This is a genomic window from Klebsiella grimontii (assembly GCF_042137965.1).
GTDB classification, from domain to species: domain Bacteria; phylum Pseudomonadota; class Gammaproteobacteria; order Enterobacterales; family Enterobacteriaceae; genus Klebsiella; species Klebsiella grimontii.
Genome location: NZ_CP169721.1, coordinates 1303357 through 1361027 on the forward strand (window position 1 = coordinate 1303357; position 57671 = coordinate 1361027).

Annotated in this window: 51 protein-coding genes, 1 tRNA gene, 3 rRNA genes and 1 other annotated feature (2 of these 56 only partly in view); of the genes, 37 read left to right on the forward strand and 18 right to left on the reverse strand. The window is 54.3% G+C overall.

Annotated features, from left to right (window positions below; all coding sequences use genetic code 11):
• Positions 1-259: the start of an inner membrane protein YpjD gene (locus tag ACE3MN_RS06340; RefSeq protein WP_004123787.1), read on the reverse strand. 533 nt of this gene lie to the left of the window's left edge; 259 of the gene's 792 nt are visible here — the first part of the coding sequence; its start codon is at positions 257-259; the stop codon falls past the left edge of the window.
• A gap of 164 nt (positions 260-423) precedes the next feature.
• Here ACE3MN_RS06340 and ffh point away from each other — a divergent pair, with 164 nt between their 5' ends.
• From ffh to ACE3MN_RS06375, 7 genes are all read left to right on the forward strand, one after another.
• Positions 424-1791, forward strand: coding sequence for a signal recognition particle protein (gene ffh, locus ACE3MN_RS06345; protein ID WP_004123779.1), 1368 nt, complete (start codon positions 424-426; stop codon positions 1789-1791).
• Between the two features lie 215 nt (positions 1792-2006).
• The gene (gene rpsP, locus ACE3MN_RS06350) at positions 2007-2255 is read left to right on the forward strand and encodes a 30S ribosomal protein S16 (protein ID WP_004123777.1); all 249 of its coding nucleotides are present in this window, start codon (positions 2007-2009) and stop codon (positions 2253-2255) included.
• Positions 2256-2273: 18 nt separating this feature from the next.
• Complete coding sequence (gene rimM, locus ACE3MN_RS06355) at positions 2274-2822, forward strand: ribosome maturation factor RimM (RefSeq protein ID WP_004123774.1); 549 nt, start codon at positions 2274-2276, stop codon at positions 2820-2822.
• A 46-nt stretch (positions 2823-2868) separates the two neighbouring features.
• On the forward strand, positions 2869-3636 hold the full coding sequence (trmD, locus tag ACE3MN_RS06360) for a tRNA (guanosine(37)-N1)-methyltransferase TrmD (RefSeq protein WP_004104636.1): 768 nt from the start codon (positions 2869-2871) through the stop codon (positions 3634-3636).
• 39 nt (positions 3637-3675) lie between these two features.
• Complete coding sequence (gene rplS / locus ACE3MN_RS06365; protein WP_004104634.1) at positions 3676-4023, forward strand: 50S ribosomal protein L19; 348 nt, start codon at positions 3676-3678, stop codon at positions 4021-4023.
• A 120-nt stretch (positions 4024-4143) separates the two neighbouring features.
• Positions 4144-4581: a DUF2946 domain-containing protein gene (locus ACE3MN_RS06370; RefSeq protein ID WP_024358396.1), complete on the forward strand. Its 438-nt coding sequence runs from the start codon at positions 4144-4146 to the stop codon at positions 4579-4581.
• A gap of 54 nt (positions 4582-4635) precedes the next feature.
• Positions 4636-6006 carry a PepSY domain-containing protein gene (locus ACE3MN_RS06375; protein WP_154931034.1) on the forward strand — a complete coding sequence of 457 codons (1371 nt, stop codon included), beginning with the start codon at positions 4636-4638 and terminating at the stop codon, positions 6004-6006.
• 5 nt (positions 6007-6011) lie between these two features.
• Here the strand turns inward: ACE3MN_RS06375 and ACE3MN_RS06380 are convergent, their stop codons facing one another.
• From ACE3MN_RS06380 to ACE3MN_RS06390, 3 genes are read right to left on the reverse strand one after another with little or no spacing between them, the layout of a single operon-like run.
• Positions 6012-6494: an OmpA family protein gene (locus ACE3MN_RS06380; RefSeq protein WP_004136929.1), complete on the reverse strand. Its 483-nt coding sequence runs from the start codon at positions 6492-6494 to the stop codon at positions 6012-6014.
• A gap of 11 nt (positions 6495-6505) precedes the next feature.
• Complete coding sequence (gene dgcN, locus ACE3MN_RS06385; RefSeq protein ID WP_004136930.1) at positions 6506-7729, reverse strand: diguanylate cyclase DgcN; 1224 nt, start codon at positions 7727-7729, stop codon at positions 6506-6508.
• Complete coding sequence (locus ACE3MN_RS06390; RefSeq protein WP_049250678.1) at positions 7722-8231, reverse strand: YfiR family protein; 510 nt, start codon at positions 8229-8231, stop codon at positions 7722-7724. The genes dgcN and ACE3MN_RS06390 overlap by 8 nt, the downstream gene beginning before the upstream one ends.
• A 344-nt stretch (positions 8232-8575) precedes the next feature.
• Here ACE3MN_RS06390 and aroF point away from each other — a divergent pair, with 344 nt between their 5' ends.
• The 3 genes from aroF to ACE3MN_RS06405 all read left to right on the forward strand — a co-directional run bounded on the left by aroF (position 8576) and on the right by ACE3MN_RS06405 (position 11717).
• Positions 8576-9646: a 3-deoxy-7-phosphoheptulonate synthase AroF gene (gene aroF, locus ACE3MN_RS06395; RefSeq protein ID WP_049086780.1), complete on the forward strand. Its 1071-nt coding sequence runs from the start codon at positions 8576-8578 to the stop codon at positions 9644-9646.
• Positions 9647-9655: 9 nt separating this feature from the next.
• Positions 9656-10777, forward strand: a complete 1122-nt coding sequence (gene tyrA / locus ACE3MN_RS06400; RefSeq protein ID WP_004136934.1) for a bifunctional chorismate mutase/prephenate dehydrogenase — start codon at positions 9656-9658, stop codon at positions 10775-10777.
• A 67-nt stretch (positions 10778-10844) separates the two neighbouring features.
• Complete coding sequence (locus ACE3MN_RS06405; RefSeq protein ID WP_375364315.1) at positions 10845-11717, forward strand: SMP-30/gluconolactonase/LRE family protein; 873 nt, start codon at positions 10845-10847, stop codon at positions 11715-11717.
• Here the strand turns inward: ACE3MN_RS06405 and pheA are convergent.
• The 3 genes from pheA to bamD all read right to left on the reverse strand — a co-directional run bounded on the left by pheA (position 11714) and on the right by bamD (position 14480).
• Positions 11714-12874, reverse strand: a complete 1161-nt coding sequence (pheA, locus tag ACE3MN_RS06410; protein WP_064410925.1) for a bifunctional chorismate mutase/prephenate dehydratase — start codon at positions 12872-12874, stop codon at positions 11714-11716. The genes ACE3MN_RS06405 and pheA overlap by 4 nt on opposite strands.
• A 30-nt stretch (positions 12875-12904) precedes the next feature.
• Positions 12905-13029 (reverse strand) — a sequence feature (Phe leader region).
• A gap of 106 nt (positions 13030-13135) precedes the next feature.
• Positions 13136-13471, reverse strand: a complete 336-nt coding sequence (gene raiA, locus ACE3MN_RS06415) for a ribosome-associated translation inhibitor RaiA (RefSeq protein ID WP_004104616.1) — start codon at positions 13469-13471, stop codon at positions 13136-13138.
• A gap of 271 nt (positions 13472-13742) precedes the next feature.
• Positions 13743-14480 (reverse strand): outer membrane protein assembly factor BamD, encoded by a 738-nt coding sequence (gene bamD, locus ACE3MN_RS06420; RefSeq protein WP_004123741.1) that lies wholly within the window; start codon positions 14478-14480, stop codon positions 13743-13745.
• A gap of 132 nt (positions 14481-14612) precedes the next feature.
• Between bamD and rluD the strand changes: the two genes are divergently transcribed.
• The 8 genes from rluD to ACE3MN_RS06460 all read left to right on the forward strand — a co-directional run bounded on the left by rluD (position 14613) and on the right by ACE3MN_RS06460 (position 26074).
• On the forward strand, positions 14613-15593 hold the full coding sequence (gene rluD, locus ACE3MN_RS06425; RefSeq protein ID WP_004123738.1) for a 23S rRNA pseudouridine(1911/1915/1917) synthase RluD: 981 nt from the start codon (positions 14613-14615) through the stop codon (positions 15591-15593).
• Entirely contained in the window at positions 15590-16321 is a 732-nt protein-coding gene (gene yfiH, locus ACE3MN_RS06430) for a purine nucleoside phosphorylase YfiH (protein ID WP_024358390.1), read from the forward strand. The genes rluD and yfiH overlap by 4 nt, the downstream gene beginning before the upstream one ends.
• 127 nt (positions 16322-16448) lie before the next feature.
• Positions 16449-19022, forward strand: a complete 2574-nt coding sequence (gene clpB / locus ACE3MN_RS06435; RefSeq protein ID WP_024358389.1) for an ATP-dependent chaperone ClpB — start codon at positions 16449-16451, stop codon at positions 19020-19022.
• Positions 19023-19475: 453 nt separating this feature from the next.
• Positions 19476-21015: ribosomal RNA gene (locus ACE3MN_RS06440) — 16S ribosomal RNA — on the forward strand.
• Positions 21016-21102: 87 nt separating this feature from the next.
• Positions 21103-21177: transfer RNA gene (locus ACE3MN_RS06445), tRNA-Glu, on the forward strand.
• Between the two features lie 190 nt (positions 21178-21367).
• Positions 21368-24274, forward strand: a 23S ribosomal RNA gene (locus ACE3MN_RS06450).
• Between the two features lie 67 nt (positions 24275-24341).
• Positions 24342-24457, forward strand: a 5S ribosomal RNA gene (gene rrf, locus ACE3MN_RS06455).
• The 16S, 23S and 5S rRNA genes sit together here with 1 tRNA gene alongside, the layout of an rRNA operon.
• Before the next feature lie 318 nt (positions 24458-24775).
• The gene (locus ACE3MN_RS06460; protein WP_004132772.1) at positions 24776-26074 is read left to right on the forward strand and encodes an MFS transporter; all 1299 of its coding nucleotides are present in this window, start codon (positions 24776-24778) and stop codon (positions 26072-26074) included.
• Between the two features lie 2 nt (positions 26075-26076).
• Here the strand turns inward: ACE3MN_RS06460 and ACE3MN_RS06465 are convergent, their stop codons facing one another.
• The 5 genes from ACE3MN_RS06465 to trxC all read right to left on the reverse strand — a co-directional run bounded on the left by ACE3MN_RS06465 (position 26077) and on the right by trxC (position 31799).
• Entirely contained in the window at positions 26077-26403 is a 327-nt protein-coding gene (locus ACE3MN_RS06465) for a YfiM family lipoprotein (RefSeq protein WP_102649923.1), read from the reverse strand.
• A gap of 39 nt (positions 26404-26442) precedes the next feature.
• The gene (gene pssA / locus ACE3MN_RS06470) at positions 26443-27798 is read right to left on the reverse strand and encodes a CDP-diacylglycerol--serine O-phosphatidyltransferase (protein WP_102649922.1); all 1356 of its coding nucleotides are present in this window, start codon (positions 27796-27798) and stop codon (positions 26443-26445) included.
• Between the two features lie 93 nt (positions 27799-27891).
• Positions 27892-30570, reverse strand: a complete 2679-nt coding sequence (locus ACE3MN_RS06475; RefSeq protein WP_004132776.1) for a bifunctional acetate--CoA ligase family protein/GNAT family N-acetyltransferase — start codon at positions 30568-30570, stop codon at positions 27892-27894.
• 35 nt (positions 30571-30605) lie between these two features.
• Entirely contained in the window at positions 30606-31304 is a 699-nt protein-coding gene (locus tag ACE3MN_RS06480) for a tRNA-uridine aminocarboxypropyltransferase (RefSeq protein WP_004132777.1), read from the reverse strand.
• 69 nt (positions 31305-31373) lie between these two features.
• Positions 31374-31799, reverse strand: a complete 426-nt coding sequence (trxC, locus tag ACE3MN_RS06485; RefSeq protein WP_004104599.1) for a thioredoxin TrxC — start codon at positions 31797-31799, stop codon at positions 31374-31376.
• Between the two features lie 203 nt (positions 31800-32002).
• Between trxC and ACE3MN_RS06490 the strand changes: the two genes are divergently transcribed.
• Positions 32003-33076, forward strand: coding sequence for a tRNA/rRNA methyltransferase (locus ACE3MN_RS06490; RefSeq protein ID WP_049085826.1), 1074 nt, complete (start codon positions 32003-32005; stop codon positions 33074-33076).
• 55 nt (positions 33077-33131) lie between these two features.
• Here the strand turns inward: ACE3MN_RS06490 and ung are convergent, their stop codons facing one another.
• Positions 33132-33821 carry a uracil-DNA glycosylase gene (ung, locus tag ACE3MN_RS06495; protein WP_004132784.1) on the reverse strand — a complete coding sequence of 230 codons (690 nt, stop codon included), beginning with the start codon at positions 33819-33821 and terminating at the stop codon, positions 33132-33134.
• 309 nt (positions 33822-34130) lie between these two features.
• Between ung and grcA the strand changes: the two genes are divergently transcribed.
• Entirely contained in the window at positions 34131-34514 is a 384-nt protein-coding gene (gene grcA, locus ACE3MN_RS06500) for an autonomous glycyl radical cofactor GrcA (RefSeq protein WP_004104596.1), read from the forward strand.
• A 44-nt stretch (positions 34515-34558) separates the two neighbouring features.
• Here grcA and srmB read toward each other — a convergent pair whose 3' ends face one another.
• The gene (gene srmB, locus ACE3MN_RS06505) at positions 34559-35890 is read right to left on the reverse strand and encodes an ATP-dependent RNA helicase SrmB (RefSeq protein WP_024359371.1); all 1332 of its coding nucleotides are present in this window, start codon (positions 35888-35890) and stop codon (positions 34559-34561) included.
• A 132-nt stretch (positions 35891-36022) separates the two neighbouring features.
• Here srmB and trmN point away from each other — a divergent pair, with 132 nt between their 5' ends.
• A complete protein-coding gene (gene trmN / locus ACE3MN_RS06510; RefSeq protein ID WP_004132794.1) occupies positions 36023-36763 on the forward strand; it encodes a tRNA(1)(Val) (adenine(37)-N(6))-methyltransferase TrmN in 741 nt (246 codons plus the stop codon).
• On the opposite strand, the gene nadB is transcribed toward trmN, so the two are convergent.
• On the reverse strand, positions 36748-38367 hold the full coding sequence (nadB, locus tag ACE3MN_RS06515; RefSeq protein WP_049085824.1) for an L-aspartate oxidase: 1620 nt from the start codon (positions 38365-38367) through the stop codon (positions 36748-36750). The genes trmN and nadB overlap by 16 nt on opposite strands.
• 285 nt (positions 38368-38652) lie before the next feature.
• Between nadB and rseD the strand changes: the two genes are divergently transcribed.
• The 12 genes from rseD to acpS all read left to right on the forward strand — a co-directional run bounded on the left by rseD (position 38653) and on the right by acpS (position 48133).
• Positions 38653-38751 (forward strand): rpoE leader peptide RseD, encoded by a 99-nt coding sequence (gene rseD, locus ACE3MN_RS06520; protein ID WP_155552530.1) that lies wholly within the window; start codon positions 38653-38655, stop codon positions 38749-38751.
• A 39-nt stretch (positions 38752-38790) separates the two neighbouring features.
• Positions 38791-39366, forward strand: coding sequence for an RNA polymerase sigma factor RpoE (rpoE, locus tag ACE3MN_RS06525; RefSeq protein WP_004104583.1), 576 nt, complete (start codon positions 38791-38793; stop codon positions 39364-39366).
• A gap of 32 nt (positions 39367-39398) precedes the next feature.
• The gene (gene rseA / locus ACE3MN_RS06530; RefSeq protein ID WP_004132795.1) at positions 39399-40049 is read left to right on the forward strand and encodes an anti-sigma-E factor RseA; all 651 of its coding nucleotides are present in this window, start codon (positions 39399-39401) and stop codon (positions 40047-40049) included.
• Positions 40049-41005: a sigma-E factor regulatory protein RseB gene (gene rseB, locus ACE3MN_RS06535; RefSeq protein ID WP_004132796.1), complete on the forward strand. Its 957-nt coding sequence runs from the start codon at positions 40049-40051 to the stop codon at positions 41003-41005. Before rseA ends, rseB begins: the two co-directional genes overlap by 1 nt.
• Positions 41002-41481, forward strand: a complete 480-nt coding sequence (gene rseC, locus ACE3MN_RS06540; protein WP_049085697.1) for a SoxR-reducing system protein RseC — start codon at positions 41002-41004, stop codon at positions 41479-41481. The genes rseB and rseC overlap by 4 nt, the downstream gene beginning before the upstream one ends.
• A 184-nt stretch (positions 41482-41665) precedes the next feature.
• Positions 41666-43465 carry a translation elongation factor 4 gene (lepA, locus tag ACE3MN_RS06545; RefSeq protein WP_004123687.1) on the forward strand — a complete coding sequence of 600 codons (1800 nt, stop codon included), beginning with the start codon at positions 41666-41668 and terminating at the stop codon, positions 43463-43465.
• Between the two features lie 14 nt (positions 43466-43479).
• Positions 43480-44454, forward strand: a complete 975-nt coding sequence (gene lepB / locus ACE3MN_RS06550) for a signal peptidase I (protein WP_004123684.1) — start codon at positions 43480-43482, stop codon at positions 44452-44454.
• Between the two features lie 224 nt (positions 44455-44678).
• Complete coding sequence (rnc, locus tag ACE3MN_RS06555; protein ID WP_004104573.1) at positions 44679-45359, forward strand: ribonuclease III; 681 nt, start codon at positions 44679-44681, stop codon at positions 45357-45359.
• Entirely contained in the window at positions 45356-46261 is a 906-nt protein-coding gene (era, locus tag ACE3MN_RS06560; RefSeq protein ID WP_004134890.1) for a GTPase Era, read from the forward strand. Before rnc ends, era begins: the two co-directional genes overlap by 4 nt.
• 11 nt (positions 46262-46272) lie before the next feature.
• Entirely contained in the window at positions 46273-47010 is a 738-nt protein-coding gene (recO, locus tag ACE3MN_RS06565; protein WP_004134893.1) for a DNA repair protein RecO, read from the forward strand.
• 11 nt (positions 47011-47021) lie between these two features.
• Positions 47022-47753, forward strand: coding sequence for a pyridoxine 5'-phosphate synthase (gene pdxJ / locus ACE3MN_RS06570; RefSeq protein ID WP_004123677.1), 732 nt, complete (start codon positions 47022-47024; stop codon positions 47751-47753).
• The gene (gene acpS / locus ACE3MN_RS06575) at positions 47753-48133 is read left to right on the forward strand and encodes a holo-ACP synthase (protein WP_004123676.1); all 381 of its coding nucleotides are present in this window, start codon (positions 47753-47755) and stop codon (positions 48131-48133) included. Before pdxJ ends, acpS begins: the two co-directional genes overlap by 1 nt.
• Positions 48134-48169: 36 nt before the next feature.
• Here acpS and ACE3MN_RS06580 read toward each other — a convergent pair whose 3' ends face one another.
• Together ACE3MN_RS06580 and ACE3MN_RS06585 are read right to left on the reverse strand one after the other, a co-directional pair.
• On the reverse strand, positions 48170-48430 hold the full coding sequence (locus tag ACE3MN_RS06580; RefSeq protein WP_004114478.1) for a YfhL family 4Fe-4S dicluster ferredoxin: 261 nt from the start codon (positions 48428-48430) through the stop codon (positions 48170-48172).
• 166 nt (positions 48431-48596) lie between these two features.
• Complete coding sequence (locus ACE3MN_RS06585; RefSeq protein WP_004123673.1) at positions 48597-49445, reverse strand: MurR/RpiR family transcriptional regulator; 849 nt, start codon at positions 49443-49445, stop codon at positions 48597-48599.
• Between the two features lie 209 nt (positions 49446-49654).
• Between ACE3MN_RS06585 and yfhb the strand changes: the two genes are divergently transcribed.
• Both yfhb and tadA read left to right on the forward strand, forming a co-directional pair.
• Entirely contained in the window at positions 49655-50290 is a 636-nt protein-coding gene (yfhb, locus tag ACE3MN_RS06590) for a phosphatidylglycerophosphatase C (RefSeq protein ID WP_004134897.1), read from the forward strand.
• Positions 50291-50348: 58 nt separating this feature from the next.
• The gene (gene tadA / locus ACE3MN_RS06595; RefSeq protein ID WP_004134899.1) at positions 50349-50855 is read left to right on the forward strand and encodes a tRNA adenosine(34) deaminase TadA; all 507 of its coding nucleotides are present in this window, start codon (positions 50349-50351) and stop codon (positions 50853-50855) included.
• On the opposite strand, the gene mltF is transcribed toward tadA, so the two are convergent.
• Entirely contained in the window at positions 50852-52468 is a 1617-nt protein-coding gene (mltF, locus tag ACE3MN_RS06600) for a membrane-bound lytic murein transglycosylase MltF (RefSeq protein WP_024359368.1), read from the reverse strand. The genes tadA and mltF overlap by 4 nt on opposite strands.
• Before the next feature lie 174 nt (positions 52469-52642).
• Here mltF and purL point away from each other — a divergent pair, with 174 nt between their 5' ends.
• A complete protein-coding gene (purL, locus tag ACE3MN_RS06605) occupies positions 52643-56530 on the forward strand; it encodes a phosphoribosylformylglycinamidine synthase (RefSeq protein ID WP_375364316.1) in 3888 nt (1295 codons plus the stop codon).
• A 563-nt stretch (positions 56531-57093) separates the two neighbouring features.
• Positions 57094-57671, forward strand: partial view of a sensor histidine kinase gene (locus tag ACE3MN_RS06610; protein WP_375364387.1) — the 5' portion only. Its footprint extends 859 nt past the window's final position; only the first 578 of its 1437 coding nucleotides appear in the window; it begins with the start codon at positions 57094-57096; its stop codon lies beyond the right edge, outside the window.

The following is a 57671-nucleotide window of genomic DNA, read 5'->3' on the forward strand; positions in this document are numbered from 1 at the left end:
TACGCGAAGCGACGATGGTCATCACCGTACAGATCATCAGGCTGACCAGCGATCCCACGTTTAATAGACTGAGGTTCTGCCCGCTTTCGCCGCCGGGAAAAATGCGTGACTCTAGCGCGAAGGCGTGACAAATCAACGCAATAGTTGCGGAAAGAATCGCCATCCGCCGCCAGCTGCTGTTTTTTTGCAGCAGGCCAGGGACGATCAGCGCGAGGCTGATGGAGTAGGCGACAAGAGCGAGTAGAGCAAAAACAGGCATATGAGCGTCGACTGTTGACTAAATAGTAAAGAGAAGCAGTATAGCGTCACGCGACTCTGGCTCCAACCGTTGCAGCACATTCGCGTTTATGTCGTGTTATACTGCGCCCATTCCGTTTTTGTGTCGCTGCGGCGACCGACCGTTTCCACCTCAGGCGAGAGACAATGTTTGATAATTTAACCGATCGTTTGTCGCGTACGCTGCGCAACATTAGCGGCCGCGGACGCCTTACTGAAGACAATATTAAAGATACCCTGCGCGAAGTGCGTATGGCGCTGCTGGAGGCGGACGTTGCTCTGCCTGTGGTACGTGACTTCATCAACCGCGTAAAAGAAAGCGCGGTAGGTCATGAAGTCAACAAAAGCCTGACCCCGGGCCAGGAGTTCGTCAAAATCGTGCGCAACGAACTGGTTGCCGCGATGGGCGAAGAGAACCAGGCGCTGGATTTAGCCGCGCAACCGCCAGCCGTGGTGCTGATGGCCGGTTTGCAGGGGGCGGGTAAAACCACCAGCGTCGCGAAGCTGGGTAAGTTCCTGCGTGAAAAGCACAAGAAGAAAGTGCTGGTGGTTTCCGCTGACGTCTATCGCCCTGCGGCGATCAAGCAGCTGGAAACGCTGGCCGAGCAGGTTAGCGTTGATTTCTTCCCGTCTGACGTAGGTCAGAAGCCGGTTGATATCGTTAATGCCGCGCTGAAGGAAGCGAAGCTCAAATTCTACGACGTGCTGCTGGTGGATACCGCCGGTCGTCTGCACGTTGATGAAGCGATGATGGATGAGATTAAGCAGGTTCATGCGTCTCTCAATCCAGTAGAAACCCTGTTTGTTGTCGATGCGATGACCGGCCAGGATGCGGCGAACACGGCGAAAGCGTTTAATGAGGCTCTGCCGTTGACCGGGGTCGTGCTGACCAAAGTGGACGGCGACGCCCGCGGCGGTGCGGCGCTGTCGATTCGTCATATCACCGGCAAGCCGATTAAATTCCTTGGCGTTGGCGAGAAAACCGAAGCGCTGGAGCCGTTCCATCCGGACCGTATCGCTTCCCGTATTCTCGGCATGGGCGACGTTCTGTCGCTGATCGAAGATATCGAAAGTAAGGTTGACCGTGCGCAGGCTGAAAAGCTGGCTTCCAAACTGAAAAAAGGCGACGGTTTTGATCTCACCGATTTCCTTGAACAGCTGCGGCAGATGAAAAACATGGGCGGTATGGCCAGCCTGATGGGCAAGCTGCCGGGCATGGGACAGATACCGGACAACGTTAAATCGCAGATGGACGATAAGGTGCTGGTGCGTATGGAAGCCATCATCAACTCGATGACGCTGAAAGAGCGCGCGAAACCGGAAATTATTAAAGGTTCGCGCAAGCGCCGCATCGCCGCAGGCTGCGGAATGCAGGTGCAGGATGTGAACCGTCTGCTCAAACAGTTTGACGATATGCAGCGCATGATGAAGAAGATGAAGTCGAAAGGCGGCATGATGAAGATGATGCGCGGAATGAAAGGTATGATGCCGCCTGGGTTCCCCGGGGGGCGATAGTATCGTCGCTATTTTGCTGTCGGGGCGCGCTTCTTTTTTTATCCATTGTTGGCGCGCTCTGGCTCAGTTACCCCATTTAGGGGGCCTTCCACGGCAGAGTTTATAACTGCTGATTGCAATTTCCCCAGAAATCAGTAAAATTTTCGGGCTTTTAATATGACACCGGGCTCCGTTCCTCGATGGGGCCCGGTGTTTTATTCACACAAGAGGATGTTATGGTTACTATTCGTTTAGCACGTCACGGCGCGAAAAAGCGTCCGTTCTACCAGGTTGTTGTTACCGACAGCCGTAATGCACGCAACGGTCGCTTCATTGAGCGCGTTGGTTTCTTCAACCCGATCGCTTCTGCGACCGAAGAAGGAACTCGTCTGGATCTGGATCGTATCGCTCACTGGGTTGGCCTGGGCGCTACTGTTTCCGATCGCGTAGCTGCGCTGATCAAAGCCGCTAACAAAGCAGCTTAATCTGTCACGGTGGTCATGATGAGCAAGCAACACACCGCACAAGCACCTGTTGAACCGATTGTATTAGGCAAGATGGGTTCTTCCTACGGTATCCGTGGTTGGCTCAGAGTGTTTTCCTCCACCGAAGACGCCGAAAGCATTTTTGACTATCAGCCCTGGTTTATCCAGAAGGCGGGTCAGTGGCAGGTTGTTGAGCTGGAAAGCTGGCGCCACCACAATCAGGATATCGTCATTAAGCTGAAAGGCATTGACGATCGCGATGCAGCGAATCTTTTGACTAATTGCGAAATTGTCGTGGATTCATCGCAGCTGCCTGCGCTTGAAGAGGGTGACTATTACTGGAAAGACCTGATGGGCTGCCAGGTAGTGACCACTGAAGGCTATGGTCTCGGTAAAGTCATCGATATGATGGAAACTGGATCTAATGACGTTCTCGTCATCAAGGCAAACCTGAAAGATGCATTTGGTATCAAGGAGCGGCTGGTTCCGTTCCTCGATGGGCAGGTTATCAAGAAAGTCGATCTCGCTACTCGTACTATCGAAGTAGATTGGGATCCTGGTTTTTAAATTCTCCGGATAAACGGTAAAAAAACGGCGCTATGGGGATTGGCTTGTGTTTATAGGTATCGTTAGCCTGTTTCCTGAAATGTTCCGCGCAATTACCGATTACGGGGTAACTGGCCGGGCAGTAAAAAATGGCCTGCTGAGCATCCAGAGCTGGAGTCCTCGTGATTTCGCTCATGACCGGCACCGTACCGTGGACGATCGTCCTTACGGCGGCGGACCGGGGATGTTAATGATGGTGCAACCTTTACGGGATGCCATTCATGCAGCAAAAGCCGCGGCAGGTGAAGGCGCAAAGGTGATTTATCTTTCACCTCAGGGACGCAAGCTTGATCAAGCGGGCGTCAGCGAACTGGCAACCAATCAGAAGCTGATTTTGGTATGCGGTCGCTACGAAGGCGTAGATGAGCGCGTAATTCAGACCGAGATTGATGAAGAATGGTCAATCGGCGATTACGTTCTCAGCGGTGGCGAGCTACCGGCAATGACGCTGATTGACTCCGTTTCCCGGTTTATTCCGGGGGTTCTGGGTCATGAAGCTTCAGCAATCGAGGACTCTTTTGCTGAAGGATTGCTGGATTGCCCGCACTATACGCGGCCTGAAGTGTTAGAAGGTATGGAAGTACCGCCGGTATTGCTGTCGGGAAACCACGCTGAGATACGTCGCTGGCGTCTGAAGCAGTCGCTGGGCCGGACCTGGCTTAGAAGACCTGAACTTTTGGAAAACCTGGCTCTGACTGAAGAGCAAGCAAGGTTGCTGGCGGAGTTCAAAAAGGAACTCGCGCAACAGCAGCATAAACATGATGGGATGGCGTAAGCCCCCAATATCAGTTTACCCAGGATAAGAGATTAAATTATGAGCAACATTATTAAGCAACTTGAACAAGAACAGATGAAGCAGGACGTACCTTCCTTCCGTCCGGGTGATACCGTGGAAGTGAAAGTATGGGTTGTTGAAGGTTCCAAAAAACGTCTGCAGGCATTCGAGGGCGTGGTTATCGCTATTCGTAACCGCGGTCTGCACTCTGCATTCACTGTTCGTAAAATTTCCAACGGCGAAGGCGTTGAGCGTGTCTTCCAGACTCACTCTCCGGTAGTTGACAGCATTTCTGTCAAACGTCGTGGTGCTGTACGTAAAGCTAAACTGTACTACCTGCGTGAGCGTACCGGTAAGTCTGCTCGTATCAAAGAGCGTCTTAACTAAGATTCGCTTTCGCGACATCCTGAATGAGAGGGCTGGCCTGATGGGCTGGCCCTTTTTTTATCTTTATTTTAACCATTTTATTGTGAATCATTTACAATACGGCCCTTATTCGGAGGGGCGGTGGTCAGCGATATTCTTCATCAATCAGCATCTCAACGGCGGGCCGCATGGCTGGCGCTGTTTGCGATCGCGCTGATCGTGGTGGCGCCGTTGATCTCAGTCGCTTTGCAAAAAGATCCGATGAGCGGAATGCACCACGCAATGATGACGATGGCGGAAGATGCGCCATCACATCAGATGGCGATGATGCACGCCGACGCTTCGATGCCGCAACGCTCGCACGGCGTACCGCTCGATCATGCTGAAGCCTGTGGCTACTGCGTGCTGTTAGCTCACGTGCCAGGCCTGATTTTCGCGCTGATGCTGCTGCTTGTCATGGTGCTTCGACGCCAGCGAGTCCCTGTTAGCCGACCAGTACACAAACACTGGCATTACTTTCCCTGGCTTTATCCTCTTACCCGAGCGCCGCCGCGTCCGTCTGCTTTCCCCCTTACATAAAAAATAACCTGCGCACTGCGCAACGTTCTCTTTTGCTTTTAAAAAAGGAAAAGTATGACTACCTGCACCTCGCGCGCGGCATGGCTGAACCTGCTGCGGCGTTTTCATTTCTATATCGGACTGTTTATCGGACCGTTTATTTTTGCGGCGGCTCTGACCGGTACGCTATATGTCGCCACTCCACAGCTGGAAAGCTGGCTCTATCAGAATGCGCTTCGCGGTACGCTCAGTGGAGAAAAACAGCCGCTCAGCGCGCAAATTACCGTAGCAACAGAGGCTATACAGGGAAACCTGCACCTGCATGCGGTACGCCCGGGGATACAGGCTGGCGATACTACCCGAGTGATGTTTATTGACCCGAACCTTGGCGAGTCGGAAACGCGGGCAATTTTTGTCGATCCGGTGACGTTAAACGTGAAAGGAGATCTGCCGGTTTACGGTACCAGCGGTATTTTGCCGCTGCGTCAGTGGATTGATTATGCCCACCGCTCATTGCTCCTGGGGAGCGTTGGCCGCCTGTACAGCGAGCTCGCTGCGTCCTGGATGTGGGTTGCCGCTCTCGGTGGGATCGCGCTGTGGTCGATGACCCGCCCGCGTCGTCGCATTAACAATAAGATGCAGAATAGCCGCCGCCTGCATGTCTCTCTCGGATGGGCATTGCTGGTCGGTATGCTCATATTTTCTGCGACCGGTTTAACCTGGTCACAATGGGCCGGTGGTAACGTCGATAAGATGCGCGCCGCCTTTGGTTGGCTGACGCCACAGGTGAATACGCAGCTTGAAAGCGCCGTTTCGGCAGTTCACGATTCGCATGCGGAACATCATATGGGAAGCAAGATGATGGGCGAGGCGGCATCTCCGCTGCGCGTAGAGGAGTTTGATAAGATTCTGCTGGCCGCACGTGCTGCGGGGTTGGATGCCGGCAAGCTGGAGATTCGACCGCCGTCGGGTCCTGGGCGCGCGTGGACGGTAAATGAAATCGACAGAAGCTGGCCAACCCAGGTTGATGCTGTCGCGATCGAGGGGTCAACGATGCGGATCGTTGACCGTACGCATTTTTCCGACTTTCCGCTCATGGCCAAGCTGACCCGCTGGGGGGTTGATTTCCATATGGGAATTTTGTTCGGCCTTGTTAATCAGCTATTGCTTATCGCGTTCGGAACCGCACTCTGCGTGATGATAGTGGTGGGATACCGCTTGTGGTGGATCCGCCGCCCGGCGCGCGCGGCGGCTAACCCGGCCAATACGTTGATACAGGCGTGGTTTGGATTAGCATGGCCCGCTCGTCTGCTGACTGCCGTTATTGCGGTGTTGTTGGGGGTAGCGCTGCCGCTAATGGGGGGCAGCCTCGCGCTATGTCTCGCCGTTGATTATCTGCGCTGGCGCGCAGCAACGGCGATGTTAGAGGCTAAATCAGTCGAATAGGTTGTTTAAGGCGTGCTGATAACCACCGTGACGCGGCGGTTTTCAGCGCGTCCTTTCGCGGTATCGTTACTGGCTATCGGATACTTTTTCCCGAGTCCGCGAGTGGTCAAATTGGCGCGCGGAATATTCGCCCCTTCGGCCCATGCATCCGCAACGCTGTTGGCGCGCTTAAGCGATAACATTTCGTTGTAGCCATCTTCGCCGTAATTATCAGTATGGCCTTCGAGGCGGCTGTGGGTAATACCGGTGGTGGCCAGGCGTGAAGCCATCGTGCGGATTTGCTGCTTGCTATCGGCACGCAGGTGGTAATCATTTTTATCAAATAAGATGGTATCAGATATTCCTAATGACCAGTCGCCGTTGGTTTCAGTAAAGCCGTATGACTTCATTGCTGCAATTTGTTCTGCAGAGAATTTTCCTTGCGGAGCCTGGCAGCCGCTAAGAAAAATTGCGGCAAGTAAAGCAGGTGCAAAATATTTCCCAATCATGGTGATTCCTTTTATTTTTGCGTTTGCTGCAAGCGCTGGTGTTTCATCCGATACATATTTTGATCGGCAAGCTCTTGCAGATTTTCCGCGGAGGCATGTTCCCAGGTTAAAGCGTATCCAATACTCAGTGACAGACTGGTGGTGTGGCCATTGTGGAGATTAAATGGCTGGATAAACTGTTCGGACAACGCACGGCACAGGGCCTGAACTTCGGTCTCTGAATGCACATCGCGTAGCAGAATGGCAAATTCATCGCCGCCGAGACGCCACGCCTGATGCTGTTTGCCGACAAAGGCCATCAGGCGGCTCGCGACTTCAATTAACACTTTATCGCCAGCTGCGTGGCCCCAGTTATCGTTAATAAGCTTGAAGTTATCGCCATCAAGAAATAACAGCGCGGAACTACTGTGGACGGTTTCGTCTTTCATCAGCTCATTAATGACATTACGGAAAGCCGCTCTGTTAGCCAGACCGGTTAACGGATCGTGCAATGAACTGCGCAGGAGCTGGGCATTTTTAGCCTGAAGCTGCCGCTGCCAGTCCTCCATTTCGCCCAATAGGCTATTAAAGTCCTGGGCAAACAGGTGGAATTCTTCAATGCGCTCTTCGGGGACCCGGCGAGAAAAATGGCGATTTTCGCGAATATCATGCACCACTTCGGTAATGCTCTGTAACGCAGCCACAATGCCGCGGTGCAGCGAGTGGGTCAGGAGCAAGGCGATGCAGGAAGCAAGAAAAATGCTGCCGGTGAGCACAATAATTGAGATGCCAAGAAAATAGCTTATCAGCCGGTCCAGCGCGGTCAGACGGAGTTCACCGATGATTTTCCCCTGGTGCCAGATAGGCTGTACCGTGGGGTCAGGGAATAGCCATTTGCTGATAACGTCGCTGATTTTATCCTGCCTGACCAGCCGCTCGTTATGCCATGAGGCGAAGGGCTTTTGTCGGCCATCGACCAGAATGGCTTTGGAGAATTGCCCCTGTCTTCCCAGCGTGGCCAGCGTATCTTCAGCCGCTGCGCTATCGCCAAAAACGAGCGCGGCTTCCAGGCTGCGGCCCATGGTAGCGGCGGTAAGCTCCAGGTTTTTTTGTGCGTATTGCTTAAGTGTGAATATGGAAGCGGCGCAGAGTAACAGCCAGACCAGTGTCATAGAGATCACCACGCTTATCATGCTGATACGGCGCAGCGCTCTTTTAAATGTGGGGCGCGGGGCCTGAGAAAAATCCTTATTCATGTGATGTTTTCCGGGCAAGCATCAGTACCTCGGGATTAACCCGAACGCCGCTGTGCGTCAGTACATCCAGATTTACGGAAAATCTGACTCTCTCATTGTTTATAAGCAGGCAAAAAGCGCTGCCAATAGAGCAATCGGTGTTTTGTTCCGCAATAAGTAATAGGGGCCGGTTTCCATATTTGGCCGTAAATTCAGACTGTTGGATCGGTGATTCACTGCCAAAATAAAAACCATCGCAGGTCGTCTGTAAGGCTTCTTCTGTATTACGAACAATCACGGGTTTATAAGGCAATATTTCCGGTGCTTCTTCGGCCAGGCTATGGATATAACGTGATGTCGAAAAAATACATAGCCTTGGAGGACCTGATAATTGCGGCCAGCGTGTATAAGTCACGATCCCCGAAACGATCGTCCGAACATTTTCAGACGGTCCGGAGGCAACAGCAGAGATACCCACGAGTGATAGTACTAAAGTCAAAAAGAGACGGTGAAGAACAGTCATTACGGTTCCGTCAGGTTGTCATTGCGTGGGGGATGCAGATTGCTGAAACCCGGGCGAAGAATAGCATTATTGATGAAAAGCGTCATTAGCCAGCCTCGCCGCTTTAAGATAATTCTCACCAGGATTTTTCGTAAAAGAATCGCTTTTAAAAAGGGAGTAACGGGCGTTAAATCGCTATGTGTAAATAATAATGTACAATAAAAAGGAAGTTTTGCGCGATTTAATTTCCATGTGTAAAGTAAGATTTACGGAATATGGATTGAAATCTTTACTTTGTGTGGTATCGTTACGTCATCCTCGCTGAGGCAATAACTATCGCAAACAAGCTATACAGGATCGCAATCATGCAAAAAGACGCGCTGAACAACGTACATATTACCGATGAACAGGTTTTGATCACTCCGGATCAGTTGAAAGCTGAATTCCCTTTGAGTGTTGAGCAGGAAGCGCAGATCGCGCACTCTCGGCAGACCATCTCTGACATCATCGCCGGTCGCGATCCGCGCTTGCTGGTGGTGTGTGGTCCTTGCTCAATTCACGATCCTGAAACCGCCATTGAGTACGCTCGTCGTTTTAAAGCTCTTGCCGCAGAGGTCAGCGATAGCCTCTATCTGGTCATGCGCGTCTATTTTGAAAAACCCCGTACCACCGTTGGCTGGAAAGGGCTGATTAACGATCCGCATATGGATGGTTCTTTTGATGTGGAAGGCGGCCTGAAGATTGCGCGTCGTCTGCTGGTTGAACTGGTCAATATGGGGCTACCGTTGGCGACGGAAGCGTTGGATCCAAATAGTCCTCAGTACCTCGGCGATCTGTTTAGCTGGTCCGCTATCGGCGCGCGTACGACGGAATCCCAGACTCACCGCGAAATGGCTTCAGGCCTGTCGATGCCGGTTGGGTTTAAAAACGGCACCGACGGTAGCCTTGCCACCGCCATTAACGCGATGCGCGCTGCCGCAATGCCGCACCGTTTCGTCGGCATCAACCAGGCTGGACAGGTGTGCCTGCTGCAAACCCAGGGCAACCCGAACGGTCACGTCATTTTGCGCGGTGGGAAAGCGCCAAACTATGGCCCGGAAGACGTCGCGAAGTGCGAAAAAGAGATGACTCAGGCGGGACTGAAGCCTTCCCTGATGGTAGATTGCAGCCATGGGAATTCGAATAAAGACTACCGCCGTCAGCCCGCGGTTGCGGAATCCGTGGTCGCGCAGATCAAAGATGGTAACCGTTCCATTATTGGTCTGATGATTGAGAGCAATATCCACGAAGGTAATCAGTCCTCTGAGCAGCCGCGTTGCGATATGAAATACGGCGTCTCGGTGACCGATGCCTGCATTAGTTGGGAAACCACCGATGCGCTGCTCCGCGAACTTGATAAGGATCTGCGAGGCCATCTGGCGGCTCGTCTGGCGTAAGAGGATTGTATGGTTGCTGAACTGACCGCGTTACGCGATCAAATTGATGAAGTCGATAAAGCGCTGCTGGAGTTGCTGGCGAAGCGCCTGGAGCTGGTAGCGCAAGTCGGAGAGGTTAAAAGCCATTATGGCCTGCCGATTTACGTCCCTGAGCGTGAATCGGCGATGCTGGCCTCCCGCCGTGAGGAGGCTGCTGCGCTTGGGGTTCCGCCGGATCTTATCGAAGATGTCCTGCGTCGCGTCATGCGTGAGTCTTATTCCAGCGAAAACGATAAAGGTTTTAAAACGCTTTATCCGAACCTGCGTCCGGTCGTTATTGTCGGTGGCGGCGGGCAAATGGGGCGTCTGTTTGAGAAAATGCTGACGCTTTCCGGATATCAGGTTCGTATCCTGGAGAAAGACGACTGGTCGCGGGCGGACGAGATTGTCGCCGATGCCGGTATGGTTATCGTCAGCGTGCCGATTCATATCACGGCGGCGACGATTGCTCAGCTGCCTCCGCTGCCGGCGGACTGCATCCTGGTCGATTTGGCTTCGGTGAAAGCGGAACCGCTGCAGGCGATGCTGGCTGCGCATAAAGGTCCGGTATTGGGTCTGCATCCTATGTTTGGTCCTGATAGCGGCAGCCTGGCGAAGCAGGTAGTGGTGTATTGCGATGGCCGCCAGCCTGAGGCCTACCAGTGGTTTCTTGAGCAAATTCAGGTCTGGGGCGCTCGGTTGCATCGTATCAGCGCCGTCGAACACGACCAGAACATGGCCTTTATTCAGGCGTTGCGCCACTTTGCTACCTTCGCTTATGGCCTGCATCTGGCCGAAGAGAACGTGCGTCTTGAGCAACTTTTAGCGCTCTCGTCGCCAATTTATCGTCTGGAGCTGGCGATGGTTGGCCGACTGTTTGCCCAGGATCCGCAGCTCTACGCTGACATTATTATGTCCTCGGAAAATAACCTGGCGCTGATTAAGCGATACTACCAGCGTTTCGGTGAAGCTATCGGCCTGCTGGAGCAGGGGGATAAACAGGCGTTTATCGATAGCTTCCGTAAGGTTGAACACTGGTTCGGGGACTATGCCCAGCGCTTCCAGAGCGAAAGCCGGACGTTGCTGCGCCAGGCGAATGATAATCGGCAGTAAGGCGTAAAACGCGTATACAATAAAGCCAGAGGGGTGACCCGCTGGCTTTTTTATAGGGATGAAAACGATGGCTGAACCACAACCGCTGTTTGATTATACCGGGCATTTACCGGAGTGTCCGACCTGGAGCGAAGCCGAACAGGCCTTGTACTGGGCCGATATTATGGAGTGCGAGATTCATTGTTACGACGTGCGGACGGGTGAACATCAGGTATTACAGTTTCCCGAGGAGCCCGGTTGTTTTGCCCTGCGCGCGAAGGGCGGTTTTATCGTCGCTTTACGTAGCGGTATCTGGCTCACGGATGCGCATGGCCTGCTGCAGCGAAAAGTCTGCGATAACCCCAGCAATCCGCAATTAGCACGCTTTAATGATGGCGGAACCGATCGCGACGGCCGTTTTTATGCCGGAACTTTCTGGGGGCCGGGCGATTTTAACGGCGCGCTCTTGATGCGCATCGATAGCGATCTCTCCCCGCAGGTTATCCAGTGCGATATTCACGGTGCTAACGGTCTGGCGTTTAGCGAAGACAAGCGTTGGATGTATACCTCGGATACGCCGAATGCCGTTATCTATCGAACACCTCTCGATAAGCGGGGCGAGGCGGGGAAACGCGAGGTCTTTCGCCGTTTTCATCCGGGTGAGGGAATTCCTGATGGCGCGGCCATCGATGCTGAAGGTTGCTATTGGAGCGCGATGTTTGACGGTTGGCGTATTGCCCGCTTTTCACCGACGGGCGAGCAGCTGGAGGAGCATCGTTTACCGGTGCGTTGCCCGACGATGGTCTGTTTTGGCGGAACGGATATGAAGACGCTCTATATCACCACCACGCGGGAGAATATGGATGCTGAGGAAGTGGCGAAATATCCGCTTTCCGGGGCCATCTTCACCCTGCCGGTTAGCGTGGCAGGGATGAAGAAATTGCCGTTTATAGAGCGTTAAACCGGATCGACCGGTACCACGTTTTCGCTGGCATAACAGCCCAGCACCTTCATGGAACGGGTTATCTCGGCCAGCTCTTTTAAGGCTTTACGCATGGGCAGTGATTCCAGGTTGGCCTGGATATCCAGATAAAACATCTCTTCCCACGGATTACCGTGAATGGGACGCGACTCCAGCTTGGTCATAATCAGGTTATGGTTTCGCAGCACCAGCAGCGCTTCTACCAGGGCCCCGGCTTGCTGGCCGGTGGCCATCAACAGCGTGGTTTTTGCGGGAACCTGATCGGAGACTTCCACCGCTTTACGCGCCAGAACCAGGAAGCGGGTGATATTTTGCGTTTGGTTAGCCTGACAATGTTCCAGTACCTGCAAACCGTGCAGCGCTCCGCCTGCTTCGCTGCCCAGGGCGGCCACGGTCGGCGAATTAGCCTGAGCGACTTTTTCCATCGCTGAGGAGGTGCTATCGGTATATTCAATATTCCAGTGCGGATAGCGGCTGAGGTACTGGCTGCACTGCTGGAACGGCTGCGGATGGCTGTAGACCGTCGTAATCTGTTGCGCGTCGGTGGATGTTGAAACCAACACGCAGTGATCGATAGGCAGAGTCAGCTCGCCGACGATAGATAAAGTAGTGTGCTGCAGAAGATCGTAAACATCATTGATGCCGCCGGAGCTGGTATTTTCAATAGGGACCACGGCATAGTCGGCCTGGCCCGTCTCCACTTGCTCAAAGATATCGGCGAATTTCGCACAGCCGCTTTCGATAAACTGTTCAAAGTGGCGGGCGGCATACTGGCGGGCCGCAAGATGCGAATATGAACCTTTCGGTCCGAGAAACGCCACGCGCGCGGAGTGCGGATTGATTTTATTGAGGTGCTGCTGCAGTAGCGTTTGTTGGGTAAGGACCGAGTCTTCAATGATCAGCTGGAACAGGCGCGTGATGTAGTGGGCATCGAGATGATGTTTTTTTCCCAACGTCATCAGGCGTTCCAGCAGGTCCCGCTCGCGGTCGATATCCCGCACCGGGCGATGCGATGCCAGCTTGGCTTTTCCTACCTCTACGGCCAGGCCGCGGCGTTCCGCCAGCAGCGCCAGCAGCTTCTCATCCAGAGCGCTGATCTTATCGCGTAGCGCCAGTAATGGGTTTTCCTCGGTCATATGTGTTGCCTTTCTTGTTATTGATTATCAATAAAAAAGGCCTCCCGTTTGGGAGGCCTTGTTGTTCGTCTTCGCATTCTTTATCACACGACGAATTGCCTCCCATTCAGGGGAAGGTAAAAAAGAATGCGAAGAAGAACAGGTTCGGTTGCATGATGAATTCCTTGAGTTAGTGGGGATTACAGTACCTGTACTGTTTTCACTCTGTCAATAAAAAACGCGCCCGGAGGCGCGTTGCATGACACAAGCTTAAGTTAAGGATTACTCTTCTTCTTCCACAAAGCCAGCCTCTTTCACCGATGTGGCGGCGCGGCGGGCTTCCCCTTTGTGCTGCACTTTATTAAGCTGCCGTTCCAGCTTGTTGATCAATTCGTTGATCGCGGCATACATGTCTTCGTGCCGCGCGCTGGCAACCAGATGCCCGTTTGGCGTATTGATGGTGGCGTCAGCGACAAAACCCTGCGGCTCCTTAGAGAGGATGATGTGCGGGTTAATTAAGTGGGTTTGCCATTTATCCAGTTTGGCGAGACGGTCTGCGACGTGCTGGCGGATTGCCGGAGTAATTTCCATTTGTTTACTGGTAATGTTCATTGTCATAAATTTTACCTCTTGTCTTTCCCGTCTTGGTGAACTCAGCATACCTCGCCCAATGTCAAAATGCGTGATTTAAATCACATTTTATTGTCACTTTTTGTCAACAAATCTGTTTTGTGAGACAGGACAGGAACAGGTGAGATTTTACTTGTGGAAAGGAAGAAAGAGAGCCATATTTGATGAGTTAACTCGGCGCTAAACCGCTTCAGCTGAGCTATTTAACGAATAAAAAAACGGCAGCCATTTGGCTGCCGTTTTGCTTATCTAAGGGCTATCAGGTGTTCTTGCTGTTGGCCGCAATAATTTTCGCAACCTTGTCAGCCTGCGCGTTCATCTGCATCTGACGGTAGGCGTTTTCCATCTTCGGCAGCGCATCGCGGGTGGCCTGCGTATCCGGATAGTTACGCAGCATGCCGTCTACGCGGTTAACTACCGCAACCCATGCGCCACGATCGGTGTAGTAATCAACTACCGACAGCTCGTACTTCGCCAGACGATCCTTCAGGAACACCATACGTTTATAGGCGTCAGTAGAGTACTGGCTGTTGGGATAGCCACGAACCAGTTTGGAGAAGTCGTTAAAGGCATCGCGCGCGTGTTGCGGGTCGCGGTCAGAACGGTCGACGCCGAAGAAGCCCTGCAGCGCACTGTCATCCAACGCCATATTTGTCAGACCACGCATATAAATAACGTAATCAATGTTAGGATGGGTCGGGTTCAGGCGCACAAAGCGATCGATAGCGGCCTGAGCCAGCGGTAGATCGGCGTTTTTGTAGTACGCATAAATCAGGTCCAACTGTACCTGTTGGGAATAAGGTCCAAAGGGATAACGGTTATCCAACGCTTCCAGTTGCGTTATTGCCTGTTTCCAGTTACCGTCCTGCAGCTTTTGCTGAGCGGTCGCGTAGATCTCATTCGGCGGATTATCGGGCACCTCCTCCTTTGAGCCAGAGCAACCCACCAAAGCCAGGCTCAGTGTGGCTGCTGCCACCAGGTATTTCATGCGCGTCATGACGTTTTGACTTCCTCAAAATGTTTATGCGGGAGAATCTCTGTTCCTGCTCCCGATTAAGACCAGCTACAATAGCACACTATATTAAACGGCAAAGCCGTAAAACCCAACGTTAAAACGAAGAAGCTGTATATGGCACAACGAGTACAACTCAACGCAACGGTGTCCGAAAATCAACTCGGACAACGCTTAGATCAGGCTTTGGCCGAATTGTTCCCGGATTATTCGCGTTCGCGCATAAAAGAATGGATCCTTGACCAGAGAGTGCTGGTAAACGGCTGCGTCAGCGACAAGCCGAAAGAGAAAGTGCTGGGGGGAGAGACGATTGCTATCGATGTTGAAATCGAAGAAGAAGTCCGTTTCCAACCGCAGGATATTCCGCTCAATATCGTTTATGAAGATGATGACATCCTCGTAATTAATAAACCGCGCGATTTAGTTGTGCACCCCGGCGCGGGCAACCCTGACGGTACTGTGCTGAATGCGCTGTTGCACTACTATCCGGCCATTGCTGACGTGCCGCGGGCGGGGATCGTGCACCGTCTTGATAAAGACACCACCGGTTTAATGGTGGTAGCAAAGACTATCCCAGCGCAAACCCGGCTGGTGGAATCCCTGCAGCTGCGTGAAATTACCCGTGAATATGAAGCGGTGGCGATTGGTCATATGACGGCTGGCGGAACGGTTGAAGAACCGATTAGCCGTCACCCGACCAAGCGTACGCATATGGCGGTACATCCCATGGGGAAACCGGCGGTGACGCACTATCGGATCATGGAGCATTTTCGCATTCATACTCGTTTGCGTTTGCGCCTCGAGACCGGTCGTACGCACCAGATTCGCGTGCACATGGCGCACATCACCCATCCGCTGGTGGGCGATCAGGTTTATGGGGGACGCCCGCGTCCGCCTAAAGGTGCGTCGGAAGAGTTCATCACTGCTCTGCGTAAGTTCGACCGCCAGGCTCTCCACGCCACGATGCTGCGCTTATACCATCCGATCAGCGGTATTGAGATGGAATGGCATGCGCCAATTCCGCAGGATATGGTTGATTTGATCGATGCCATGCGCGCTGATTTTGAAACTCATAAAGACGATATCGACTGGTTATGACTAAAGTGATTGTACCGCAATGGCCGATGCCGGAAGGCGTGGCTGCCTGTAGTTCCACGCGCGTTGGCGGGGTGAGTTTATCGCCATACGATTCACTTAACCTCGGCGCTCATTGCGGAGACAATCTGCAGCACGTAGAAGAGAACCGTCGGCGCATGTTCGCCGCCGGCGGTCTGCCGTCATACCCGGTGTGGCTGGAACAGGTTCACGGTACGGCAGTGTTGAAACTCGACGGCGGGCCGTACGCTTCAAAGCGCGCGGATGCGTCATACTGCAATGTGCCGGGTACGGTATGCGCGGTAATGACCGCAGATTGCCTGCCGGTGCTTTTTTGTAACCGCGCGGGTACGGAAGTTGCGGCTGCTCATGCCGGCTGGCGAGGTCTTTGCGAAGGCGTGCTGGAAGAAACCGTTGCCTGTTTTGCCGATAGCCCGGAAAACATTATGGCCTGGCTTGGCCCCGCCATCGGGCCGGATGCGTTTGAGGTCGGCCCGGAAGTGCGCGAAGCCTTTGTGGCAAAAGATGCTCAAGCGGAGCGCGCATTTCGCCCTGCGGGTGAGAAGTATTTTGCTGATATCTATCAGCTTGCTCGTCAGCGTCTGACGGGCGTTGGCGTTGAGCAGATTTTTGGCGGCGACCGCTGCACCCTCAGCGAAAAAGATGATTTTTTCTCTTATCGTCGCGACAAGACGACGGGTCGTATGGCAAGTTTCATCTGGCTGATATAACCTGCCGAGCTAAGACGATCCAGAAGGCAAACTTATTTTTGCATAGTTCAGGTCTTTAACCTTGAATAATTGAGGGATGACCTCATTTAATCTCCAGTAGCAAATTTGACCTGTTATGGGAGGAGTTATGCGTCTGGATCGTCTTACCAATAAATTCCAGCTTGCTCTTGCCGATGCCCAGTCTCTTGCGCTTGGGCACGACAACCAATTCATCGAACCTCTTCATCTAATGAGCGCCTTGCTGAATCAGGAAGGGGGATCGGTACGTCCTTTATTAACTTCGGCTGGCATTAACGCCGGAGAGTTACGCACCAATATTGAACAGGCGTTGAGCCGATTGCCGCAGGTGGAAGGTACCGGTGGCGATGTTCAACCGTCCCAGGATTTAGTGCGTATCCTTAACCTTTGCGACAAGCTGGCGCAAAAGAGAAAGGACAACTTTATTTCGTCAGAACTGTTCGTTCTGGCGGTACTTGAATCCCGCGGCACGCTGACCGACCTTTTAAAATCCGCCGGAGCCACAACCGCTAACGTGAGTCAGGCGATTGAACAAATGCGCGGAGGTGAAAGCGTGAACGATCAGGGAGCCGAAGACCAACGTCAGGCTTTGAAAAAATTTACCGTCGATCTAACCGAACGTGCCGAGCAGGGTAAGCTTGACCCGGTGATTGGCCGTGATGAAGAAATTCGTCGAACGATTCAGGTTCTGCAGCGTCGTACCAAAAATAACCCGGTGCTTATTGGTGAACCCGGCGTAGGTAAAACGGCCATTGTTGAAGGACTGGCGCAGCGGATCGTCAATGGTGAAGTACCGGAAGGATTGAAGGGGCGTCGGGTCCTGGCGCTCGATATGGGCGCGCTAGTGGCGGGTGCCAAGTATCGCGGTGAGTTTGAAGAACGCTTAAAAGGCGTGCTAAACGATCTCGCCAAGCAGGAAGGCAACGTCATCCTGTTTATCGATGAGCTGCACACGATGGTGGGCGCAGGTAAAGCAGACGGTGCCATGGACGCCGGGAATATGCTGAAACCGGCGCTGGCGCGTGGTGAGCTGCACTGCGTGGGCGCCACGACGCTGGATGAATATCGCCAGTACATTGAGAAAGACGCCGCGCTGGAGCGTCGTTTCCAGAAAGTGTTCGTTGCGGAACCGACGGTTGAAGATACCATTGCGATTTTGCGTGGTCTGAAAGAACGTTATGAACTGCACCACCACGTGCAGATCACTGACCCGGCGATTGTAGCGGCGGCTACGCTGTCCCACCGTTATATCGCTGACCGACAGCTGCCGGACAAAGCTATTGACCTGATCGATGAAGCTGCATCCAGTATCCGTATGCAGATTGACTCAAAACCGGAAGAGCTGGACAGACTCGATCGTCGCATCATTCAGCTCAAGCTGGAACAGCAGGCGCTGAAGAAAGAGTCTGATGAAGCCAGCATTAAGCGGTTGGATATGCTGAATGAGGAACTGGCGGATAAAGAGCGTCAATATTCAGTCTTAGAAGAAGAGTGGAAGGCTGAAAAAGCGTCGCTCTCCGGCACCCAGACGATTAAGGCCGAGCTGGAACAGGCTAAAATCGCGATTGAGCAGGCGCGTCGCGTCGGCGATCTGGCGCGGATGTCCGAGCTGCAGTACGGCAAGATCCCGGAACTGGAAAAACAGCTGGCGGCGGCAACGCAGTCTGAAGGCAAGACGATGCGCCTGCTGCGGAATAAAGTCACGGATGCGGAAATCGCGGAAGTGTTGGCTCGTTGGACGGGGATTCCGGTTGCGAGAATGCTCGAAGGCGAACGTGAGAAGCTGCTGCGTATGGAGCAGGAGCTGCATAGCCGCGTTATTGGTCAGAACGAAGCGGTTGAAGCGGTATCGAATGCGATCCGCCGTAGTCGTGCCGGGTTATCCGATCCTAACCGTCCGATTGGCTCGTTCCTGTTCCTCGGTCCTACTGGGGTAGGTAAAACAGAACTCTGTAAAGCGCTGGCTAACTTTATGTTTGACAGCGACGATGCAATGGTACGTATCGACATGTCAGAGTTTATGGAGAAACATTCCGTTTCACGTCTGGTTGGGGCGCCTCCGGGATACGTCGGTTATGAAGAAGGTGGCTATCTCACTGAGGCGGTCCGCCGTCGTCCTTATTCCGTCATCCTGCTGGATGAAGTGGAAAAAGCGCATCCGGATGTCTTTAACATTCTGCTGCAGGTACTGGACGATGGACGTTTGACTGACGGGCAGGGGAGAACGGTCGACTTCCGCAATACGGTTGTCATTATGACCTCCAACCTCGGTTCGGATCTCATTCAGGAACGTTTTGGTGCGCTGGATTACAGTCACATGAAAGATCTGGTGCTGGGTGTGGTTAGTCAAAGCTTCCGCCCGGAGTTTATCAACCGTATTGATGAAGTGGTTGTCTTCCACCCGTTAGGTGAAAAACACATTGCTTCTATTGCGCAGATTCAGCTGCAGCGGTTGTATAAACGACTGGAGGAGCGCGGCTACGAAGTCCACCTCTCTGATGAGGCGCTGAAGCTGCTGAGCGAAAATGGGTACGATCCGGTTTATGGCGCACGTCCTCTGAAACGTGCTATCCAGCAGCAGATCGAAAACCCCCTGGCACAGCAGATTCTTTCCGGTGAGCTGATACCAGGTAAAGAAGTGCAGCTGGTCGTGAAAAATGACCGGATAGTGGCAGTGCAGTAAATCACAAAACAGCAAAAACGGGCCCCCTGGGCTCGTTTTTGTTTAAAAACCAGGCAATAATTTAATCTCAGCCGATATTTTGGCCGAAAATTAAGCAGGTGAGGTTTTTTTTTAAAATTCCCCTTGCCACTTCAGAATTACTCCCTATAATGCGCCTCCACTGACACGGAAAAACGGCACGCAAGCCGCCGGGTCAGCGGGATTCAGCGATGAATACCGGCAGAGAAAAGCGAAATTAAACGCTTGACTCTGAATGAGGAAAGCGTAATATACGCCACCTCGCAACGGTGAGCGAAAGCCGCGTTGCACTGCTCTTTAACAATTTATCAGACAATCTGTGTGGGCACTCAAAGTGACATGGATTCTTAACGTCTTCGGACGAAAAATGAATACCAAGTCTCTGAGTGAACATACGTAATTCATTACGAAGTTTAATTCACGAGCATCAAACTTAAATTGAAGAGTTTGATCATGGCTCAGATTGAACGCTGGCGGCAGGCCTAACACATGCAAGTCGAACGGTAGCACAGAGAGCTTGCTCTCGGGTGACGAGTGGCGGACGGGTGAGTAATGTCTGGGAAACTGCCTGATGGAGGGGGATAACTACTGGAAACGGTAGCTAATACCGCATAACGTCGCAAGACCAAAGAGGGGGACCTTCGGGCCTCTTGCCATCAGATGTGCCCAGATGGGATTAGCTAGTAGGTGGGGTAACGGCTCACCTAGGCGACGATCCCTAGCTGGTCTGAGAGGATGACCAGCCACACTGGAACTGAGACACGGTCCAGACTCCTACGGGAGGCAGCAGTGGGGAATATTGCACAATGGGCGCAAGCCTGATGCAGCCATGCCGCGTGTATGAAGAAGGCCTTCGGGTTGTAAAGTACTTTCAGCGGGGAGGAAGGCGATAAGGTTAATAACCTTGTCGATTGACGTTACCCGCAGAAGAAGCACCGGCTAACTCCGTGCCAGCAGCCGCGGTAATACGGAGGGTGCAAGCGTTAATCGGAATTACTGGGCGTAAAGCGCACGCAGGCGGTCTGTCAAGTCGGATGTGAAATCCCCGGGCTCAACCTGGGAACTGCATTCGAAACTGGCAGGCTGGAGTCTTGTAGAGGGGGGTAGAATTCCAGGTGTAGCGGTGAAATGCGTAGAGATCTGGAGGAATACCGGTGGCGAAGGCGGCCCCCTGGACAAAGACTGACGCTCAGGTGCGAAAGCGTGGGGAGCAAACAGGATTAGATACCCTGGTAGTCCACGCTGTAAACGATGTCGACTTGGAGGTTGTTCCCTTGAGGAGTGGCTTCCGGAGCTAACGCGTTAAGTCGACCGCCTGGGGAGTACGGCCGCAAGGTTAAAACTCAAATGAATTGACGGGGGCCCGCACAAGCGGTGGAGCATGTGGTTTAATTCGATGCAACGCGAAGAACCTTACCTACTCTTGACATCCAGAGAACTTAGCAGAGATGCTTTGGTGCCTTCGGGAACTCTGAGACAGGTGCTGCATGGCTGTCGTCAGCTCGTGTTGTGAAATGTTGGGTTAAGTCCCGCAACGAGCGCAACCCTTATCCTTTGTTGCCAGCGATTCGGTCGGGAACTCAAAGGAGACTGCCAGTGATAAACTGGAGGAAGGTGGGGATGACGTCAAGTCATCATGGCCCTTACGAGTAGGGCTACACACGTGCTACAATGGCATATACAAAGAGAAGCGACCTCGCGAGAGCAAGCGGACCTCATAAAGTATGTCGTAGTCCGGATTGGAGTCTGCAACTCGACTCCATGAAGTCGGAATCGCTAGTAATCGTGGATCAGAATGCCACGGTGAATACGTTCCCGGGCCTTGTACACACCGCCCGTCACACCATGGGAGTGGGTTGCAAAAGAAGTAGGTAGCTTAACCTTCGGGAGGGCGCTTACCACTTTGTGATTCATGACTGGGGTGAAGTCGTAACAAGGTAACCGTAGGGGAACCTGCGGTTGGATCACCTCCTTACCTGAAAGAACCTGCCTTTGTAGTGTCCACACAGATTGTCTGATAGATGTAAAGAAGCAAGACGGCTGCGAAGTCGCGACACCTCGTGTCCCCTTCGTCTAGCGGTTAGGACTCCGCCCTTTCACGGCGGCAACAGGGGTTCGAATCCCCTAGGGGACGCCACTTGCTGGCTGTGAGTGAAAGGCACAACCAACCGATATCTCAAAACTCATCTTCGGGTGACGTTTGAGATATTTGCTCTTTAAAAATCTGGATCAAGCTGAAAATTGAAACGACACACAGCTAATGTGTGTTCGAGTCTCTCAAATTTTCGCGACACGACGATGTTTTACGAAACATCTTCGGGTTGTGAGGTTAAGCGACTAAGCGTACACGGTGGATGCCCTGGCAGTCAGAGGCGATGAAGGACGTGCTAATCTGCGAAAAGCGTCGGTAAGGTGATATGAACCGTTATAGCCGGCGATGTCCGAATGGGGAAACCCAGTGCAATTCGTTGCACTATCGTTTGATGAATACATAGTCAAACGAGGCGAACCGGGGGAACTGAAACATCTAAGTACCCCGAGGAAAAGAAATCAACCGAGATTCCCCCAGTAGCGGCGAGCGAACGGGGAGCAGCCCGGAGTCTGAATCAGCTTGTGTGTTAGTGGAAGCGTCTGGAAAGTCGCAGGGTACAGGGTGATACTCCCGTACACTAAAACGCACAGGCTGTGAACTCGAAGAGTAGGGCGGGACACGTGGTATCCTGTCTGAATATGGGGGGACCATCCTCCAAGGCTAAATACTCCTGACTGACCGATAGTGAACCAGTACCGTGAGGGAAAGGCGAAAAGAACCCCGGCGAGGGGAGTGAAAAAGAACCTGAAACCGTGTACGTACAAGCAGTAGGAGCCTCTTTATGGGGTGACTGCGTACCTTTTGTATAATGGGTCAGCGACTTATATTCTGTAGCAAGGTTAACCGTATAGGGGAGCCGCAGGGAAACCGAGTCTTAACTGGGCGTTAAGTTGCAGGGTATAGACCCGAAACCCGGTGATCTAGCCATGGGCAGGTTGAAGGTTGGGTAACACTAACTGGAGGACCGAACCGACTAATGTTGAAAAATTAGCGGATGACTTGTGGCTGGGGGTGAAAGGCCAATCAAACCGGGAGATAGCTGGTTCTCCCCGAAAGCTATTTAGGTAGCGCCTCGTGAACTCATCTTCGGGGGTAGAGCACTGTTTCGGCTAGGGGGTCATCCCGACTTACCAACCCGATGCAAACTACGAATACCGAAGAATGTTATCACGGGAGACACACGGCGGGTGCTAACGTCCGTCGTGAAGAGGGAAACAACCCAGACCGCCAGCTAAGGTCCCAAAGTCATGGTTAAGTGGGAAACGATGTGGGAAGGCCCAGACAGCCAGGATGTTGGCTTAGAAGCAGCCATCATTTAAAGAAAGCGTAATAGCTCACTGGTCGAGTCGGCCTGCGCGGAAGATGTAACGGGGCTAAACCATGCACCGAAGCTGCGGCAGCGACACTATGTGTTGTTGGGTAGGGGAGCGTTCTGTAAGCCGTTGAAGGTGGCCTGTGAGGGTTGCTGGAGGTATCAGAAGTGCGAATGCTGACATAAGTAACGATAATGCGGGTGAAAAACCCGCACGCCGGAAGACCAAGGGTTCCTGTCCAACGTTAATCGGGGCAGGGTGAGTCGACCCCTAAGGCGAGGCCGAAAGGCGTAGTCGATGGGAAACAGGTTAATATTCCTGTACTCGGTGTTACTGCGAAGGGGGGACGGAGAAGGCTATGTTGGCCGGGCGACGGTTGTCCCGGTTTAAGCATGTAGGCGGATGTTCCAGGTAAATCCGGAACGTTATCAACGCTGAGGTGTGATGACGAGGCACTACGGTGCTGAAGTGACAAATGCCCTGCTTCCAGGAAAAGCCTCTAAGCATCAGGTAACATCAAATCGTACCCCAAACCGACACAGGTGGTCAGGTAGAGAATACCAAGGCGCTTGAGAGAACTCGGGTGAAGGAACTAGGCAAAATGGTGCCGTAACTTCGGGAGAAGGCACGCTGATATGTAGGTGAAGTGGTTTACCCATGGAGCTGAAATCAGTCGAAGATACCAGCTGGCTGCAACTGTTTATTAAAAACACAGCACTGTGCAAACACGAAAGTGGACGTATACGGTGTGACGCCTGCCCGGTGCCGGAAGGTTAATTGATGGGGTTATCCGTAAGGAGAAGCTCTTGATCGAAGCCCCGGTAAACGGCGGCCGTAACTATAACGGTCCTAAGGTAGCGAAATTCCTTGTCGGGTAAGTTCCGACCTGCACGAATGGCGTAATGATGGCCAGGCTGTCTCCACCCGAGACTCAGTGAAATTGAACTCGCTGTGAAGATGCAGTGTACCCGCGGCAAGACGGAAAGACCCCGTGAACCTTTACTATAGCTTGACACTGAACACTGGTCCTTGATGTGTAGGATAGGTGGGAGGCTTTGAAGTGTGGACGCCAGTCTGCATGGAGCCATCCTTGAAATACCACCCTTTAATGGCTGGTGTTCTAACGTGGGCCCCTAATCGGGGTTGCGGACAGTGTCTGGTGGGTAGTTTGACTGGGGCGGTCTCCTCCTAAAGAGTAACGGAGGAGCACGAAGGTCAGCTAATCCTGGTCGGACATCAGGAGGTTAGTGCAATGGCATAAGCTGGCTTGACTGCGAGCGTGACGGCGCGAGCAGGTGCGAAAGCAGGTCATAGTGATCCGGTGGTTCTGAATGGAAGGGCCATCGCTCAACGGATAAAAGGTACTCCGGGGATAACAGGCTGATACCGCCCAAGAGTTCATATCGACGGCGGTGTTTGGCACCTCGATGTCGGCTCATCACATCCTGGGGCTGAAGTAGGTCCCAAGGGTATGGCTGTTCGCCATTTAAAGTGGTACGCGAGCTGGGTTTAGAACGTCGTGAGACAGTTCGGTCCCTATCTGCCGTGGGCGCTGGAGAATTGAGGGGGGCTGCTCCTAGTACGAGAGGACCGGAGTGGACGCATCACTGGTGTTCGGGTTGTCATGCCAATGGCATTGCCCGGTAGCTAAATGCGGAAGAGATAAGTGCTGAAAGCATCTAAGCACGAAACTTGCCCCGAGATGAGTTCTCCCTGACTCCTTGAGAGTCCTGAAGGAACGTTGAAGACGACGACGTTGATAGGCCGGGTGTGTAAGCGCAGCGATGCGTTGAGCTAACCGGTACTAATGAACCGTGAGGCTTAACCTTACAACGCCGAAGATGTTTTGGCGGATTTGAGAGAAGATTTTCAGCCTGATACAGATAACAGAATTTGCCTGGCGGCACTAGCGCGGTGGTCCCACCTGACCCCATGCCGAACTCAGAAGTGAAACGCCGTAGCGCCGATGGTAGTGTGGGGTCTCCCCATGTGAGAGTAGGGAACTGCCAGGCATCAATTAAGTGAAGAGCCCATCCTGACGGATGGGCTTTTTGCGTTTCAGATAAGCAAAATCGTCCCGGCCAGCCATGCGTTCCCCTCCTTCCTTGTAATATAAAAGCCTGTCCAGAGGGACTTACCCTCATATTTCACTTCATCCCAGCCTGTCCGTTCGCGTTAATCTTGAATCGCCACAGTAAGAAATAAAATGTGATATTTATCACATATAAAATAATAACAATTATATAACATTTGGTTTACTAATTAATTTGTCTGAGTGAGTTGGGTCATCCAACACAGCAGATTGCAGTCTTTGCTGGAGCAGAATTACAATGACAGAAAGCAGTATTAGCGAACGTGAATCCCAGGATCACGGTGATACCCGGCGTCGTATATGGGCAATCGTAGGGGCATCATCAGGGAATTTGGTTGAATGGTTTGATTTCTACGTCTATTCATTTTGCTCACTCTACTTTGCGCATATCTTCTTTCCTTCTGGCAACACCACTACGCAATTGTTACAAACTGCAGGGGTCTTCGCTGCTGGTTTTCTGATGCGTCCGATCGGGGGCTGGATATTCGGGCGTATTGCCGATCGCCGTGGACGTAAAACCTCCATGCTTATCTCTGTTTGCATGATGTGTTTTGGTTCTCTGGTGATTGCCTGCTTGCCGGGTTATGCAACGATAGGGACCTGGGCTCCGGCTCTGCTATTGCTGGCTCGTTTATTCCAGGGTCTGTCCGTTGGCGGAGAATACGGTACCAGCGCTACCTATATGAGCGAAGTTGCCGTAGAAGGTAAAAAAGGCTTCTATGCCTCATTTCAGTACGTCACGCTGATTGGCGGCCAACTTCTGGCTGTACTTGTTGTTGTTGCGTTACAACAGATCCTCAGCGATGAGGCGCTGCATGCGTGGGGATGGCGGATCCCCTTCGCTCTCGGCGCAGTATTAGCCATCGTTGCCCTGTGGCTGCGCCGCCAGTTGGACGAAACCTCAAAACAGGAAACTCGCGCGTTAAAAGAAGCGGGATCGTTTAAAGGATTATGGCGTAACCGCAAGGCATTTATCATGGTGCTCGGATTCACTGCCGCAGGTTCATTAAGCTTTTATACCTTTACAACCTATATGCAGAAATATCTGGTCAACACCGCTGGCATGACGGCGGGTACCGCCAGCATGATTATGACCGCGGCTTTATTTGTTTATATGCTGGTTCAGCCGCTTTTTGGCGCGCTCTCGGATAAGATTGGCCGCCGGACCTCAATGCTCTGTTTTGGCGTACTTGTTACCGTCTTTACTGTCCCGATTCTCAATGCATTACAGAACGTGAGTTCGCCGTATGCAGCATTTGCTTTAGTAATATGTGCCCTGCTGATAGTGAGCTTTTATACCTCAATTAGCGGAATTCTGAAGGCTGAAATGTTTCCGGCACAGGTACGCGCCCTGGGGGTTGGGCTATCTTATGCGGTGGCGAATGCGCTATTTGGCGGCTCGGCCGAGTACGTCGCGCTGTCGTTAAAATCGGCAGGAATTGAGCACGCTTTTTACTGGTACGTGACCGTAATGGGAGCGATCGCATTCCTGGTGTCCCTGACGCTACATCGTAAAGGCAAAGGTCTACGTTTGTAGGCTTACTGATGTGCCAGCTGCCATACCGCATAGCCGGTAGTGGCACCTGCCACATCCCAGGCGAAATCCTTCCAGCTCCAGCCGCTCCCGGATGGGCGGCTGTCCCATAGCTCCTTCGATGCCCCTAAACTCACGGAAAACATAAAGCCAATGGCGGCACTACGGTCGCGGCTATAGCCCTGATGTTGGGCATATTCGTTGCCTGCGGCGGAAAGCATGGCTGAGGCGAGGAAGTGTTGGGCTTTATCCTGGCCACTCCATGCATCATTAGCCATATGGCTGCAGCCGGTCAGTAATAATAGTGGGACAATAAGAATGATGACGCGCATACTAATTCCAGAAAAAGCCCCGCTGGGCGGGGCGAGAATTCAGAGAATACGGCTGATAAGACGGTCGATTCGAATACGTCGCAGACGCCTGATCAGTTTGCGTACCTTTATCGGGTAATCGGCAATACTTTGCAAATCGCGATAATGCTGAACGATCGTAGTATGTTTGCGGATGAGATTGAGCTCTTTTTCACGCATTGCGCCAAGCTGATGTTTCGGGTCGTGGATAAGAATCGCGTTCTCTAAATCCAGTCGCCAGGCGCGCGGGTTCAAGTTGTTGCCGGTCAGCAGCATCCATTCGTCATCAACCCACATGCCTTTCAGGTGGTAGCTGTTATCGTCGTCCTTCCATAAACGGACAATCAGCTGATCGGTGTTGACATAATACTGTAGTCGGCTCAGAAAGCGCCGCAGATTGATTTCATAAAGGTAGGGCAGCGCGCCGATAATTTTAAACGGCTGATCTTCCGGTATATAGAAATCATTAGCGGTTTTATCACCAACAATAATTTCAACTTTCTTCCCGCTGCGTAGCAGCTGAATGATATTACGCACTAGCAGAGCGGGCAGGTTGAAATAAGGGGTGCAGATAGTCAGCTTATGCTCAGCGCAGGGCATCAGATGGAAAATGGTTTTATTCAACAGGCTGGTCTTCCCCAGACCAACTAAAGGGGTAACCGACAGCTGATCTTCATCAGCATTGCCGAGAAAATGATAGCCGCTATCGCGGAGTTCCTGGCGATACTGACGGATGTCATTTTTGATTTCCGGACTTTTTGGCCGATCGGCCCTGTCAAGGCGGTTAACTCCACGCCCTTGCACCAGATTATTCTCAACCCAGTCAAACATCACATCGGCCATTTTACCGTTGCGAATGCACTGGTAGCGGTCATAGCGATACTTATCGTGCTGATGCAGGTAAACGTCATTCAGACTGGCGCCGCTGTAGAGCACGCTGTCATCAATGATAAAGCCTTTGAAATGGAGAACGCCTAGCGCTTCCCGGGTATTGACCGGAACGCCATAAACCGGGATGTCAATACCGGGGTTTTCCTGAGCCATGCGGCAGTACCAGTCGGCATTGGTGTTTGACGCCGCGGCACCAATACGCCCGCGCTGGGCGCGATGCCAGTCGACCAGCACCTGCACATCTAATTCTGGACGCTGACGCTTAGCGTCGTATAGCGCCTGCAAAATTCCTTTGCCGCCATCATCCTGTTCCAGATAAAGCGCAATGATACAAATACGCTGGGTGGCTTGAGCTATCCTGGCCAGTAACGCTTGCCGAAAATCTGCTGGAGCGTAAAAGAACTCGATATCATCAACTGACTGAGAAAGCTTAGGGAGTTGGGCAAGGTGTTGTTGATGTTTATTGCGTTTAAATTTTGACAACATCACAGTGCGTTTCTTCTCTGTTTATTGAAGGGTCTTCTGTACCATGCAGACGACGTAAGCGGGCAATAATACCATTACTGCCCGTTAAAGTAGTCAACAATTGCGGCCAGCCGTTTGTAATTGCTCAGGTACAAGCTGTAGAGACAAACTGACAATCCCATCTTCAAGCTGAATATCAACCGAGAATCCTAGCTTTCTGGCAAGGCCGATCATGCCTTTATTATTCGGCATGGTAATACCATTCAGCCGCTGCAAGCCGTGGTTTTGCGTATAGGCAATCAGCTTTTCCAGGAGCTTGCGGCCTAAACCCATACCTTTCAGGTCGGAGCGCACCAGGACGGCAAACTCGGCATCGATATTATCCGGGTCGGAGATCGCCCGCGTCACGCCGAGGATCTCATCCCCCTCGGCCGTGGTGCGCACAGCAACAAAGGCCATTTCTCGATCGTAGTCGATCTGCGTCATATTGGCTAAATCATCATGGGTAAATTCGTTGATTTCGCTGAAGTAACGATAATAGAGATCTTCCTTCGTGACCTGAGCGATAAAGGCCATCAGCTGCGGCTCATCTTCCGGGAGTATGGGACGGAAAAGGCAGCGTTCGCCATTCTTCATCACCACCCACTCCTCCTGCTGCTGTGGATAAGGGCGTATGGCGAGGCGGCTTTCGCTGTCGCCGGTGAAAGGGGCGAGCGTTAACGTGACGTCAAGCGCGGTGAACTCGTGGCCGGAAGCCAGAAGAGGGTGAATATCCAGGCGCTGTATTTCCGGGCAGTCGACGATCAAATTCGATACCTGTACCAGTAGCTGGCTCAGGCCGGGTATATCGAGCGGGCGCAGCGCGCTGCGCCCGCGCACTTTTTTACTTTTGATGGCCTGGATAACGAGGTAGCGCGCAAGGTTCATATTCAGCGGCGGGAGCGCGACGGCGGCCTGATCCTCAGCCCGCCATTCGACGCCGCCTTCTCCCAGCATGATCAGCGGCCCAAAAACCGGATCGTGCTCAACCACAACCCGCAGCTCTTGCGCTCCGGCGCGATTAGCCATGCTTTGCACCAGCAGCCCGTGAATACGCGCCTGAGGCCAGGTCATTTTGACGCGATCGAAGATCGCATCCGCGGCCTGCTGTACCTCGGTTGCCGTGCGCAGATAAAGCATAACCCCCTGAACTTCCGACTTATGCGGAATATCGGGCGAGCGTAGCTTCAGAGCGACGGGGTAGCCAATCTGCTCGGCGATATGTACAGCCTCGGCGCTATCGGCGGCAATCCACGTTGGCAGAGTATGAATACCGTAAGCGCGCAGCACGGGGCTCACTTCATGGGTATCCAGCGACGTTGCGCCTTCATTCATTGCGCGTTGCAGCAGGCTGTGCGCTTCGGCAGTGTTAGTGGTTAACGAATCTGACAGGACCGGAGTTTCCCTGAGCTGTTTCTGGTTACGCCGGTACTCCACCATGTGCATAAAAGCGGTAATCGTTCCCTCAGGCGTTCGATAGGTCGGCAGCCCCGCATCGCTAAACAGACGCCGCGCTTCTTGTGAAGAGAACTCACCGCACCAGTTGGTGAGAACCGTAACGTATTTGCCGCGCGGATGACGCTTCAGAGCGTCAATCAGCGCCAGCGCGCTCTCTGTCCCCGGCGCGGCAGCGCTGGGGGAATGGATCACCAGTAGCGCATCGTAGTCATGGCTATCCAGCAATATGTTCAGCGCTTTGAGGTAATGCTCGCTGCTGGCGTCATCGCGGAGATCCAGCGGGTTGGCGATAGCGATAGTTTCCGGTAATGCCTGACGGAGAGCGCTGCTGGTCTCTTCGCTGAGAGCGGCAAGTTTGCCGTTGCGCAGCCAGAGCTCATCCAGCGCCAGCGCAGCCGGAGCGGCGCCGTTGCTGATAATCATCAGTTTCTCGCCGCGCAGCGGGCGCATGTGGCTGAGGGTTTCGACCGCAGAGAACAGCTCGTGCGTATCCTGTACCCGCAATAAGCCTGCGCGCTGAATAGCGGCGTCCCACGCCGGATCCATGCCGGAGTTGACGTGCAGGAGCTTCTGCGCAGCCGGACTGCGTCCGCTTTTAATCACCAGGATCGGCTTATTACGCGATGCGCTACGGGCCGCCGAGACAAAGCGGCGGGCATCGCTGAGGTGTTCGAGATAGAGCAAAATCGCGCTGGTTTTACTGTCGCGAGCGAGGAAATCAAGCAGGTCATCAACGTCGATGTCCAGGCTATCGCCCAGCGCAATAAAGTAAGAGAAACCCATCTCACGCTGCTGAGCCCAGTCGAGGATAGTATTGGAGACCGCCGCCGATTGCGAAATAAACGCCAGTTTACCGCGATGTATAGGCACCGGCGAAAAGCTGGCGTTAAGACCCTGCCACGGCGCAAGCAGGCCAAGACTGTTCGGGCCGAGCAGCCGCATCTGATAGCGGGCGGCACATTCCAGCAGAGCGGGATACTGTTCGGGTATGGAAGAGAGAATGATGCAGGTTTTGCACCCTTTTTGCCCCAGCGCTTCCAGCAGCTCAAGGTTTCTGCGGGCGTTGGTGCAAAGCACGGCGAGATCGGGCGTGAAGGGCAGGCTATCGACGTCAGGCCAGGCCAGTACGCCCTGAACCGCTTTCCACGCTGGCGTAACGGGGAGGACGGGGCCGTTAAACCCGCCAGCCAGCAGGTTGCGCATCATCAGATAACCGGCGCGCTGTGGTTTCATTGACGCGCCAATAACGGCGATCGACTTTGGCCGCAGCAATGCTTCCAGGCCTCGTTGGCTCATACCGGTCTCCTTTGATCCCCAGTGACCGAATGATTTTAAACGTTTTCTATCAGTTGTGCTGTGATACTGCCCTTATGCTGGGTTTTTCCTGCCAGGTAGCGCGTTCTGAATAAGCTGAAGTGATCGCCAAGAGCCGCGGCCGCGGTTTTATCCCCCGCCAGATCCAGCAGCGCAATCGCGACTTCGGCGGTACAGTATTGACCTTCTGCGTGCGCTTCCCGGAGGTGATAAGCGGAGATGCGCGACAGATCGACGGAAATCATCGGCAGCGCGTCAAGCCAGGGGCTTTTGCGGAACATTTTTCGCGCTTCGGGCCAGGTGCCATCAAGCATGATAAACAGCGGTGGTTTACCCGGGAGCGGGGAATCAAGAACCTGACGCTCTGCGTCGGCATAAGACGCAGGAAAAACCACCATCGGCTGATATTGCGGGTCGGCGACTAAATCCAGCAGCGCCTGCGGTGGTTCGGTTCGTGACCACTGAAAGGCTTCGGTATCCGGCAGGATATCGGCAATCAGGCGTCCGGTATTGCTGGGCTTCATTGGCTCGGTATCGAACATGACCAGGCAAAAACGGCTGGTAGCGGCAACCGGGTTGAGGGTGGCGCAGAGGCACTGTTTCAACGGTAGCAAGCAGCGCTGGCAGCGGTGGATGCGGTTGCCGCGAGCAAGAAAAGGCCGGGTGGCGCGCGCGAGGCGTTCGGCGCGAAGGCGGAGGACGGCGTTATCAGTCATGGGGATCGCTAAGAAAAAACGCCATTGTCGCAGAGGTGAAAACGGGGCACAAGCGGTGCCCCGTGAGGTTTACTGCTGGCCTGCTTCATTTAGCCAGCTATCGAAAGGCGCTTTGGGGACGGCGCCATTCAGCATGTCGATGACTTCGCCATTTTTAAACATCATAATGGTCGGGATGCTGCGAATGCGGAAGCGAGCGCTCAGTTCGCGTTCCATCTCGGTATTCACTTTCACGAAACGCATTTCACCGCTGCGTTCTTCAGCCACATCTTCAAAGATTGGCGCAAAGTTACGGCAGGGGCCGCACCACGGCGCCCAGAAATCAACAACAACGGGCAGATCGTCCTTCAGCAGTTTATCCAGCGTTGCCCCGGTCGCGTTGATCACATCGCCATCAAAAAGATCGTGACCGCAGCGCCCGCATTTCGCGCCATCGGCGCTACGATCGTCGGGGATGCGGTTCAGAGCCTGACAACTGGCACAAACGGTATTCATAACTAACCTCTGGTTATGGGTTGCAGCGCGGCACGTGGCCGATTTGTTTCTGTAATGTTACATATTATCGATGCGCAGCTAATAAAGGACAATGAGTTTTATTCAATGAATACGATAGACTCAGGCTTTTAAATGAAATAATGGCTAAGTGATGACACATCGGGTAATCTGCGCGCTTCGCGCAGCGCAGGTGGAGAAAATGAATGAGCGACGACGAACTGAAAAATAAAAGCGGCAAGGTCAAAGTGATGTATGTCCGCAGTGATGATGATTCTGACCGACGTACCCATAACCCGCGTACCGGGAAGGGCGGGGGACGTCCAGGAAAGTCTCGTGTTGACGGTCGTAACCGCCCTGCGCGCGATGAAAAAGAGAGCCGCGGTGGCGATCGTAAACGTGACGATCGCAAGCGTGAAGGCTTTGGCGGTGAGGGTTCCTCTCCGTGGCGTACCGTATCCCGCGCGCCGGGTGATGAGGCGCCGGTAAAAGCGGATCACGGCGGGATCAGCGGAAAAAGCTTTATCGATCCTGAAGTGCTGCGTCGCCAGCGCGCGGAAGAAACCCGCGTCTATGGTGAAAACGCTTGCCAGGCGCTCTTCCAGAGCCGTCCGGACGCCATTGTACGCGCCTGGTTTATCCAGAGCGTGACCCCGCGCTTCAAAGAAGCGCTGCGCTGGATGGCGGCGAATCGTAAAGCCTATCACGTGGTTGATGAAGCTGAGCTGGCGAAAGCGTCCGGCACTGAACACCATGGCGGGGTTTGCTTCCTGATTAAAAAGCGCCATGGCACTTCCGTTGAGCAGTGGGTAGCTAAAGCCGATGCTGAAGATTGTGTTCTGGCGCTGGAAGATGTCGGTAACCCGCATAACCTCGGCGCGATTATGCGCAGCTGCGCGCACTTTGGCGTCAGGGGCGTGGTGGTGCAGGATGCTGGCGTTATGGAATCCGGCGCCGCGATTCGTACTGCGGAAGGCGGCGCGGAACACGTTGAACCGATTACGGGCGACAGCTTTATTGATACGCTTGAGCGCTTCCGTAAAGCGGGCTACGCGATTGTTTCTACTTCCAGCCATAACGGGACTCCGCTGTTTAAAGCCGAGCTGCCGAAGAAAATGGTGCTGGTGTTAGGCCAGGAGAGTGACGGTCTTTCCGACGCCGCTATTTCCAGCGCCGATCTGAACATCGCGATTGAAGGCACCGGTAACGTTGAAAGCCTGAACGTGTCCGTAGCCACCGGCGTGCTGCTGGCTGAATGGTGGCGTCAGAACAAGGCGTAACACCTTGTCTCAGCGTCAAAATGCCAGCGTAATGCTGGCATTTTCATTTTCAGAGCTATTCGCTTTCAGCCGGCAGCCTGGGTACCCAGTCAATCGGCGCTTCGCCGCGTTCGGCCAGCCACTGATTCGCCTGCACGAAATGATTACTGCCAAAGAACCCGCGGTGGGCGGAGAGCGGCGACGGGTGCGGTGCTTTGAGCACGCAGTGGCGCTGGCGATCGATTATCGCGCCTTTCTTCTGCGCATGCGAACCCCATAGCAGAAATACCACGCCTTCCCGATGCTGGTTAATCAATGAAATCACTTTATCGGTAAAGGTCTCCCATCCGAGGCTGGCATGCGAGTGCGCCTGCCCGGCACGAACCGTTAATACGGTATTGAGCAGCAAAACACCCTGACGCGCCCAGCTTTCGAGATAACCGTGAGTCGGGCGCTGAAAGCCCGGTATCGTCCCTTCCAGCTCCTTGTACATATTCAGCAGCGACGGCGGTATCTGAATTCCTGGCAGAACCGAGAAGGCCAGGCCGTGCGCCTGCCCGGGTCCGTGATAAGGATCCTGGCCGAGGATCACCACTTTGACGTCGCTTAACTCCGTATAACGAAACGCGTTAAAGACATCTTTTTGCGGGGGATAGATGGTGATTCCCGATTGGCGTTCTTCAGCTACGGTTTTCAGGGTATTAACAAACCAGGGTTGCTGCTTCTCTTCTGCCAGCACGTCATGCCAGGTTAATGGGGTGGTCATTTTGCTCTCCTGCAAAGTGTCATCGCCATAGCTTAACTGCATCTTTCAACATCACAAAATTTGCTCCGCGCGATTGCCGTTTTTCATGCAAAAAAAATTGAAAATTTACAAATTTATTTGGTGTCCGGCACGGCGTAACTTGATGTAAAACAATAATATCCAGCTATGACCACTTTTGTGATGTGGTTTTTGTTGATTTAAATCAAAGAATGCCGGGTGCCCGGCTGATATATATACTCATAGAACAATGGTTTTACCAATTGGCCGCGAAGGCCAATAATCGAACAAACCCTGCCTGGGAGGCAAAAAATGATTACTGGTATCCAAATTACTAAAGCTGCAAACGACGACCTGCTGAACTCTTTCTGGCTGCTGGATAGCGAAAAAGGCGAAGCCCGCTGCCTGTGCGCAAAGGCCGGTTTTGCTGAAGATGACGTGGTTGCGGTGAGCAATCTGGGCGAGATCGAATACCGTGAAATTCCGGTAGACGTGAAACCTGAAGTCCGCGTTGAAGGCGGCCAGCACCTGAACGTTAACGTTCTGCGTCGCGAAACTCTGCTGGATGCGGTTGAACATCCGGAAAAATACCCGCAGCTGACCATTCGCGTGTCTGGCTATGCGGTACGTTTTAACTCACTGACTCCGGAACAGCAGCGCGACGTTATCGCCCGTACTTTTACCGAAAGCCTGTAAGTTTAAGTTTTGATATAAAAACGCCGGGATATCCCGGCGTTTTTTTACTCTTCGTTTGACTGTTGCGGTGTATCCGCTGCGCTTGGTTTACGACGCTTGCCAATATTTTTGGTATCGCGGTGGCGTTTTTTGACGCGCGGCTTCTCTTTTTCTTTCTCTTTCTTCTCTGCTCGCTTCGCTAAAACCTTCTTGGAGGGTTTACCGGTTTGCTTCTCGCTGGGCGCGCGGGTGGTCGGGCGCAGTTCATCGATAACGCGAGCTTTTAACGGCTCTTCAATATAGCGGCCAATTTTACCCAGCAGCAGGTGGTCGTGGGCTTCAACCAGAGAAATGGCGGTTCCTTTTTTACCCGCGCGCCCGGTACGACCGATACGGTGCAGGTAGATATCCGCCGTGCGCGGCAAGTCGAAATTGAATACGTGACTCACGTCCGCGATATCGATACCGCGGGCGGCAATGTCGGTAGCGATTAATACATTAATACGGCCATCGGTGAGACGGCTAATCGCTTCATTACGTTTCGCCTGTACCATCTCGCCTTCCAGCCAGCAGGTATTGATACCCGCTTCACGCAGCCAGCCCGCCAGTTCATGCACGCGCTCGCGCTTGCGTACGAAGACGATAGAACGCGTCGCTTCCGGCTGCTTCAGAAGATGCACGAGGAGGGCGGTTTTATGCTTGATGTCATCCGCGCGGTAATACCACTGATGGATCTTTTTACGTTCGCGAGTGGATGGGGTCGCCGAAACTTCCGCCGGCTCTTCCAGCAGACGCTCGGCAAAATCCTTAATGGCGTCGCCTTCGAGGGTGGCGGAGAACAGCATGGTCTGCTTACGCCAGCGGGTTTCACCGGCGATATGTTCGATATCCTGCGCGAAGCCCATGTCCAGCATGCGGTCAGCTTCATCAAGGATCAGCGTTTCAACGGCGCGGCAATCAAAGTTTTCTTCTTTAATATATTGCAGCAGGCGACCGGTCGTGGCGACCACGATGTCCTGGTTCTCGCTGAACACTTCGGCATGGTTCATATAGGCGACACCGCCGGTGATCGTGGCGATATCCAGATGAGTATGTTTTGCCAGTTCACGCGCATGGTCGGCAACCTGCATCGCCAGTTCGCGGGTGGGGGTCAGGATAAGGATGCGCGGCGGACCAGACTTCTTGCGCGGAAAATCGAGCAGATGCTGCAACGCTGGCAGGAGATACGCCGCCGTTTTACCGGTGCCGGTCGGGGCTGAACCGAGAATATCACGGCCATCAAGCGCAGGCGGAATAGCGGCGGCCTGAATGGCTGTCGGGCGTGTGAAACCTTTATCCTGGAGTGCGTCCAGCAGGTTTTCGTCGAGTTCAAGTTCGGAAAAAGTCGTTACAGTCATGATCTACCTCTGAGTGGACCGCCGATTATAGACGTTACGGACGCAATGTTCATCTGTTTGTAAGGCTATCTGTTCTCCGGTATTGTGCATAGCCTTAAGCTCAGAAGTTTTTTGCCCGCAAGGTTATCGAGGATGTCCCAGTCGAAGTTTGCGCTGCCGCGCAATGGTTTTACGTTTAAGCAGTTTTTTGTCGCCCACGACCGATGCGCGATGAAAGTGGGTACCGACGGTATTTTACTTGGCGCATGGGCGCCGATCGCCCAGGTTAAACGCGTGCTGGATATCGGCGCCGGCAGCGGTCTGTTAGCGCTGATGCTCGCGCAGCGAACCGGGGAGACGGTTATCGTAGATGCTGTGGAGCTGGATGAAGAGGCGGCAGCGCAGGCGCAAGAAAACGCTGCGGATTCTCCATGGGCCGGGCGTCTGCAGATTCATCAGGCGGATATTCAGCAATGGCAGCCGCCGCAAACCCGGCGCTACGAGCTGATTGTCAGCAATCCGCCCTTTTTTGCCGACGGCGTGCCTTGCGCAACCTCGCAGCGCGAGCAGGCTCGTTATACTTCCTCACTCGATCATGCGACATTATTAACCTGCGCCGCCGAGCTGATTACGGAGGAGGGATTTTTCTGCGTCGTGCTTCCGGTCGACATTGGAAACGCCTTTGTGCAACGGGCGCAGAATATGGGCTGGCATCTGCGTCTGCGTACCGATGTTGCGGAAACGGAAATGCGTCCGCCGCATCGGGTTCTGTTGGCTTTTTCTCCAACGCCTGGAGACGAGTGCTTTAGCGACAGGTTGATTATCCGTGGGCCGGAGCAGCAGTATTCCGAAGGTTTTACCGCTTTGACCCAGGATTTTTATCTTTTTATGTGAGCCAGCGGCGAGAGCACAGATGGCCCGCTATCCGGCAGCTGTTCCGGATAGTCGAGCGTATAGTGCAGCCCTCGGCTCTCTTTACGTAGCATGGCGCAGCGCACAATCAGCTCGGCAACCTGTACCAGGTTACGCAGCTCCAGTAAATTATTGGAGACGCGAAAGCGGGCGTAGTATTCGTCCAGCTCCTGCTGCAGCATATTAATGCGGCGCAGGGCGCGCTCGAGGCGGCGGGTGGTGCGCACGATGCCGACATAGTCCCACATCAGCAAGCGCAACTCATGCCAGTTATGCTGAATCACGACCAGTTCATCCGGTATTTCGACCTGACTTTCGTCCCACGATGGCAGTTCGTTGACCGCCTGCGCGAAAGGCATGCGCTTAACAATATCCTCGGCGGCGGACCATCCGTAGACAAGGCACTCAAGCAGCGAGTTTGACGCCATGCGGTTCGCGCCGTGTAATCCGGTATAGCTCACTTCGCCGATGGCATACAGTCCGTCGACGTCTGTACGCCCGTTATCATCAACCATGACGCCGCCGCAGGTGTAGTGCGCTGCGGGAACGACGGGCACCGGCTCTTTAGTCAGATCGATGCCAAGCCCCAGAAGCTTCTCGTAGATCATCGGGAAGTGGTGGCGAATAAATTCTGCGGGTTTATGGCTGATATCAAGATACATGCAGTCAGCGCCCAGGCGTTTCATCTCATGATCGATGGCTCTGGCGACGATATCGCGCGGGGCCAGCTCGCCGCGCTCGTCAAACTCCGGCATAAACCGCGTGCCGTCCGGGCGTTTCAACAGGGCGCCCTCGCCGCGCAGCGCTTCCGTTAACAGGAAGTTGCGCGCTTGCGGATGGTACAGCGCGGTTGGATGAAACTGATTAAATTCGAGATTGGCGACCCGACAGCCGGCACGCCAGGCCATCGCGATACCATCGCCGGAAGAGACGTCAGGATTCGTTGTATACTGGTAAACTTTCGCCGCGCCGCCGGTTGCCAGCACTACGGCTTTTGCGCTACAGGTTTCAACCGCTTCTTTATTACGATTCCAGATCCACGCGCCCACCACCCGGCGCGTACCGGGCAGGCCGATTTTATCGGAGATAATCAGGTCAACGGCGTTGCTGCGCTCCAGCACGCGGATGTTGGGGTGGGCCAGCGCCTGGCTCACCAGGGTGGTTTCAACGGCTTTACCGGTCGCATCGGCGGCATGGAGGATTCTGCGGTGACTGTGCCCCCCCTCGCGGGTCAGATGGTAGCTCTCCTCACCGTTTGCCTGTACCTGGGTATCGAACAAGACGCCCTGATCGATCAGCCACTGAACGCACGGTTTGGCGTTGCTCGCCACAAACGACACCGCATGGCGATCGCAAAGACCCGCCCCGGCGATCAACGTATCCTCGATGTGAGATTCCACGCTGTCGGTTTCATCAAACACGGCGGCAATTCCGCCCTGCGCGTAAAAAGTAGAACCTTCACTGATAGGGCCTTTGCTGAGAACCGTGACCGTGCAGCGCTCCGCCAGGCGTAAGGCAAGGGATAATCCGGCAGCGCCGCTGCCAATAATCAGCACATCACAGGAGGAATCGGAAGTTGTTTTCATAGCCTTTGTTTAATTTACTAAACACAATAAGCGAACAATAGCACCAGCCCGCGAGAAATCGTACAATTTTTTTACTCATTGTTGTGAGGGCTAAACATTACGGCTTAATGAGGCGGGCGGGGAAGCGAAAAAAGGTTTTGCGAAGCGGCTCGTTAGCTTCAGATTTTATAGTGAAATAAAAGCCGGGTTACGTTACCCTTCTGGCGGGTCTTGCGCTTTTTCTTATTATCTTACATATCGTTTAGCTACCGGGACATATAATGAGAGATAACAATCCGTCAGCCGGTGCCGGACGAAAAACAAAGGCGTAACGGAACTTTATTGTTTTCAGACACTCCAACCCTCTGCTTGCTCATTTATGCAGTAATTGGGTGGTGTTTTTGAATACGCATGGGAATTGGGTTTGGGGAGACATTACCTCGGATGAGCGAGCAGTTAACGGATCAGGTCCTCGTTGAACGGGTCCAGAAAGGAGATCAGAAAGCATTTAACCTGCTGGTGGTGCGCTATCAGCATAAGGTTGCAAGCCTGGTCTCCCGCTACGTGCCGCCGGGCGATATCGCTGACGTTGTTCAGGAATCGTTCGTCAAAGCATGGCGTGCGCTGGATTCTTTCCGGGGGGATAGCGCTTTTTACACCTGGTTATATCGCATCGCCGTCAACACGGCGAAAAATTATCTGGTTGCTCAGGGACGCCGTCCGCCGTCCAGCGATGTTGATGCGAATGATGCTGAAAACTTCGAAAGTGGCGGGGCATTGAAAGAAATTTCGAACCCTGAGAACTTAATGTTGTCAGAAGAGCTGAGACAAATAGTTTTTCGTACCATTGAATCGCTTCCGGAAGATTTACGCATGGCAATCACCTTGCGGGAGCTGGATGGCATGAGCTATGAAGAAATAGCCGCCATCATGGATTGTCCGGTGGGCACAGTGCGTTCGCGCATCTTCCGGGCGCGAGAAGCTATTGATAATAAAGTTCAACCGCTAATCAGGCGTTGACGATAGCGGAATACTGGAAAAGGGTATCAGGCATGCAGAAAGAAAAACTTTCGGCCTTAATGGATGGTGAAACGCTGGATAACGAACTGCTCAACGAGCTGGAGCGTTCATCTGAAATGCAAAAAACCTGGGAGAGCTACCATCTCATCCGCGATTCGCTGCGAGGCGATACGAGTGAGGTGCTCCATTTTGATATCTCAGCTCGCGTCATGGCCGCCATTGAAAACGAGCCCGTTCGTCAGACGGTTCCTCTTATTCCTGAATCTCAGCCCGCACCGCACCAGTGGCGTCAGATGCCTTTCTGGCAAAAAGTACGCCCATGGGCCAGTTCGCTCACCCAGATGGGCGTTGCCGCGTGCGTATCCCTCGCTGTGATTGTTGGCGTCCAGCAGTATAATGGCCAGTCTGATTCATCCCAGCAGCCGGAGGCGCCGGTGTTTAACACCATGCCGATGATGGGTAAGGCCAGCCCGGTTAGCCTGGGCGTACCGGCTGAGGCTTCAGCGGGTAGCGGTCAGCAGGCTCAGGTACAGGAACAGCGCCGCAGAATTAATGCTATGCTGCAGGACTATGAATTGCAGCGTCGCCTGCATGCGGAACAGCTCCAGTTTGGTCAGGCCCAGACTCAGCAAGCCGCCGTTCAGGTACCGGGCTATCAAACTTTAGGAACGCAATCGCAGTAATGAAGCAACTTTGGTGTGCCATGTCGCTCATGGCAGGCAGCCTGTTCTTCTCCGTCAACGCCTCGGCTGATACATCGTCCGGGGCGTTGTTGCAGCAGATGAACCTGGCCAGCCAGTCCCTCAACTACGAGCTCTCTTTCGTCAGCATCAACAAGCAGGGCGTTGAGTCGCTGCGCTATCGACACGCTAAACTGGATAATCGCACCCTGGCTCAGCTCCTGCAACTTGACGGACCTCGTCGCGAAGTCGTGCTGCGCGGAACGGAAATCAGCTACTTTGAACCTGGGCTCGATCCTTTTACCCTGAACGGCGACTATATCGTTGATTCCCTGCCTTCGTTGGTCTACTCCGACTTTAAACGTCTGGCGTCCTATTACGACTTTATTTCCGTTGGACGAACGCGTATTGCCGATCGTTTATGCGATGTGGTGCGCGTCGTGGCTCGCGATGGCACCCGCTATAGCTATATCGCATGGCTAGACGCTGAAACTAAGCTGCCTCTGCGCGTAGATCTGCTTGACCGCGATGGTGAAACGCTTGAGCAGTTCCGGGTCGTCTCGTTCAACGTCGGTGATAACGTGAGCGCCAGCATGGAAACCTTATCTAAGGCGAATCTGCCTCCGCAGCTGTCGGTGCCGGAGGGGGGCAATAAGGCCAACTTTAACTGGGCGCCTACCTGGCTGCCGCAGGGCGTTGCCGAAGTGTCCAGCAGCCAGCGTCGTCTCCCTACCTTTGATGGTCCGGTTGAGTCCCGTTTGTATTCCGATGGGCTGTTTAGTTTCTCTATCAATATTAATCGCGCCACCGCGAATAGCAGCGATCAGCTGCTGCGTACCGGGCGTCGTACCGTGGCGACTACCGTGCGTGATAACGCAGAGATAACCATTGTTGGCGAGCTGCCGCCGCAAACGGCAAAGCGTATTTCCGACAGTATTAAATTCAGGGCAGTTCAATGATTAAAGAGTGGGCGACGGTCGTCTCCTGGAATAATGGCATTGCGCTGGTTCATTGCGATGTTAAAGCATCCTGCAGCAGCTGCGCTTCCCGCGCCGGCTGCGGCAGCCGGGTACTGAATAAGCTTGGGCCGCAAACCAGCCATACCATTAGCGTTCCCTGCGAGCAGCCGCTGTCGGTCGGGCAAAAAGTGGAACTGGGCATTGCTGAGAGTAGCCTGCTCGGGTCGGCAGTACTGGTGTATATGGCGCCGTTAGTCGGATTGTTCGTGATGGCATCGATATTCCAGGTGCTGTTTGCCAACGACTTCGCTTCGCTATGCGGGGCAATGCTGGGCGGCGTGGGCGGGTTTCTGGTCGCGCGCGGTCTTTCGCCGGGCTTAGCCTCCCGGCAGTCGTGGCAGCCGGTTATTATCAGCGTCGGCTTGCCGCCAGATTTAGTCCGCATCGAGACGCCTTCCTCCCAACTGGGTCAGTGATTCACTGGCCCTTATCTTTATTTACAACTCCCGCAAGAACTCGTCATTTACTCCGGTTATGCTAGCGGTAAGAGCATTTCCTGGTTTCGTGGATGTAGTGTAGAATGCGGCGTTTTCGGATTAAAAAACGTCAGGCACAGAACAGCGGCCTCATGATTCGCGTAAGGCATAATTAACTCTAAATATGAAGAATATACGTAACTTTTCAATCATCGCTCACATCGACCACGGTAAGTCGACGTTGTCTGACCGTATTATCCAGATTTGCGGTGGCCTTTCCGATCGTGAAATGGCAGCCCAGGTTCTGGACTCCATGGATCTTGAACGTGAGCGCGGTATCACTATCAAGGCGCAGAGCGTCACCCTGGATTACAAAGCGGCCGATGGCGAAACCTATCAGCTGAACTTTATCGATACTCCCGGCCACGTCGACTTCTCTTATGAAGTTTCTCGTTCGCTTGCCGCCTGTGAAGGCGCTTTGCTGGTGGTTGATGCCGGTCAGGGCGTAGAAGCCCAGACGCTGGCTAACTGCTATACGGCGATGGAAATGGACCTTGAAGTCGTACCGGTCCTGAACAAAATTGACCTGCCCGCAGCCGATCCGGAACGCGTGGCGGAAGAGATTGAAGACATTGTCGGTATTGATGCCACCGATGCGGTACGCTGTTCAGCGAAGACCGGCGTTGGCGTACCGGATGTGCTGGAGCGCCTGGTGCGCGATATTCCGCCGCCGGAAGGCGATCCGGAGGCGCCGCTGCAGGCGCTGATCATCGACTCCTGGTTTGATAACTACCTCGGCGTCGTTTCTTTGGTGCGTATTAAAAACGGCACCATGCGCAAAGGCGATAAAATTAAGGTGATGAGCACCGGTCAGGTGTATAACGCCGATCGTCTGGGGATTTTCACGCCGAAACAGGTTGACCGTACCGAGCTGAAATGCGGCGAGGTAGGCTGGCTGGTTTGCGCCATTAAAGACATTCTCGGCGCGCCGGTCGGCGATACGCTGACGCTTGCGCGCAACCCGGCGGAGAAAGCGCTGCCTGGCTTTAAAAAGGTGAAACCGCAGGTGTATGCCGGCCTGTTCCCGGTAAGCTCTGATGATTATGAGAACTTCCGTGACGCGCTGGGCAAACTGAGCCTCAACGATGCTTCACTGTTCTATGAGCCGGAAAGCTCTACCGCGCTGGGCTTCGGCTTCCGCTGCGGCTTCCTCGGTCTTCTGCATATGGAGATCATCCAGGAGCGCCTGGAGCGTGAATACGATCTGGATCTGATCACCACGGCGCCGACGGTAGTCTATGAAGTAGAAACCACCTCGAAAGAAGTTATCTACGTCGATAGCCCGTCGAAGCTGCCGCCGCTGAACAATATCCAGGAGCTGCGCGAGCCGATCGCTGAGTGTCACATGCTGCTGCCGCAGGAGTTTTTAGGCAACGTCATTACCCTGTGTATCGAAAAACGCGGCGTGCAGACTAACATGGTCTACCACGGTAATCAGGTGGCGCTGACCTATGAAATTCCGATGGCGGAAGTGGTACTCGATTTCTTCGACCGTCTGAAGTCCACCTCCCGCGGCTATGCGTCGCTGGACTACAACTTCAAGCGCTTCCAGGCTTCCAACATGGTGCGTGTGGATGTGTTGATTAACGGCGAGCGCGTGGATGCGCTGGCGCTGATCACGCATAACGACAATGCGCCGTACCGCGGCCGCGAACTGGTAGAGAAGATGAAAGAGCTGATCCCGCGTCAGCAGTTCGATATCGCTATCCAGGCTGCCATCGGTAACCACATTATTGCCCGTTCTACCGTGAAACAGCTGCGTAAAAACGTCCTCGCGAAATGCTATGGCGGCGACGTCAGCCGTAAGAAAAAGCTGCTGCAGAAGCAGAAAGACGGTAAGAAACGGATGAAGCAGGTCGGCAACGTTGAGCTCCCGCAGGAAGCGTTCCTCGCCATTCTGCACGTTGGTAAAGACGGCAAATAACCTAAGGAGTTGGCATGGCGAACATGTTTGCCCTGATCCTGGTCATCGCTACTTTGGTGACGGGTCTGTTGTGGTGCCTGGATAAGTTTATCTTTGCGCCAAAACGTCGCGAAAGTCAGGCCGCTGCCCAGGCGGCGACCGGCGACCAGTTAGATAAGAAAACGCTGAAAAAGGTTGGCCCGAAACCGGGCTGGCTAGAAACCGGCGCTTCGGTATTCCCGGTTCTGGCGATTGTGCTGGTGGTTCGCTCATTTATTTATGAGCCCTTCCAGATCCCATCCGGATCGATGATGCCGACGCTGCTGATCGGCGATTTTATTCTGGTTGAGAAGTTTGCCTACGGTATTAAAGATCCGATTTACCAGAAAACGCTGATCGAAACCGGGCATCCGAAACGCGGCGATATTGTCGTCTTTAAATATCCGCAAGATCCGCGCCTGGATTATATTAAGCGCGCGGTCGGTTTGCCGGGCGATAAAGTGACCTACGATCCCATAGCTAAACAGGTTACTATCCAGCCGGGCTGTAGTTCTGGCCAGGCCTGCGGCAACGCGCTGCCGGTTACTTACTCCAACGTTGAGCCGAGCGATTTCGTTCAGACCTTCTCCCGTAGCAACGGCGGCGAAGCGACCAGCGGTTTCTGGCAGCTGCCGAAAGGCGAGACCAAAGCCGATGGTATCCGCCTGACCGAACGTAAAGAGACGCTGGGCGAAGTGACGCACCGTATTCTGACCGTACCGATTGCTCAGGATCAGGTGGGGATGTATTACCACCAGTCCGGTCTGCCGCTGGCGACCTGGATTGTCCCGCCGGGACAGTATTTCATGATGGGTGACAACCGCGATAACAGCGCCGACAGCCGTTATTGGGGCTTTGTGCCGGAGGCGAATCTGGTGGGTAAAGCGACCGCAATCTGGATGAGTTTCGAAAAACAGGAAGGCGAATGGCCTACCGGCGTACGTTTATCGCGTATCGGCGGTATCCAGTAATTTTCCTGCCCTCTTCACGCTGCCGCCGCAGTAACGGCAGCGTGAATTATTTAAGATTTAAATCTATTCAAACTAACGACATCCCTTGTCGTTGCGTATAGAATATCCCCCCGAAGTTTTAGGTTGTCTCTCGTAAGATTGACACAGCACACGAAACCGCGTTGGTTTTTACTCAGGTCGGTTTCGTGTGCTGCATTTTTGACGCATTCATCTATTGGTAACGCATGAACCCCATCGTAATTAATCGGCTTCAACGGAAGCTGGGCTACACTTTTCATCATCAGGAGCTGTTGCAACAGGCATTAACTCATCGCAGTGCCAGCAGCAAACACAATGAGCGCCTGGAGTTTTTAGGTGACTCAATATTGAGCTTTGTGATCGCAAACGCGCTCTATCATCGTTTCCCTCGGGTAGACGAAGGCGATATGAGCCGCATGCGCGCGACGCTGGTGCGAGGTAACACGTTGGCAGAAATTGCCCGCGAGTTCGAATTAGGTGAATGTCTGCGTCTTGGGCCGGGTGAATTGAAAAGCGGAGGCTTTCGCCGTGAATCGATACTGGCGGACACCGTTGAAGCTTTAATCGGCGGGATTTTCCTCGACAGCGATATTCAGAACGTTGAGCGCCTTATTCTCTCCTGGTACCAGAGTCGTCTGGATGAAATCAGCCCTGGTGACAAGCAAAAGGATCCGAAGACCCGCTTGCAGGAATATCTGCAGGGGCGTCATCTGCCGCTGCCGTCGTACCTCGTTGTACAGGTACGCGGAGAAGCGCACGATCAGGAATTTACTATCCACTGCCAGGTTAGCGGCCTGAGTGAACCGGTGGTTGGCACGGGTTCTAGCCGTCGTAAGGCGGAGCAGGCTGCCGCCGAACAGGCGCTGAAAAAGCTGGAGCTGGAATGAGCGAAGAAAAAAACTACTGCGGATTTATTGCCATCGTTGGTCGTCCAAACGTGGGCAAATCCACATTGCTGAACAAGCTGCTCGGGCAGAAGATCTCTATTACTTCCCGAAAAGCGCAGACGACGCGTCACCGCATCGTTGGTATTCATACTGAAGGCCCGTACCAGGCGATCTACGTCGATACCCCGGGCCTGCATATGGAAGAAAAACGTGCGATAAACCGCCTGATGAACAAAGCGGCAAGCAGCTCTATTGGCGACGTTGAGCTGATTATTTTCGTCGTTGAAGGTACCCGCTGGACGCCGGACGATGAGATGGTGCTCAACAAGCTGCGCGACGGCAAAGCGCCGGTGATTCTGGCGGTCAACAAAGTCGACAACGTACAGGAAAAAGGGGATCTGCTGCCGCACCTGCAGTTCCTCGGCAGCCAGATGAACTTCCTCGATATCGTGCCGATTTCCGCGGAAACCGGGCTGAACGTTGATACTATTGCCGGTATTGTGCGTAAGCATCTGCCGGAGGCGATTCATCATTTCCCGGAAGATTACATTACCGACCGTTCTCAGCGCTTTATGGCTTCCGAGATCATTCGCGAAAAGCTGATGCGTTTCCTTGGCGCCGAACTGCCGTATTCCGTCACCGTCGAAATCGAGCGTTTTGTAACCAATGAACGCGGCGGATACGATATTAACGGTCTGATTCTGGTTGAGCGTGAAGGGCAGAAGAAGATGGTGATTGGCAACAAAGGGGCCAAAATCAAAACTATCGGTATCGAAGCGCGTAAAGACATGCAGGATATGTTTGAAGCGCCGGTTCACCTCGAACTGTGGGTGAAAGTGAAATCCGGCTGGGCTGATGACGAACGCGCGCTGCGCAGTCTCGGTTACGGCGACGATCTCTAAGAGCCATTTTGATGGAAGGCTGGCAGCGCGCTTTCGTCCTGCATAGTCGTCCCTGGAGCGAAACCAGCCTGATGCTGGACGTCTTCACGGAAGAATCCGGCCGCGTGCGCCTTGTGGCTAAAGGCGCACGTTCTAAACGCTCCAACCTCAAAGGCGCGCTTCAGCCCTTTACTCCCTTACTGCTTCGCTTTGGCGGGCGCGGCGAAGTCAAAACGCTGCGCAGCGCGGAAGCCGTCTCGCTGGCGCTCCCCCTTAGCGGTATCACGCTCTACAGCGGCCTTTACGTCAACGAACTGCTCTCTCGCGTGCTTGAGCACGAAACGCGCTTCTCCGAACTCTTCTTCGATTATTTGCACTGTATCCAGTCTCTGGCTGGCGCAAGCGGCTCGCCGGAACCGGCGCTTCGGCGTTTTGAACTGGCGCTGCTTGGGCACCTGGGGTATGGCGTGGATTTCCTGCATTGCGCCGGCAGTGGAGAAGCGGTTGACGATGCGATGACCTATCGCTACCGTGAAGAAAAAGGCTTTATCGCCAGCGTGGTTATTGATAACAGCACCTTTACCGGGCACCATCTTAAAGCGTTGGCGAGCCGTGAATTTCCCGACAGCGATGCGCTGCGCGCGGCAAAACGTTTCACACGTATCGCCCTGAAGCCCTATCTGGGCGGGAAGCCGCTAAAAAGTCGCGAGCTTTTTCGTCAGTTTTTGCCCGCGCGGGCTGCGCGAGCCGATAAAACAAATAACGATTAACGAGGATTGTCATGGCTGAATTACTGTTAGGGGTCAACATTGACCACATTGCGACATTACGCAACGCCCGCGGTACCGCTTATCCGGATCCGGTACAGGCGGCTTTTATCGCCGAGCAGGCCGGCGCTGACGGTATTACCGTCCATCTGCGCGAGGATCGTCGCCATATTACCGATCGCGATGTCCGTATTTTGCGCCAGACGCTGGATACCCGCATGAACCTTGAGATGGCGGTGACGGAAGAGATGCTGAATATCGCCTGTGAGACTCAGCCCCATTTCTGCTGCCTGGTACCGGAAAAACGCCAGGAAGTGACCACCGAAGGCGGACTGGACGTGGCGGGCCAGCTCGACAAAATGCGCGATGCCTGTAAACGTCTTGCCGACGCCGGTATCCTGGTTTCTCTGTTTATTGATGCGGACAACGCGCAAATTAAGGCCGCAGCGGACGTGGGCGCCCCCTATATCGAAATTCACACCGGCTGCTACGCCGATGCGCAAACCGACGCTGAGCAGGCAAAAGAGCTGGAGCGTATTGCCAAAGCGGCGACCTATGCCGCCAGTCTGGGGCTGAAGGTCAATGCCGGTCATGGCCTGACCTACCATAATGTAAAAGCCATAGCGGCGCTGCCGGAAATGCACGAGCTGAATATCGGCCATGCGATTATTGGCCGGGCGGTGATGAGCGGCCTGAAAGAGGCGGTTGCGGAAATGAAGCGTCTGATGCTGGAAGCCCGTGCCTGATGGCTATTCTCGGACTGGGTACTGATATAGTTGAAATCGCCCGTATTGAAGCGGTGATCGCCCGCAGCGGCGACCGTCTGGCCCGTCGCGTACTGAGCGATCACGAGTGGGCGATATGGCAACAGCATCAGCAGCCGGTCCGTTTTCTGGCTAAGCGTTTCGCCGTTAAAGAAGCGGCGGCCAAGGCGCTTGGCACCGGCATCCGCAATGGCCTGGCGTTTAACCAGTTTGAGGTTTACAACGACGAGCTGGGGAAGCCAAAGCTACGGTTGTGGGGCGAGGCGAAGAGTCTGGCCGAGCGGCTGGGCGTCAGCAGCATTCACGTGACGCTGGCCGATGAACGCCACTATGCCTGCGCCACGGTGATTATCGAAAGTTAGATTTACAGGCAGGCCGGATAAGTCCATCCGGTAATGTCATAATTTGTCCGCGTGATGCAGCAGGACAAATTTATCCCACAGCTGCTCTTCATTTTCGTTATGCGCCGGGTCTTTCAGAATGGTATTCGGGATCGGACACACCTTCTGGCAGGTCGGCGTATCATAGTGGCCAACGCATTCGGTGCAGCGGTCGCTGTTAATTTCATAAATGCTATCACCCATGGATATCGCCTCATTCGGGCACTCAGGCTCGCACATATCGCAGTTGATACATTTTTTGGTGATTAACAGCGCCATCAGGAAATTCTCAGAAACAACACAAACAGGGCGGGCATTATACGCCCATTTTCCGCCCGGGCCAGCTCTTTTCAACCGTGGGGCGACCATCCGTAGCGGAGAAATTTTGCCCGGCTTGAGCCAATAAGAGTGAGTGAGTTTCTGCCAGCTGGCGTGGCACTCGGCGTTATACCAGCTTTTTCACCAGCGCTTCGCTGTGGCGAATCCGCTCCGGAGCGTGCTCAAGATCCTGCTGCACCAGCCCCATAAACAGGAGATCGGTCAGCATCATCTGCGCGCTGGTGGAAGAGATCGCGGCGCTGCGCGTGGCCTGCTCCTCCGCAATGGTGTACAGGCACAGCGTAGCCTGCTGCTGAAGCGCGTTGGGGTTAAAACCGGTGATCGCCAGGATCTGGCTCCCTACCCGTAACGCTTCACCGGCCGCCATATTGATCTCGCGTCGTTCACCGGAGTAGGAGATGGCCAGCAGCAGATCGTCCGGCGACATCGCCTGTACCGTGGCCAGCAGCGCGTGCATATCCTGTTCAGAGACGGCGTTAATGCCGATTTTCATTAGCTTCCAGCTAAAGTTTCTCGCCACCAGGCCCGATGCGCCGATACCGGTAATGATCACCCGTCGGGCGTGGCGCAGCAGCGTGACGGCTTCCAGCAGCTTCTCTTCGGTGTTGACGTCCAGCGAGGCGTGCATAGCCGCGATGTTATCCTTAATCAGCTTTTCGCCAACCAGCCGAAGAGGATCGTCGCCGCGAATCTGATTATGCACCGGTACGGACTGCGGCGTAGGGGCGCTTGCCAGGGCTTCGCTCAGCGCCAGCTTTAACGCCGGGAAGCCTTTGAAGCCCATTTTCTGCGCAAATTTCACTACGCTTGACTGACTGACGCCGGCTTCGCCCGCCAGCTGCTGTGAGCTAAGGTGGCGGGTTTGATCCGGTTGAGCCAGAATGAAATCGGCCAGTTTTTTATCGCTTGCGGCCAACGTAGGGTAGCGCTGGCGAATACGGGTCAAACAGTTCATAGCGGCTCCGGAGGACAGCTTCACCCTCGGCTGAAAGAATTTTGTATTCGATTATAAGAGGATTATCGCGAATTAAAAATTCTATGCCTAAGATTTCTCTGCAAATGTGTTTTCTTAATCCGGATTCAACGACAGCGTATGTTTTCGCTATTGGCGACGCAAGGCTGTTAAGCTATTGGTAATCGAGCGATCGTACATGGGAGTAGGTTTTGAATAGCAGCACGCGGAGAGTGGTTTTTTTTGATCTGGATGGAACCTTGCATCAGCAGGATATGTTCGGCAGCTTTTTGCGCTATATCCTGCGCCATCAGCCGCTGAATGCGCTGCTGGTGCTTCCTTTATTGCCTGTTATTGCCGCCGGACTGATGTTGTACGGTCGCGCCGCGCGCTGGCCGATGAGCCTGCTGCTGTGGGCTTCAACCTTCGGACGCAGCGAGCATCACCTTAAACGCCTGGAGGCCGATTTTGTTCGCTGGTTTCGCCAGCACGTTACGGCCTTCCCGGTGGTTCAGTCGCGGCTTAACCATTATTTGTCCAGCACGGACGCCGATGTCTGGCTGATTACCGGTTCGCCGCAGTCGCTGGTTGAGCAAGTCTATTTTGATACCGCCTGGCTACCGCGGGTCAATCTGATTGCCAGCCGGATGGAGCGGCGCTGCGGCGGCTGGGGGTTAACCCTTCGCTGCCTCGGCAATGAAAAGGTGGCGCAGCTGGAACAGAAAATAGGCGCTCCGCTGCGATTGTATAGCGGCTACAGCGACAGCGAGCAGGACAACCCGCTGCTCAATTTTTGCCAGCACCGCTGGCGGGTGACGCCGCAGGGCGATCTTCAGCAGTTAGAATAGTGTGTAATACATAGCGCCCATGTATAATGCGCCCCGCTTTTCTGCAGGAGTGCCCGCTTTGTCTGACCATGAATTAAATGATGAATACTGGATGCGTCACGCCCTGACGCTGGCCAAACGCGCCTGGGAAGAGGGCGAAGTGCCGGTCGGCGCCGTGCTGGTGCATAATCATCAGGTCATCGGCGAGGGCTGGAACCGGCCAATCGGCCGCCACGATCCGACCGCGCACGCCGAGATTATGGCCCTGCGTCAGGGCGGACTGGTGCTGCAAAACTATCGCCTGATTGACGCAACGCTGTACGTTACCCTTGAGCCTTGCGTGATGTGCGCCGGAGCGATGGTGCACAGCCGTATTTCCCGGCTGGTATTTGGCGCCAGGGATGCAAAAACCGGCGCCGCCGGGTCGCTGATGGATGTGTTGCATCATCCAGGCATGAATCATCGGGTAGAAATAACGGAAGGGATTATGGCGGAGGCCTGTTCCGGCATGCTGAGCGATTTCTTTCGCTGGCGGCGCGAAGAGAAAAAAGCGCTGAAGCGAGCTGGCCAGCAAGTGCAGGACTAATGCCCGGCGCCGGGGATTTTTAATTTTGCGTTATCAACCAGCGTTTCGGCGCGAAAGTTGAAAAAGGACGAAGCGTACTGTTCCGGTTTATCCAGCTCATCCGGCATGACCGCCGGATAGTGTTCGCCCAGGGCCGCCATCTGCGCCTCTTTTCTCTCTTTTTCAGAGAGATAGCCTACAAGGCTAATATGATATTTGCGAATGTTTTCGACGTAGGCGTAGGCCTCGTGTCCACGTGCAAAGCCGTACTTCAGGCGGCTATAGTAGTTTTTCTGGCTTAACAGCGGCAGACGCTGTTTGACATCGGCCCAGCTATTCGGGTCGCCTTTCTGCTTTTTCGTCAGCGCCATCGCGTCAAGCATGTGCGCGTAGCCCATATTGTAAGCCGCCAGCGCAAACCAAATGCGCTCGTCCTGCGGCACCGACTCCGGCACTTTATTCATCATATCCTGCAAATAACGCATACCGCCGTCGATGCTTTGTTCGGCGTCGGTGCGATCGGTCAACCCCAGGCTTTGGGCCGTATTGCGGGTAAGCATCATTATCCCGCGCACGCCGGTAGGAGAGGTGGCCTGCGGATCCCAGTGCGATTCCTGCCACGAAATAGCCGCCAGCAGACGCCAGTCTATCTGTCGGGCATATTTTTCAAACATCGGCTGCAGGTCCGGGAGAACGCTTTCTACGGCGCGCAGGAAGGTGCGGGTGTCGACATAATCAAAATCGTTGCCGTGGCCGAGGTATTTCTCCTCCAGCCTCGCCAGGGTGCCGTCTTCATTAATATTATTGAAGAAATCGAGCATTGCCGCCGACAGGGAATTGTCTTCGCCTTTTTCGCTAAACCAGGTGACCGGCTGCTCGTCGCTGATATCGAGGGCGACGGCCAGCTCCGGGTGAACGCGCTGGAACAGGCTGACGGCGACCGAATCCGCCACGGTATAGTCGAGCTTACCATCGATGACCGCCTGCATTAGCGCCGTCGTCCCGCGCTTATCGTCCACGCGCCAGTCGAGGTCGGGATATTTTTGCTCTTTCAATGCCTGGAGATCGTTAATCGCCACGTGCCCGGGAGCGATCGCCAGCTGCGCGGCGGTAAGATTTGCCAGGGTGCGCGGGCGCAGGTTGCCTTTGCGATACACCAGCTGTTGCGAAACGGAATAGTAGGTCGGTCCGACCTGATAGTTTTTCACCCGCTCGGAGTTGTAGACCAGACCGGCAGCCAGCATGTCGGCTTTGCCTTCATCGAGATCGTCGAAGAGCTGGCTGATATTCTGCCTGACGGTGACTTTGAGCTCGACGCCGAGGTAGTCGGCAAACTGCTGCGCCAGCTCATAATCAAAACCGTAGGTTTTATCATTGAGGGTCGCGAAGGTCATCGGCGAATTAATGGTGCTGATGCGCAGTTCTCCGCGCGCCATGATCCCCGCCACGCGGTTTTCTGGTTTACCCATCCACGGGAGAGACGGCCACAGGGCGGCCGCCAGCAGGAGGGTCACAATGCCGATGAGCAGATAATTAATCTTTAGTTTTTTCAGATAGTTAATCTTCTGCAGCTTCGGGTTCCTCAGCAGATTATGACCAGAAAAAGTAAAAGGTTGTCTTGGATTGAGCGGCATTTTGCTTAAGAATGCGTCAGTTGGCAACTTATTCGCGAGATGAGTCACATTAATTGATAAACCCCGGCAATCATTTTATTTCTACGCAAACGGTTTCGTCGGGGCGCAGGATTCACTATAATGGCGCCCGTTTCCCCCCTGGCTCACCATGAAAGCTTCGAAGACGAGAGACTTATGATGGAAATTTTGCGTGGTTCACCTGCACTGTCGGCATTCCGTATCAATAAACTGCTGGCACGTTTCCAGGCGGCCAACCTTCCGGTCAGCACGATATATGCCGAGTACGTTCATTTTGCCGACCTTAGCGCCCCGCTCAGCGGCGACGATCGCGAGAGTCTGGCAAGGTTGCTCAAATATGGCCCGAACCTAAGCAGCCATACTCCAACCGGCAAGCTACTGCTCGTTACCCCCCGTCCCGGCACCATCTCTCCCTGGTCTTCTAAAGCTACCGACATCGCCCATAACTGCGGCCTGTCTCAGGTGGTGCGTCTGGAACGCGGCGTGGCGTATTACGTCGAAGCGGGCAGCCTGAATGACGAACAGTGGTCGCTGGTGGCGGCCGAACTGCATGACCGCATGATGGAAAGCGTCTTCACGGCGCTGGAAGAGGGTGAAAAACTCTTCGCCCACCATCAGCCCACTCCGGTCACCAGCGTTGACCTGCTGGGCCTCGGCCGTCAGGCGCTGATTGACGCCAACCTCCGTCTGGGGCTGGCGCTGGCCGAGGATGAAATCGACTATTTGCAGGATGCTTTCCAGAAGCTGGGCCGCAACCCGAACGATATCGAACTTTATATGTTCGCGCAGGCGAACTCTGAGCACTGCCGACACAAGATTTTTAACGCCGACTGGGTCATTGATGGCGAAAAGCAGCCGAAGTCGCTGTTCAAAATGATCAAAAACACCTTTGAGAAAACCCCGGACTACGTGCTGTCTGCTTATAAAGACAACGCCGCGGTAATGGAAGGTTCAGCCGTGGGTCGCTACTTCGCCGACCACGAAACCGGCCGCTACGACTTCCACCAGGAAGACGCGCATATTCTGATGAAGGTCGAAACCCATAACCACCCGACGGCGATCTCTCCGTGGCCGGGCGCGGCGACCGGTTCCGGCGGCGAAATTCGCGATGAAGGCGCGACCGGGCGCGGCGCGAAACCGAAGGCGGGCCTGGTGGGCTTCTCTGTTTCGAACCTGCGTATTCCCGGTTTTGAACAGCCGTGGGAAGAGGATTTCGGCAAGCCGGATCGCATCGTCACCGCGCTGGATATCATGACCGAAGGCCCGCTGGGCGGCGCGGCGTTTAACAACGAATTCGGTCGTCCGGCGCTTAACGGCTACTTCCGTACCTATGAAGAGAAGGTCGCCAGCCACAACGGCGAAGAGCTGCGCGGCTATCACAAGCCCATTATGCTGGCGGGCGGTATCGGCAACATTCGCGGCGAACACGTGCAGAAGGGCGAGGTTGTCGTCGGCGCGAAGCTGATTGTTCTCGGCGGCCCGGCGATGAACATCGGCCTCGGCGGCGGTGCGGCCTCTTCAATGGCCTCCGGCCAGTCTGATGCCGATCTGGATTTTGCCTCCGTACAGCGCGATAACCCGGAGATGGAACGTCGCTGCCAGGAAGTTATCGACCGCTGTTGGCAGCTGGGCGACGCCAACCCGATTCTGTTTATCCACGACGTCGGCGCCGGCGGTCTGTCGAACGCGATGCCGGAACTGGTCAGCGACGGCGGACGCGGCGGTAAATTCCAACTGCGCGATATCCTCAGCGATGAGCCGGGCATGAGCCCGCTGGAGATCTGGTGTAACGAATCGCAGGAACGTTATGTGCTGGCGGTCGCGCCGGAGCAGCTGCCGCTGTTTGATGAGCTGTGCCGCCGCGAACGCGCGCCGTACGCGGTGATTGGCGAAGCCACCGAAGCGCTGCATTTGAGCCTCGACGATAGCCATTTTGACGATCGCCCGATCGACCTGCCGCTTGACGTGCTGCTGGGCAAAACGCCGAAAATGACCCGCGACGTGCAGACGCTGAAAGCCCAGGGCCAGAGTCTGGTACGTCAGGACATCACTATTGCCGACGCGGTGAATCGCGTGCTGCACCTGCCGACCGTGGCGGAAAAAACCTTCCTCGTCACCATCGGCGACCGCACCGTCACCGGTATGGTGGCGCGCGATCAGATGGTGGGGCCGTGGCAGATCCCGGTGGCTAACTGCGCGGTGACTACCGCCAGCCTTGACAGCTATTACGGCGAAGCCATGTCTATTGGCGAACGCGCGCCGGTGGCGCTGCTGGACTTTGCCGCTTCCGCCCGTCTGGCGGTCGGCGAGGCGCTGACCAACATCGCGGCGACGCAGATTGGCGCGCTCAATCGCGTGAAGTTGTCGGCAAACTGGATGGCCGCAGCCGGTCACCCGGGCGAAGACGCCGGGTTATATGAAGCGGTAAAAGCGATTGGCGAAGAGCTTTGTCCGGCCCTGGGACTGACCATTCCGGTGGGTAAAGACTCCATGTCGATGAAAACCCGCTGGCAGGAAGGTACCGAACAGCGCGAGATGACCTCTCCGCTGTCGCTGGTGATTTCCGCCTTTGCCCGCGTGGAAGACGTACGCCGTACCGTCACCCCGCAGCTCGCAACCGTTGATAACGCCCTGCTGCTGATTGATTTAGGCAAGGGGAACAATGCCCTGGGCGCGACCGCGCTGGCGCAGGTTTACCGTCAGCTTGGCGATGTGACTGCCGACGTTCGCGATGTCGCGCAGTTGAAAGGCTTCTGGGATGCGATGCAGGCGCTGGTGGCTGAAGGTAAGCTGCTGGCGTGGCACGACCGGTCTGACGGCGGCCTGCTGGTCACGCTGGCCGAGATGGCCTTTACCGGGCACTGCGGCGTCAAGGTTGATATCGCCGCGCTCGGCGAGGATCGTCTGGCCGCGCTGTTTAACGAAGAGCTTGGCGGCGTGATTCAGGTACGTGCCGCCGACCGCCAGGCGGTGGAAGCGCAGCTGGCCGCTCATGGTCTGGCGGATTGTGTTCACTATCTTGGCCAGGCTACGGCGGGCGATCGCTTTGTCATCGAGGCCGACGGTCATCCGCTATTCAGCGAAAGCCGCACAACGCTGCGCATGTGGTGGGCGGAAACCACCTGGCAAATGCAGCGTCTGCGCGATAACCCGGAGTGCGCCGACCAGGAGCACGAGGCGAAAGCCAACGACGCCGATCCGGGCCTCAACGTGAAGCTCTCCTTCGATATCAATGAGGATATCGCGGCGCCTTATATTGCCACCGGCGCGCGTCCGAAGGTCGCGGTGCTGCGCGAGCAGGGCGTAAACTCTCACGTTGAAATGGCGGCAGCGTTCCATCGTGCCGGCTTTGATGCCATCGACGTGCATATGAGCGACCTGCTGGCGGGCCGTACCGGTCTTGCTGACTTCCAGGCGCTGGTGGCCTGCGGCGGATTCTCCTACGGTGACGTTTTAGGCGCCGGTGAGGGCTGGGCGAAATCAATCCTGTTCAATGAGCGGGTTCGCGACGAATTTGCCACTTTCTTCCATCGTCCGCAAACCCTGGCGCTGGGCGTGTGCAACGGCTGCCAGATGATGTCTAACCTGCGCGAGCTGATCCCGGGCAGCGACCTGTGGCCGCGCTTTGTGCGTAACCAGTCAGACCGCTTTGAAGCGCGCTTCAGCCTGGTTGAGGTGACCCAGAGCCCGTCGCTGCTGCTGCAGGGAATGGTGGGGTCCATGATGCCGATTGCCGTATCCCACGGTGAAGGGCAGGTCGAAGTCCGCGATGGCGCGCATCTGGCGCAGCTGGAAAGCAAAGGCCTGGTGGCGCTGCGCTTCGTCGATAACTTCGGTAAAGTGACGGAAAACTATCCGGCTAACCCGAACGGGTCGCCGAACGGCATCACCGCGGTGACCAGCGAAAGCGGGCGCGCGACCATTATGATGCCGCACCCGGAGCGCGTGTTCCGTACCGTGTCGAACTCCTGGCACCCGGAAAACTGGGGCGAAGACAGCCCGTGGATGCGTATTTTCCGCAACGCGCGTAAACAGCTGGGCTAAAAACCGTTCGCGAATCGCATTAAGCCTCCTGCCCGCGCAGGAGGCTTTTTTATTTGTGAAGCTCATCGGCAAAAGGTGTCGGGGATCGCCGACAAACGCGCTATAGAGATGTCGTCAAAAGGAGACATTTAACCTGTTGATTTATAATAGCATTGCTAAACCATTCATCCGGTGTTGCTAATCAGCGACACTTTGCGCAAAAAACGATCATCATTATTTATACGCTTGAATAGTAAAAAGGTATTATATTTCATTGTGTTAATAAAATGTTTTGAGATGTGGCATAGTTCGTGCATAATTATAACCAGTGGCTCATTCACCTTCTTATGTCAGCCCCTTCGGGACGCGCTACATAAACTTCGAATGACGCACAAACAGGTGCCTGCCGTCCAACTCCTGATAACAGCTCTGCTTTATCAGTCATCGGGCGAAACGTCGAGTAAGGCACCGCCTCATTGCTTAATAAAGCCAGGCTCCCGTAGCCTGGCTTTATTATTTCTGGCGTAGATGTTTCTTGCGTCCTCAGTTAGCATCGTCATGAGCTAATGATTGAGACACTATCCTTGAAGCGACTCTCCCTTTTTCCCCGTTCGCTGCGCCAGCTGGTCACGCTATCCTTCGTGCTGATCTTGCTTCCGCTGCTGGTGCTGGCATGGCAGGCGTGGCAAAGCCTCAACGCGCTGAGCGCGCAGGCGGCGCATATCAACCGTACCACGCTTATCGATGCCCGCCGCAGCGAAGCGATGATTAACGCATCGCTGGAGATGGAACGTAGCTACCGTCAGTACTGCGTGCTGGACGATCCGACGCTGGCGCGGGTCTACCAGAATCAGCGCCAACGCTACAGTGAAATGCTCGATGCTCACGCGGGCGTCCTGCCTGATGAGAAAATCTGGCGGGCGTTGCGTCAGGATCTCGACGATCTGGCGGAGCTGCAGTGTAAAAATAGCGGTCCGGCGGCGAAGTCAGCCGCCAGCCTGGAAGCGTTTGCCTCCGCCAATAGCGACATGGTTCAGGCGACCCGAACGGTGGTCTATTCGCGCGGGCAGCAGCTGCAGCAGGAAATCGCCGAGCGCGGTCAGTTCTTCGGCTGGCAGGCGCTGGTGCTGTTTCTGCTCAGCCTGGCGCTGGTGCTGCTTTT

Coding starts and splice junctions, on each gene's coding strand:
- aroF (WP_049086780.1), top strand. CDS start 8,576: ATGCAAAAAGACGCGCTGAACAACGTACATATTACCGATGAACAGGTT.
- bamD (WP_004123741.1), bottom strand. CDS start 14,480: ATGACGCGCATGAAATACCTGGTGGCAGCAGCCACACTGAGCCTGGCT.
- ACE3MN_RS06380 (WP_004136929.1), bottom strand. CDS start 6,494: ATGATTGGGAAATATTTTGCACCTGCTTTACTTGCCGCAATTTTTCTT.
- rplS (WP_004104634.1), top strand. CDS start 3,676: ATGAGCAACATTATTAAGCAACTTGAACAAGAACAGATGAAGCAGGAC.
- pssA (WP_102649922.1), bottom strand. CDS start 27,798: ATGTTGTCAAAATTTAAACGCAATAAACATCAACAACACCTTGCCCAA.
- ACE3MN_RS06490 (WP_049085826.1), top strand. CDS start 32,003: ATGAGCGACGACGAACTGAAAAATAAAAGCGGCAAGGTCAAAGTGATG.
- trmN (WP_004132794.1), top strand. CDS start 36,023: ATGTCCCAGTCGAAGTTTGCGCTGCCGCGCAATGGTTTTACGTTTAAG.
- pdxJ (WP_004123677.1), top strand. CDS start 47,022: ATGGCTGAATTACTGTTAGGGGTCAACATTGACCACATTGCGACATTA.
- recO (WP_004134893.1), top strand. CDS start 46,273: ATGGAAGGCTGGCAGCGCGCTTTCGTCCTGCATAGTCGTCCCTGGAGC.
- ACE3MN_RS06585 (WP_004123673.1), bottom strand. CDS start 49,445: ATGAACTGTTTGACCCGTATTCGCCAGCGCTACCCTACGTTGGCCGCA.
- acpS (WP_004123676.1), top strand. CDS start 47,753: ATGGCTATTCTCGGACTGGGTACTGATATAGTTGAAATCGCCCGTATT.
- mltF (WP_024359368.1), bottom strand. CDS start 52,468: ATGCCGCTCAATCCAAGACAACCTTTTACTTTTTCTGGTCATAATCTG.
- ung (WP_004132784.1), bottom strand. CDS start 33,821: ATGACCACCCCATTAACCTGGCATGACGTGCTGGCAGAAGAGAAGCAG.
- rimM (WP_004123774.1), top strand. CDS start 2,274: ATGAGCAAGCAACACACCGCACAAGCACCTGTTGAACCGATTGTATTA.
- lepB (WP_004123684.1), top strand. CDS start 43,480: ATGGCGAACATGTTTGCCCTGATCCTGGTCATCGCTACTTTGGTGACG.
- purL (WP_375364316.1), top strand. CDS start 52,643: ATGATGGAAATTTTGCGTGGTTCACCTGCACTGTCGGCATTCCGTATC.
- rluD (WP_004123738.1), top strand. CDS start 14,613: ATGGCACAACGAGTACAACTCAACGCAACGGTGTCCGAAAATCAACTC.
- nadB (WP_049085824.1), bottom strand. CDS start 38,367: ATGAAAACAACTTCCGATTCCTCCTGTGATGTGCTGATTATTGGCAGC.
- grcA (WP_004104596.1), top strand. CDS start 34,131: ATGATTACTGGTATCCAAATTACTAAAGCTGCAAACGACGACCTGCTG.
- ACE3MN_RS06465 (WP_102649923.1), bottom strand. CDS start 26,403: ATGCGCGTCATCATTCTTATTGTCCCACTATTATTACTGACCGGCTGC.
- ACE3MN_RS06480 (WP_004132777.1), bottom strand. CDS start 31,304: ATGACTGATAACGCCGTCCTCCGCCTTCGCGCCGAACGCCTCGCGCGC.
- rnc (WP_004104573.1), top strand. CDS start 44,679: ATGAACCCCATCGTAATTAATCGGCTTCAACGGAAGCTGGGCTACACT.
- dgcN (WP_004136930.1), bottom strand. CDS start 7,729: ATGAATAAGGATTTTTCTCAGGCCCCGCGCCCCACATTTAAAAGAGCG.
- tyrA (WP_004136934.1), top strand. CDS start 9,656: ATGGTTGCTGAACTGACCGCGTTACGCGATCAAATTGATGAAGTCGAT.
- ACE3MN_RS06390 (WP_049250678.1), bottom strand. CDS start 8,231: ATGACTGTTCTTCACCGTCTCTTTTTGACTTTAGTACTATCACTCGTG.
- ACE3MN_RS06580 (WP_004114478.1), bottom strand. CDS start 48,430: ATGGCGCTGTTAATCACCAAAAAATGTATCAACTGCGATATGTGCGAG.
- rpsP (WP_004123777.1), top strand. CDS start 2,007: ATGGTTACTATTCGTTTAGCACGTCACGGCGCGAAAAAGCGTCCGTTC.
- trxC (WP_004104599.1), bottom strand. CDS start 31,799: ATGAATACCGTTTGTGCCAGTTGTCAGGCTCTGAACCGCATCCCCGAC.
- rseC (WP_049085697.1), top strand. CDS start 41,002: ATGATTAAAGAGTGGGCGACGGTCGTCTCCTGGAATAATGGCATTGCG.
- ACE3MN_RS06475 (WP_004132776.1), bottom strand. CDS start 30,570: ATGAGCCAACGAGGCCTGGAAGCATTGCTGCGGCCAAAGTCGATCGCC.
- lepA (WP_004123687.1), top strand. CDS start 41,666: ATGAAGAATATACGTAACTTTTCAATCATCGCTCACATCGACCACGGT.
- ffh (WP_004123779.1), top strand. CDS start 424: ATGTTTGATAATTTAACCGATCGTTTGTCGCGTACGCTGCGCAACATT.
- rseA (WP_004132795.1), top strand. CDS start 39,399: ATGCAGAAAGAAAAACTTTCGGCCTTAATGGATGGTGAAACGCTGGAT.
- era (WP_004134890.1), top strand. CDS start 45,356: ATGAGCGAAGAAAAAAACTACTGCGGATTTATTGCCATCGTTGGTCGT.
- raiA (WP_004104616.1), bottom strand. CDS start 13,471: ATGACAATGAACATTACCAGTAAACAAATGGAAATTACTCCGGCAATC.
- rseB (WP_004132796.1), top strand. CDS start 40,049: ATGAAGCAACTTTGGTGTGCCATGTCGCTCATGGCAGGCAGCCTGTTC.
- ACE3MN_RS06405 (WP_375364315.1), top strand. CDS start 10,845: ATGGCTGAACCACAACCGCTGTTTGATTATACCGGGCATTTACCGGAG.
- ACE3MN_RS06375 (WP_154931034.1), top strand. CDS start 4,636: ATGACTACCTGCACCTCGCGCGCGGCATGGCTGAACCTGCTGCGGCGT.
- ACE3MN_RS06460 (WP_004132772.1), top strand. CDS start 24,776: ATGACAGAAAGCAGTATTAGCGAACGTGAATCCCAGGATCACGGTGAT.
- rpoE (WP_004104583.1), top strand. CDS start 38,791: ATGAGCGAGCAGTTAACGGATCAGGTCCTCGTTGAACGGGTCCAGAAA.
- clpB (WP_024358389.1), top strand. CDS start 16,449: ATGCGTCTGGATCGTCTTACCAATAAATTCCAGCTTGCTCTTGCCGAT.
- srmB (WP_024359371.1), bottom strand. CDS start 35,890: ATGACTGTAACGACTTTTTCCGAACTTGAACTCGACGAAAACCTGCTG.
- pheA (WP_064410925.1), bottom strand. CDS start 12,874: ATGACCGAGGAAAACCCATTACTGGCGCTACGCGATAAGATCAGCGCT.
- yfiH (WP_024358390.1), top strand. CDS start 15,590: ATGACTAAAGTGATTGTACCGCAATGGCCGATGCCGGAAGGCGTGGCT.